General features: G+C 74.6%; 48 protein-coding genes and 1 rRNA gene. 30 read left to right on the top strand and 19 right to left on the bottom strand.

Translation table 11 applies throughout. The annotated features are described in order from the left end of the window. Together RM425_RS20155 and yczE are read left to right on the top strand one after the other, a co-directional pair. The coding region (locus RM425_RS20155) for an AIR carboxylase family protein (RefSeq protein ID WP_311347018.1) at nt 1-406 on the top strand (406 nt) is incomplete at its 5' end. A gap of 67 nt (nt 407-473) precedes the next feature. Continuing rightward, a complete protein-coding gene (yczE, locus tag RM425_RS20150; protein ID WP_311347017.1) occupies nt 474-1,100 on the top strand; it encodes a membrane protein YczE in 627 nt (208 codons plus the stop codon). Here the strand turns inward: yczE and RM425_RS20145 are convergent. After that, nucleotides 1,097-2,164 carry an MFS transporter gene (locus RM425_RS20145; RefSeq protein ID WP_311347016.1) on the bottom strand — a complete coding sequence of 356 codons (1,068 nt, stop codon included), beginning with the start codon at nt 2,162-2,164 and terminating at the stop codon, nt 1,097-1,099. The genes yczE and RM425_RS20145 overlap by 4 nt on opposite strands. 336 nt (nt 2,165-2,500) lie before the next feature. On the opposite strand from RM425_RS20145, the gene RM425_RS20140 reads away from it, so the two are divergent. Beyond that, complete coding sequence (locus RM425_RS20140; protein ID WP_311347015.1) at nt 2,501-3,097, top strand: TMEM165/GDT1 family protein; 597 nt, start codon at nt 2,501-2,503, stop codon at nt 3,095-3,097. A gap of 9 nt (nt 3,098-3,106) precedes the next feature. On the opposite strand, the gene RM425_RS20135 is transcribed toward RM425_RS20140, so the two are convergent. Then, nucleotides 3,107-3,994, bottom strand: coding sequence for a haloalkane dehalogenase (locus RM425_RS20135; RefSeq protein WP_311347014.1), 888 nt, complete (start codon nt 3,992-3,994; stop codon nt 3,107-3,109). Between the two features lie 359 nt (nt 3,995-4,353). On the opposite strand from RM425_RS20135, the gene RM425_RS20130 reads away from it, so the two are divergent. After that, a complete protein-coding gene (locus tag RM425_RS20130) occupies nt 4,354-4,614 on the top strand; it encodes a TipAS antibiotic-recognition domain-containing protein (protein WP_311347013.1) in 261 nt (86 codons plus the stop codon). A gap of 141 nt (nt 4,615-4,755) precedes the next feature. Next, complete coding sequence (locus RM425_RS20125) at nt 4,756-5,859, top strand: FUSC family protein (RefSeq protein WP_311347012.1); 1,104 nt, start codon at nt 4,756-4,758, stop codon at nt 5,857-5,859. Here RM425_RS20125 and RM425_RS20120 read toward each other — a convergent pair. Together RM425_RS20120 and RM425_RS20115 are read right to left on the bottom strand one after the other, a co-directional pair. After that, a complete protein-coding gene (locus RM425_RS20120; RefSeq protein WP_311347011.1) occupies nt 5,846-6,640 on the bottom strand; it encodes a methyltransferase domain-containing protein in 795 nt (264 codons plus the stop codon). The genes RM425_RS20125 and RM425_RS20120 overlap by 14 nt on opposite strands. A gap of 150 nt (nt 6,641-6,790) precedes the next feature. Beyond that, on the bottom strand, nt 6,791-8,317 hold the full coding sequence (locus tag RM425_RS20115; protein WP_311347010.1) for a glycerol-3-phosphate dehydrogenase/oxidase: 1,527 nt from the start codon (nt 8,315-8,317) through the stop codon (nt 6,791-6,793). A gap of 38 nt (nt 8,318-8,355) precedes the next feature. On the opposite strand from RM425_RS20115, the gene RM425_RS20110 reads away from it, so the two are divergent. Both RM425_RS20110 and RM425_RS20105 read left to right on the top strand, forming a co-directional pair. Next, nucleotides 8,356-10,032: an FAD-binding oxidoreductase gene (locus RM425_RS20110; protein WP_311347009.1), complete on the top strand. Its 1,677-nt coding sequence runs from the start codon at nt 8,356-8,358 to the stop codon at nt 10,030-10,032. Nucleotides 10,033-10,166: 134 nt separating this feature from the next. Next, the gene (locus RM425_RS20105; protein WP_311347008.1) at nt 10,167-11,645 is read left to right on the top strand and encodes an LCP family protein; all 1,479 of its coding nucleotides are present in this window, start codon (nt 10,167-10,169) and stop codon (nt 11,643-11,645) included. A gap of 99 nt (nt 11,646-11,744) precedes the next feature. Here the strand turns inward: RM425_RS20105 and RM425_RS20100 are convergent, their stop codons facing one another. Further along, on the bottom strand, nt 11,745-12,506 hold the full coding sequence (locus tag RM425_RS20100; RefSeq protein WP_311347007.1) for an SDR family oxidoreductase: 762 nt from the start codon (nt 12,504-12,506) through the stop codon (nt 11,745-11,747). Between the two features lie 184 nt (nt 12,507-12,690). Here RM425_RS20100 and RM425_RS20095 point away from each other — a divergent pair, with 184 nt between their 5' ends. After that, a complete protein-coding gene (locus tag RM425_RS20095) occupies nt 12,691-13,914 on the top strand; it encodes an arginine deiminase (RefSeq protein WP_311347006.1) in 1,224 nt (407 codons plus the stop codon). A gap of 79 nt (nt 13,915-13,993) precedes the next feature. Beyond that, nucleotides 13,994-15,439: a M20/M25/M40 family metallo-hydrolase gene (locus RM425_RS20090; protein ID WP_311347005.1), complete on the top strand. Its 1,446-nt coding sequence runs from the start codon at nt 13,994-13,996 to the stop codon at nt 15,437-15,439. Nucleotides 15,440-15,530: 91 nt separating this feature from the next. Here the strand turns inward: RM425_RS20090 and RM425_RS20085 are convergent, their stop codons facing one another. Next, a complete protein-coding gene (locus tag RM425_RS20085) occupies nt 15,531-16,463 on the bottom strand; it encodes a DUF5926 family protein (protein WP_311347004.1) in 933 nt (310 codons plus the stop codon). A gap of 171 nt (nt 16,464-16,634) precedes the next feature. Here RM425_RS20085 and RM425_RS20080 point away from each other — a divergent pair, with 171 nt between their 5' ends. The 3 genes from RM425_RS20080 (at nt 16,635) to RM425_RS20070 (ending at nt 19,925) form a co-directional block, all read left to right on the top strand. Next, nucleotides 16,635-17,834 carry a cytochrome P450 gene (locus RM425_RS20080; protein ID WP_311347003.1) on the top strand — a complete coding sequence of 400 codons (1,200 nt, stop codon included), beginning with the start codon at nt 16,635-16,637 and terminating at the stop codon, nt 17,832-17,834. 33 nt (nt 17,835-17,867) lie between these two features. Next, the gene (locus RM425_RS20075) at nt 17,868-19,484 is read left to right on the top strand and encodes a long-chain fatty acid--CoA ligase (RefSeq protein WP_311347002.1); all 1,617 of its coding nucleotides are present in this window, start codon (nt 17,868-17,870) and stop codon (nt 19,482-19,484) included. A 102-nt stretch (nt 19,485-19,586) separates the two neighbouring features. Then, nucleotides 19,587-19,925 carry a TFIIB-type zinc ribbon-containing protein gene (locus RM425_RS20070; protein ID WP_311347001.1) on the top strand — a complete coding sequence of 113 codons (339 nt, stop codon included), beginning with the start codon at nt 19,587-19,589 and terminating at the stop codon, nt 19,923-19,925. A 108-nt stretch (nt 19,926-20,033) separates the two neighbouring features. On the opposite strand, the gene RM425_RS20065 is transcribed toward RM425_RS20070, so the two are convergent. Then, nucleotides 20,034-20,342, bottom strand: a complete 309-nt coding sequence (locus RM425_RS20065; RefSeq protein WP_311347000.1) for a rhodanese-like domain-containing protein — start codon at nt 20,340-20,342, stop codon at nt 20,034-20,036. Nucleotides 20,343-20,421: 79 nt separating this feature from the next. Between RM425_RS20065 and RM425_RS20060 the strand changes: the two genes are divergently transcribed. Continuing rightward, nucleotides 20,422-20,934 carry a PH domain-containing protein gene (locus RM425_RS20060; protein WP_311346999.1) on the top strand — a complete coding sequence of 171 codons (513 nt, stop codon included), beginning with the start codon at nt 20,422-20,424 and terminating at the stop codon, nt 20,932-20,934. Beyond that, nucleotides 20,931-22,499 carry a PH domain-containing protein gene (locus RM425_RS20055; protein ID WP_311346998.1) on the top strand — a complete coding sequence of 523 codons (1,569 nt, stop codon included), beginning with the start codon at nt 20,931-20,933 and terminating at the stop codon, nt 22,497-22,499. Before RM425_RS20060 ends, RM425_RS20055 begins: the two co-directional genes overlap by 4 nt. Before the next feature lie 47 nt (nt 22,500-22,546). Here RM425_RS20055 and RM425_RS20050 read toward each other — a convergent pair whose 3' ends face one another. Then, nucleotides 22,547-23,269, bottom strand: a complete 723-nt coding sequence (locus RM425_RS20050; RefSeq protein ID WP_311346997.1) for a response regulator transcription factor — start codon at nt 23,267-23,269, stop codon at nt 22,547-22,549. 61 nt (nt 23,270-23,330) lie between these two features. On the opposite strand from RM425_RS20050, the gene RM425_RS20045 reads away from it, so the two are divergent. The 3 genes from RM425_RS20045 to RM425_RS20035 all read left to right on the top strand — a co-directional run bounded on the left by RM425_RS20045 (nt 23,331) and on the right by RM425_RS20035 (nt 25,406). After that, the gene (locus RM425_RS20045; protein ID WP_311346996.1) at nt 23,331-24,062 is read left to right on the top strand and encodes an ATP-binding protein; all 732 of its coding nucleotides are present in this window, start codon (nt 23,331-23,333) and stop codon (nt 24,060-24,062) included. Nucleotides 24,063-24,171: 109 nt separating this feature from the next. Next, complete coding sequence (locus RM425_RS20040; protein WP_311346995.1) at nt 24,172-25,035, top strand: manganese catalase family protein; 864 nt, start codon at nt 24,172-24,174, stop codon at nt 25,033-25,035. 107 nt (nt 25,036-25,142) lie between these two features. After that, on the top strand, nt 25,143-25,406 hold the full coding sequence (locus tag RM425_RS20035) for a hypothetical protein (RefSeq protein WP_311346994.1): 264 nt from the start codon (nt 25,143-25,145) through the stop codon (nt 25,404-25,406). Nucleotides 25,407-25,641: 235 nt separating this feature from the next. Here the strand turns inward: RM425_RS20035 and RM425_RS20030 are convergent, their stop codons facing one another. From RM425_RS20030 to RM425_RS20000, 7 genes are all read right to left on the bottom strand, one after another. After that, on the bottom strand, nt 25,642-27,255 hold the full coding sequence (locus RM425_RS20030) for a solute symporter family protein (protein WP_311346993.1): 1,614 nt from the start codon (nt 27,253-27,255) through the stop codon (nt 25,642-25,644). Further along, complete coding sequence (locus RM425_RS20025; RefSeq protein WP_311346992.1) at nt 27,248-27,640, bottom strand: DUF485 domain-containing protein; 393 nt, start codon at nt 27,638-27,640, stop codon at nt 27,248-27,250. The genes RM425_RS20030 and RM425_RS20025 overlap by 8 nt, the downstream gene beginning before the upstream one ends. A gap of 183 nt (nt 27,641-27,823) precedes the next feature. Further along, entirely contained in the window at nt 27,824-29,323 is a 1,500-nt protein-coding gene (locus tag RM425_RS20020) for a sodium/solute symporter (RefSeq protein WP_311346991.1), read from the bottom strand. Between the two features lie 103 nt (nt 29,324-29,426). Further along, a complete protein-coding gene (locus tag RM425_RS20015; protein WP_311346990.1) occupies nt 29,427-29,801 on the bottom strand; it encodes a hypothetical protein in 375 nt (124 codons plus the stop codon). 3 nt (nt 29,802-29,804) lie between these two features. Then, nucleotides 29,805-30,548: a LytR/AlgR family response regulator transcription factor gene (locus RM425_RS20010; protein ID WP_311346989.1), complete on the bottom strand. Its 744-nt coding sequence runs from the start codon at nt 30,546-30,548 to the stop codon at nt 29,805-29,807. Beyond that, nucleotides 30,545-31,669 (bottom strand): sensor histidine kinase, encoded by a 1,125-nt coding sequence (locus tag RM425_RS20005; RefSeq protein ID WP_311346988.1) that lies wholly within the window; start codon nt 31,667-31,669, stop codon nt 30,545-30,547. Before RM425_RS20005 ends, RM425_RS20010 begins: the two co-directional genes overlap by 4 nt. 160 nt (nt 31,670-31,829) lie before the next feature. Further along, nucleotides 31,830-31,964 carry a hypothetical protein gene (locus tag RM425_RS20000; RefSeq protein WP_311346987.1) on the bottom strand — a complete coding sequence of 45 codons (135 nt, stop codon included), beginning with the start codon at nt 31,962-31,964 and terminating at the stop codon, nt 31,830-31,832. A 93-nt stretch (nt 31,965-32,057) separates the two neighbouring features. Here RM425_RS20000 and RM425_RS19995 point away from each other — a divergent pair, with 93 nt between their 5' ends. The 5 genes from RM425_RS19995 to RM425_RS19975 all read left to right on the top strand — a co-directional run bounded on the left by RM425_RS19995 (nt 32,058) and on the right by RM425_RS19975 (nt 38,800). Next, nucleotides 32,058-33,254, top strand: a complete 1,197-nt coding sequence (locus tag RM425_RS19995) for a sensor histidine kinase (protein WP_311346986.1) — start codon at nt 32,058-32,060, stop codon at nt 33,252-33,254. Beyond that, a complete protein-coding gene (locus RM425_RS19990; protein ID WP_311346985.1) occupies nt 33,251-33,961 on the top strand; it encodes a response regulator transcription factor in 711 nt (236 codons plus the stop codon). The genes RM425_RS19995 and RM425_RS19990 overlap by 4 nt, the downstream gene beginning before the upstream one ends. Nucleotides 33,962-34,177: 216 nt before the next feature. Next, complete coding sequence (locus tag RM425_RS19985; RefSeq protein ID WP_449495093.1) at nt 34,178-34,951, top strand: ABC transporter ATP-binding protein; 774 nt, start codon at nt 34,178-34,180, stop codon at nt 34,949-34,951. Nucleotides 34,952-34,955: 4 nt separating this feature from the next. Further along, on the top strand, nt 34,956-37,421 hold the full coding sequence (locus RM425_RS19980) for an ABC transporter permease (RefSeq protein WP_311346984.1): 2,466 nt from the start codon (nt 34,956-34,958) through the stop codon (nt 37,419-37,421). 164 nt (nt 37,422-37,585) lie between these two features. After that, a complete protein-coding gene (locus RM425_RS19975) occupies nt 37,586-38,800 on the top strand; it encodes an MBL fold metallo-hydrolase (RefSeq protein ID WP_311346983.1) in 1,215 nt (404 codons plus the stop codon). Nucleotides 38,801-38,871: 71 nt separating this feature from the next. On the opposite strand, the gene RM425_RS19970 is transcribed toward RM425_RS19975, so the two are convergent. Further along, a complete protein-coding gene (locus RM425_RS19970; RefSeq protein ID WP_311346982.1) occupies nt 38,872-39,726 on the bottom strand; it encodes an Fpg/Nei family DNA glycosylase in 855 nt (284 codons plus the stop codon). Between the two features lie 233 nt (nt 39,727-39,959). Between RM425_RS19970 and RM425_RS19965 the strand changes: the two genes are divergently transcribed. Then, on the top strand, nt 39,960-41,324 hold the full coding sequence (locus RM425_RS19965; RefSeq protein ID WP_311346981.1) for a cryptochrome/photolyase family protein: 1,365 nt from the start codon (nt 39,960-39,962) through the stop codon (nt 41,322-41,324). Here the strand turns inward: RM425_RS19965 and RM425_RS19960 are convergent, their stop codons facing one another. Then, nucleotides 41,325-41,792 (bottom strand): DUF309 domain-containing protein, encoded by a 468-nt coding sequence (locus RM425_RS19960; protein ID WP_311346980.1) that lies wholly within the window; start codon nt 41,790-41,792, stop codon nt 41,325-41,327. A 121-nt stretch (nt 41,793-41,913) separates the two neighbouring features. Here RM425_RS19960 and RM425_RS19955 point away from each other — a divergent pair, with 121 nt between their 5' ends. From RM425_RS19955 to egtE, 6 genes are all read left to right on the top strand, one after another. Further along, nucleotides 41,914-42,081, top strand: a complete 168-nt coding sequence (locus RM425_RS19955) for a hypothetical protein (RefSeq protein ID WP_311346979.1) — start codon at nt 41,914-41,916, stop codon at nt 42,079-42,081. Nucleotides 42,082-42,104: 23 nt separating this feature from the next. Beyond that, the gene (locus RM425_RS19950; protein ID WP_311346978.1) at nt 42,105-42,734 is read left to right on the top strand and encodes a DUF4397 domain-containing protein; all 630 of its coding nucleotides are present in this window, start codon (nt 42,105-42,107) and stop codon (nt 42,732-42,734) included. A 13-nt stretch (nt 42,735-42,747) separates the two neighbouring features. After that, nucleotides 42,748-43,365 (top strand): class F sortase, encoded by a 618-nt coding sequence (locus tag RM425_RS19945; protein WP_311346977.1) that lies wholly within the window; start codon nt 42,748-42,750, stop codon nt 43,363-43,365. Between the two features lie 47 nt (nt 43,366-43,412). Then, the gene (locus RM425_RS19940) at nt 43,413-44,009 is read left to right on the top strand and encodes an RNA polymerase sigma factor (RefSeq protein ID WP_311346976.1); all 597 of its coding nucleotides are present in this window, start codon (nt 43,413-43,415) and stop codon (nt 44,007-44,009) included. Continuing rightward, nucleotides 43,990-44,739 (top strand): anti-sigma factor, encoded by a 750-nt coding sequence (locus tag RM425_RS19935; RefSeq protein WP_311346975.1) that lies wholly within the window; start codon nt 43,990-43,992, stop codon nt 44,737-44,739. The genes RM425_RS19940 and RM425_RS19935 overlap by 20 nt, the downstream gene beginning before the upstream one ends. 64 nt (nt 44,740-44,803) lie before the next feature. Further along, nucleotides 44,804-45,937: an ergothioneine biosynthesis PLP-dependent enzyme EgtE gene (egtE, locus tag RM425_RS19930; RefSeq protein ID WP_311346974.1), complete on the top strand. Its 1,134-nt coding sequence runs from the start codon at nt 44,804-44,806 to the stop codon at nt 45,935-45,937. 44 nt (nt 45,938-45,981) lie between these two features. On the opposite strand, the gene RM425_RS19925 is transcribed toward egtE, so the two are convergent. Next, entirely contained in the window at nt 45,982-46,314 is a 333-nt protein-coding gene (locus RM425_RS19925; protein ID WP_311346973.1) for a DUF4333 domain-containing protein, read from the bottom strand. Between the two features lie 71 nt (nt 46,315-46,385). Here RM425_RS19925 and RM425_RS19920 point away from each other — a divergent pair, with 71 nt between their 5' ends. Next, a complete protein-coding gene (locus RM425_RS19920; protein ID WP_311346972.1) occupies nt 46,386-46,787 on the top strand; it encodes a hypothetical protein in 402 nt (133 codons plus the stop codon). Between the two features lie 67 nt (nt 46,788-46,854). Here RM425_RS19920 and rrf read toward each other — a convergent pair. Beyond that, nucleotides 46,855-46,968, bottom strand: a 5S ribosomal RNA gene (gene rrf / locus RM425_RS19915); the annotation flags it as partial.

Raw genomic sequence — 46,968 nt, 5'->3', positions numbered from 1 at the left:
GGTGGGGCTGGTCGGCGTCGTCGGCGCGGGTGGCGCCCACACCCCCGTGGCCGCCGAGGCCGCGTTCGTCGCCCGCGTCTCGGGCAGCACGGCGGTCCGGTACGACGACGTCGCCGGCAGCCGGGTGCGCGCGTTGCTCGCCGACCCCGACCGGCTCCCCGACGTCGACTGCCTCGTCGTGGTGGCCGGCATGGACGCCGCGCTGGTGGCCACGCTCGGCGCGCTCACCGACGTCCCCGTCGTGGCGGTGCCGACGTCGGCAGGGCAGCCCGCGGGACTCGGTGGCCTCGGCGCGCTGATGACGATGCTGACCGCGGCCGCCCCGGGCGTCGCGGTGACCAACGTGGACAACGGCTGGTCGGCCGGGGTGTTCGCCGCCCGCGTGGCCCGTCGCGCCGCCCGCTGACCGCCGGTCCGCAGTTGATCATCGTCGAACGGCTGCCCGCTGCGGCGTGTCGGTCGACCGATCGCCGATGATCAACATGATGTCCGGGCGCCGCCTCCCCCGCCGGCTCGCCCAGCTCTACCTCGGGCTGGGGCTCTACGGCGTCTCGATCGCCGCGCTGGTGCGCGCCGACCTGGGGCTCATGCCGTGGGACGTGCTGCATCAGGGGCTGGCCCGCAGGCTGGACTGGTCGCTGGGCGTGGTGATCATCGTCGTCGGCGTGCTGGTGCTGCTGGCCTGGATCCCGCTGCGCAAGCGGCCGGGGCTGGGCACGGTCAGCAACGTCGTCGCCGTCGGTCTGGCGGCCGACGCGGTGCTGGCGGTGGTCGATCCACCGTCGTCCCTGCCGATCCGGATCGCGCTGGCCGGGTTCGGCATCGTGTGCAACGCCGTCGCCACCGCCGCCTACGTGGGCGTGCACCTGGGCCCCGGGCCTCGGGACGGGCTGATGACCGGGCTGGTGCGCCGGACCGGCTGGCGGGTGGGACCGGTGCGCACGTCGATCGAGGTGGCCGTCGTCGTCTCGGGCTGGCTGCTGGGCGGCACGGTCGGCGTCGTCACCGTCCTCTATGCGCTGGCCATCGGCCCGCTGGTCCAGCTGCTGCTGCCGCCACTGTCGGTGCTGCCGCCCGAGCCCCACCCGACGACGGCCTAGGGCCGCTCCCTCAGCCCGGAGGCCACCACGGGTACGACAACGAGCACGAGCAGCGCCGTCGCGGCCGCTCCGCCCAGCGCCCAGGCCGCGAACACCAGCAGGCCGGCGAGCTCGACCCCGAGGCCGGCCAGCGAGGTGACCGTCGCGCGGTAGGGCCCCTCGATGCGCTCCTGCAGCCGCGCCTCGGCCACGACGAGCACCGCCAGGTACAGGCCGTAGGCGCCGGCGAGCGGGAGCAGCGCCGCCGGGCCGGGCAGCACGGCGGCGGCGCCCAGCAGCAGCCCGACGGCGGCCAGCAGCGCCGGCAACCCCCCGTCGGGCAGCCCGCCGGCCCGCCCGCCCAGTTCAGCTCCGGCCGCACCGGCGAGCGCGATCGCGAGCACGGCGAACGGGACGGCGCCCGTCGGCACACCCCGCTCCGCAGCCAGCACGGGGAAGTACTCCTCCACGGCGTCGAGCCCGCCGACCAGCGCGACGGCGCCGACGGCTCCGCGCAGCGGCGCGTGCCGCACGACCTGCACCGCGGCTGCCCGCAGCGTGGCGAGCAGCGCCCCCTCCCGCTCGCGCGGCGGCTCGGGGAAGCCGACGGCGAGCACCCCCGCCGACAGGCTGACCGCGGCGCTGCACCACGCCACCAGCGCGAACCCGTCGACGGCGTACAGCCCGGCGGCCGCGACCGCCGTCGGCAGCTGGGCCAGCAGCTCCGCGGCGGTCATCCGGCCGTTGACCCGCGCGAACGCCTCCTCGGCCCCGACGTCGCGGAGACCGTCGAACACCAGCGCCTCGGCGGCGCCCGAGCCGAGCGCGCTCGAGATGCCCCAGAGAGCGAAGCCGGCCGCGAAGGTCGCCGTCCCCGGTGCGGCCCCCCACACCGCGAAGGCGGCGCCCTGCAGGACCGCGCCGCAGGCGAGGACCCCGCGACGCGACCACCGGTCGGCCAGCGCCCCGGCCGGCACCTCGGCGAGCAAGGCGGTCACCGACCAGACGGCGAACAGCGCCGAGATCTCCGCCGTCGACAGGCCGGTGCCGAGGAAGAGCAGCGCGTACAGCGGATACAGGGGCACGAGCTCGGAGAGCGCGGCCCAGCCCACCGCGAGCCGGGCCAGCGGCCGGGCCTGCGGTGGCAGTGCGTGCGAGGCGGATCAATGTCGGCGCATGGACGGCACCGTAGCGCCGCACGCCCGGCGACGCAGCAGGATTCCGAACGGCTACTCTTCCCGGCGAAGGGGAGTAGCCCCCCGTCCGCTGGTCGACATGCTGGCGCCCGCTCGCGGGCCGCCCGGTCAGCGGGTCCGCGCCCCCGGCGCGGGTGGGCGAGACCTTCGACCAGCAGCCCTGCGCTGCCGGGTCGGAGGCTGCCCTGGCTCCGCCTGGCGGTGCCCACCGGAAGTAGGAATCACGTGGTCCTGTCGGTCGTCCTGGCCGCGTTCGTGCTGGTGCTCCCCGTGGAGCTGCCGGACAAGACGCTGTTCGCCAGCCTGGTGCTCGCCACCCGGTTCCCGCCGCTCCCGGTCTTCGTCGGCGTCGGGACGGCGTTCGGTCTCCAGGTGGCCATCGCGGTCACCGCCGGCTCGTTGCTGTCCCTGCTGCCGGAGGCCCTGGTCAGCGGCGTCGTCGCGGCGCTGTTCCTGATCGGCGCGGTGATCCTGTGGCGCAGCGCCTCGAGCGGGCCGGAGGACGCCGACGACGCGGGCGAGGGGCGCGAGGGGACGTCGTTCCTGCGGGTGGCCGCCATCTCCTTCGGCGTCCTGTTCGCCGCCGAGTGGGGCGACCTCTCCCAGCTGGCCACCGCCGGGCTGGCCGCGCGCTACGACGAGCCGCTGTCGGTGTTCGTCGGGGCGTGGGCCGCGCTGCTGGTCGTCTCGGGGCTCGCCGTCTTCCTGGGCAAGAACCTGGCCGACCGGCTGCCGATCGCGCTCATCCGCCGCGTCGCCGCCGGGCTGTTCCTCGTGTTCGCGCTCGTCGCCGTCGTCGAGACGGTCCGGGTGCTGACCTAGACCGGACGTTCAGCGCAGCCCGGGCAGCCAGTCGGCCACGGCGCGGCCGATCTCGTGCGGCGAGTCCTCGGGCACGAAGTGGCTGCCCGGCACGGTGACCTCGGTCAGGGCCGGCCAGCGGCGGACCAGCTCCCGCTGGCGCCCGACCAGGATGGAGCCGGGATCGGCGTCGATGAACAGCTTCGGGACGTCGCTGCCGGCCAGCCACGCCCCGTACTGCTCCACCCGCGCGACGACACCGGCCGGCTCGCCCTCGATCGGGAGCTGGCGCGGCCACTCCAGCGTGGGCCAGCGGTCCTCGCGCTCGGCGAACGGTGCCCGGTAGTGGTCGTGCGCCTCGGGGGTCAGCCCGCGGGCGACGGCCGAGGGCAGGATCATCTCGACGAAGACGTTGTTGTCCAGGACCGCCGCCTCGCCGTCCGCACCGCGCATGACCTGGAAGATGTTGCGCGCGCCGTCGGGCCAGTCCTCCCAGGTGACCGGCGTGACGATCGCCTCCGTGAAGGCGATGCCGCGCACCGCCTCGGGGTGCCGGGCGGCCCAGTCGAAGCCGAGCCCGGAGCCCCAGTCGTGCAGCACGAGCGTGACGCGCTCGGTCGCCCCCACCGCGGCGAGGAAGCCCTCCAGGTAGGAGGCGTGCGTGTCGAACGAGTAGGTGCCCGGGCCCGGGTCGGGCAGCCGGTCCGAGGCCCCCATGCCGATCAGGTCCGGCGCCAGGCAGCGGCCGAGGTGCTGCACGTGCGGGATCACGTTGCGCCACAGGTAGGACGACGTCGGGTTGCCGTGCAGGAAGACGATCGGGTCGCCCTCGCCCACCTCCACGTAGGCCATCTCGGCGTCCCGGACCTGCACGCGCTGGCGGGGGAACGGGTCCTCGGGGGAGATCTCGTCGGCCATGCCCCGATCGTCACACGGGACCGCCGTCCTCCGCAGGCCGGGGAATCGCGCTCGACCCTGACGCGACGTCAGGTAGTTGCCTGGTCGGCGTCAGAGGAAGGGCGGACCCGATGAACGTGGGGGAGGTCGCCGCGCTGGCCGGTGTCACGGTGCGCACGCTGCACCACTACGTAAGAGGACCCGCCTGCCCTTCCACACCTCGCAGGCTCGGTGCGGGCCCCTGCAGGCGAGCCGGTCGAGCGCTCCACCGGCGTCGTCCCGGGGCCCGCCGCGAGCTCGCGAGTGGTGGGGAGGACGAGGTCCTTCCGCTGCGCCGCCAGCACCGGCTGCTGCGGGACCGGCTGGAGCGGACGACGCCGATGGCCGCGTCCGTCGGGAAGGAGATGGAGGCACGGACCATGGGGATGGCACTGACCCCGGAGCAGCGGTTCGAGGTGTTCGGCGAGCACGACCCGGCGCAGTACGACGCCGAGGTCGAGGGGCGCTGGGGGCACACGGAGGCCTGGGCGGAGTTCTGGCGGAGGACCCGCGCGTACTCGAAGGAGGACTGGCTGCGCATCGAGGCGGAGGGCGAGGACGTCGAGGCGCGCTTCGCTGCCGCACTGGCCGCCGGCGCCTGACCCTCCGCGAGATCTGCGCACCCGTGCCCGTCAGGGCGCTGGAGCCCCCGGGTGGGCGGATCTCGTGACGAGGCGGCCGTGACCGTGAGTTCCGCCACCCACACGAGCGGTGAGCGGTCGCAGCGGTCATGCTGGCGGCCGATGAACCGCATCCTGGCGCTGCTGCGCGCATCGGGGGTCCAGCGCGGCGTGCGTGCGGCGGTCGCCGCGGGGCTGGCGTGGCAGGTGGCCACGCTCCTTCCGCCGGTGCTGTCGGACTACGCGTACTACGCGCCGCTGGGCGCGGTCATCGCCGTCTCCCCCACGATCGCCGACTCGGCCAGCGCCGCGTGGCGCAGCGTGCTGGCGATCCTGACCGGCTTCGCGCTGGCCGTGACGGTCTACGAGCTCACCCTCGCGGTGCCCAACGCGCTCACCGTCGCCGCCATCGTCGCCCTGGCGGTGCTCGTCGAGCAGGTGAAGCTGTGGCGGGAGCAGGCCAGCTGGGTCAGCTTCGCCGCCGTCCTCATGCTCACCGTCGGGCTCGACGACCCCGACACCTACGTCCTGCGCTACGCCGGGCTGACCATGCTCGGCGCGGCCATCGGCGTGCTCGTCACCGCGCTGCTCTTCCCGCCCCTGCAGCTCACCCGCGCCGTCGAGCAGATCTCGCACACCCGCGGGCTGCTCGCCCAGCACCTGGCCGACATCGCGACCACGCTCCGCGACGGGCGGGTGCCCGAGCCGGACGAGTGGACCGACCGCAACCGCCGCCTCGACCGGGCGCTGGACCGCATGCGGTTCGCCGCGACGCTGGTCGAGCGCGCCCGTCGGGCGAACCCACGGGCCCGCCGCTGGCAGGGCCGCGCCGCGGAGATCCGCGAGGAGGCCCGCGCGGTCGACCGCGTCGCCGTCCTGGTCGACGACCTCACCTCGCTGGTCGTGGAGTTCCACCCGCACCGGCGCGGCATCGACCAGTTCGACCCGGGCACCGGCTGGGTGCTCGCCGACACCCTCGACAGCCTCGCCGGCGTCGTCCGCACGCCGTACCACACCACCGACGGCTCGACGCCCGACGAGCGCGACGAGCAGATCGTCCGGGCCGGCGCCGCCCTGCACCGGCTGGTCAGCCTGCTCCGCGAGTCCACGGTGGACGACGACGAGGGCTTCTTCGCCCTCGGCGCCGTCGCGGTCGGTGTGCGCCGCAGCCTGGCCGCGCTCCAGGCGGAGGAGCCCCGCCCGGTGGTCGCGGTCAGACCCGGATGAGCAGCTCGCCGTGCATCATCCCGAGCCAGCCGTCCCCGGCGTCCCGCCACACCCGCCAGGCGTCGGCGACCTGCTCGAGCTGCTCCGGCGTCGCCAGCCCGTAGGCCACCGCCTGCTCGGCGAAGGCCGACGACGTCGCCCGTCCGGCCCACGAGTCGCCCCACCACGTCCGCTCCTCGGCTGAGGCGTAGCACCAGGCCGACGTCGTGGCGGTGACGTCCCGCAGCCCGGCGGCGTGCGCCCACGCCAGCAGCCGGCGGCCCGCGTCGGGTTCGGCCCCGTTCGCGCGGGCCACCGCGGAGTAGAGCTCCAGCCAGCGGTCCAGCCCGGGGTTCGCGGGGAACCAGGTGAACGTCGCGTAGTCGACGTCGCGGACGGCGACGACGCCCCCCGGCCGGCACACCCGCGCCATCTCCCGGAGGGCGGCGACGGGATCGGTCAGGTGCTGGAGCACCTGGTGGGCGTGGACGACGTCGAAGGAGCCGTCGGGCAGGTCGAGCGCGTAGACGTCGCCGACCTCGAAGGTCACCTCCACCCCGGCGCGCCCGGCGGCGGCACGGGCCTCCGGCAGCGGGTCGGGCGACACGTCCAGCGCGAGAACCCGGCCCGGCGCCACCCGCGCGGCCAGGTCCACGGTGATCGTGCCGGGGCCGCAACCGACGTCCAGGAGGTCCGCGCCCGGGCGGAGGGCGGGCAGCAGGTAGGCCGCGGAGTTCTGCGCCGTGCGCCAGCGGTGCGACTGCAGGACCGGCTCGGCGTGCCCGTGCGTGTAGGTGTCCACGGCCGCAGTGTGGCCCTCCATCCCGCACAGTGGAAAGGGCTTCCCACATCATGGGATCGACTCGTCCTCCCTCACCGCAGCGCGTCCTCCCTGAGCGCCCACGGTGAGGGAGGAGGCGCCATGATCAGGGAACCTGATCGTGGCTGCCGGTCAGCTCTCCTCGGCGAGCACCCGCTCCGCCACCGGCACCGCACGGGCCCGGTCGGCGGGCACCAGACCGATACGGGTGCGCCGGTCCAGCAGGTCCGCGACGCTGCGCGCCCCCTCGGAGCGGACGGCGAACCGTAGCTCCCCCACCGTCTCCGGGCGTCCCGCCACCACCAGGTCCGGGCCGAGCGCCTCGACCTCCGGCGCCTCGGTGCCGTAGCGGGCGACCAGCCGAGCCGGTGCGGACATGCGGTCCAGCGCCGGCCGCGGCGCCGCCCCGACCAGCGGCAGCCGCGCGGTCGTCGAGCGCGCCGTCCCGCCGAGCCGGGCGACGACGGCATCGACGGTCTCCTCCGCCATGGCGCGGTAGGTGGTGAGCTTCCCGCCGACGACGGTGAGGACCGGTCCGTCCCACGCGAGCAGGTGCTTGCGGGAGAGGTCGGCCGTCGCATCGCCGGGACCCGTGCCGGCCGACTCCGGCAGCACCAGCGGCCGGTACCCCGCATAGGCGCCCACCAGGTCGTCGCGGGTGAGCGGCTCGGCGAGCACCTGGTTGACCGTGTCGAGCAGCTGCTGCACCTCGGCGTCGGAGGGCTGCGGGTCCTCGTCGGTCACCGGGCCGTCGACCGGCTCGTCGGTGATGCCGAGGTAGATCAGCCCGTCGGCCTGGGGCAGCGCGAAGACGTACCGCGACCGGGAGCCGGGCAGCGGCACGGTGAGCGCGGCCGACGGCGAGCCGAGCCGGTCGGCCCGGAGCACCAGGTGCGAGCCCCTCGAGGGCACCAGCCGGATGCCCGGCGCCAGCCGCTGCGCCCACACCCCGGCCGCGTTCACCACCGTCCGGGCCCGCAGCGTCAGCGCCTCGCCGTCGACGTCGGCGTGCACCTCCGCCGAGCCGAGCGACGGCGTCGTGGCACCGTCGACGCCGGTCACGGTGGCGCCGGTCAGCACCCGGGCGCCGTGGGCAGCGGCGGTGCGGGCCAGCGTGACCACGAGCCGGGCGTCGTCGGTGAGCTGCCCGTCCCAGAAGACGACGCCGCCGCGCCCGGGCCGCACCGCCGGCACCATCCGGCCGACGGCGTCCGCACGCACCCGCCGCGTCGCGGGCAGCGATCCTCGCCCACCCGCGACCGAGAACCGGACCAGGTCACCCAGCCGCCCGCCGGCCCCGCCCAGCGCGCTGACGTCGCGGCCCGCAGCGTCGGGGATGAGGAACGGCAGCTGCCGGACCAGGTGCGGCGCCGTCACCCCCATGAGGACGGCGCGCCCGCGGGCGCTCTCCCGCGCCAGGCCGATCTCGCCGTGGGCGAGGTAGCGAAGCCCGCCGTGCACCAGCTTCGAGGACCAGCGGCTGGTGCCCGCGGCCAGGTCGGTGCGCTCCAGCAGCACCACCGACAGTCCCCGGGCGGCCGCGTCCAGCGCGACACCGGCGCCGGTCACCCCGCCGCCGACCACGACGACGTCGACCAGCCCGCCGGCGACGCGTTCGACGTCGCGTTCCCGCTGCGCGGGCGAGAGCGAGCCGATCACTGTGATCCATCCCGCATGGGCACCGGCAGACTGTAGCCGTGGCCGAACAGCCGGAACTGACGATCCAGGGATGGGGTCCCCCGCCCGCGGGGAGCTCCACCGACGCCGCGGGCGACCGCGCACCCGCACTGGAGGCGGTGCTGCCCAAGGCCGCCCGCCGCCATCTGGCCCGCGAACTGGGCTGGACGCCGCGGTCCACGCCGCCGGTGCCCGTCGCCGAGATCCGGCTGGCCCCCTCGCGGCTCCCCGACCCCGCCCGCGCCGCGCTCGCCGGGCTGCTGGGCGAGGAGAACGTGCGCACCGACCGGGAGTCGCGGCTGCTGCGCGCGGGCGGCAAGAGCTACCTGGACCTGCTGCGGCGGCGGGCGGGGGATGCCACGGACGCCCCGGACGCCGTCGTCCTGCCCGGCACGACCGAGGAGACCGCGGCGCTGCTGGCGCTGTGCAGCGAGCACGACGTCGTCGTCGTCCCGTTCGGGGGCGGCACGAGCGTGGTCGGCGGGCTGGCCGGCGTGGATCCCGACGACCGGCCCGCCGTCGCCCTCGACCTGCGCCGGATGGCCTCGGTGCAGGAGCTCGACGTGCCGTCGTCGATGGTGACCGTGGGCCCGGGCATGCGCGGGCCGGCGCTGGAGGAGGCGCTCGGCCGCGAGGGACTGACCTTCGGCCACCTCCCGCAGAGCTGGGAGTTCGCCACCCTCGGCGGGTACGCCGCCACGCGCAGCTCGGGGCAGGCCTCGACCGGGGTCGGGCGGTTCGACGACCTGGTCACCGGGCTGACCCTCGCGACGCCGTCGGGCGTGCTCGAGGTGGGGGGCGCCGCCCCGGCGTCGGCGGCCGGGCCGGACCTGCTCGGCCTCGCGCTGGGCTCGGAGGGCACGCTCGGCGTGATCACCGAGCTCACCCTGCGGGTGCGCCCGAAGCCCGCGACGTCGTCCTACGAGGGCTGGTCGTTCCGCACCTGGGCCGGCGGCCTCGCCGCGCTGCAGCGGCTCGCCCGCCACGACCTGCTGCCCGACGTCGTCCGGCTGTCCGACGTCGACGAGACGCGGGCCAACCTGCTCATGTCCGGCAGCGCGGGGGCCCGCGTCCTGCGCGGCACGCTCCGCGCGCGCCGGCGCGGCGAGGGCTGCCTGCTCGTCGTCGGCTGGGAGGGCCTGCCCGACATGGTGCGGGCCCGGGTGCGCGCCGCCTCGGCGCTGCTGCGGGAGGGCGGCGGCGTCCGGCTGGGCCGCGCCGTCGGGGAATCGTGGCGGCGGCACCGCTTCGGGGCGCCCTACACGCGCGACACCCTGCTGGACGCCGGCCTGCTCGTCGAGACCCTGGAGACCGCGGCCAGCTGGGCGGCGCTGCCCACGGTCTACGACGCCGTCCGGCGGGCGCTGCGCGAGTCGCTCACCGGCGGAGGGCGTCGTCCGCTGGTGATGACGCACCTGTCGCACGGCTACCCGACCGGCGCCTCGCTGTACTTCACCGTGCTCGCCGACCGCGACGAGGAGCTGCCCATCCAGCAGTGGCTGGGCGCCAAACGGGCCGCGACCGACGCGCTGCTGACCGCCGGCGGCACGCTCACCCACCACCACGCCGTCGGCGCCGACCACCGCCCCTGGCTGGAGCGGGAGGTCGGGACCCTGGGCGTCGAGGTGCTGCGGGCGGTCAAGACGCGGCTGGACCCGAAGGGCATCTGCAACCCCGGCGTCCTGCTGCCCGACTGAGCAGGATCCGGGCGCGCTGAGCCCGGATCGCCCCGCGGTGGTGGGACCATGATCGGGATGCGTCCTCTTCCCGTCGTCCAGCTGCTGCCCGTCCCGGGCTCGGCAGGCGCCGGCCCGGTCGACGGGACCCGGCCGTGACCGCGGACGGCCCCCGCCGCCTGCCGCCGCACCTGGATCCCCGCCGCGGGCCGGGTGCCGACGGGCCGGTGCGGAGCACCAGGGGGCCGGCGGTCGCGCGATCGGTCGCGGCGGTGCTCAGCGGGCTGCTGCTGCTCGGCAGCGGGTGGGGGTGGCACCTCGCGCGGGTCGCGGAGGCCAGCGTGCAGCGGGCCGACGCCATCCCCAGCACCGGCAACGAGGACATCAACGGCGAGGACCACGCCGGTGAGGAGATGAACCTGCTCCTCGTCGGGATGGACTCGCGCACGGGTCTTACCCCCGAGCAGCAGCAGGAGTTCAGCACCGGCGAGGCCGACGGCGTGCTGAACACCGACTCGATGATGCTGGTGCACGTCCCGGCCGACGGCTCCGCGGCATCGTTCGTGTCCCTGCCGCGCGACACCTACGTGGACATCCCCGGGTTCGGGGAGGGCCGGCTCAACTCCGCCTACGCCCGGGGTTTCGCCGAGGCCGAGGGCAGCGAGGAGGAGCGGAGAGCCGCCGGGGCGCGGCGGCTCATCCAGACCGTCAGCGGGTTCACGGGGCTGGAGATCGACCACTTCGCCGAGATCGACCTGCTCGGGTTCATCAACCTCAGCGAGATCGTCGGCGGGGTCGAGGTCAACCTCTGCCAGGCCACCAGCGACCCCCTCTCCGGCGCCGACTTCCCCGCCGGCGTCCAGACGATCGGCGGCGCCGACGCACTGGCGTTCGTCCGGCAACGCTCCGGGCTGCCGGGGTCCGACCTGGACCGGGTGGTGCGGCAGCAGGTCTACATCGCCGGGATGCTGCGCAACATGCTCTCCACCGACCTGCTGCTCGACCTCGGCAAGCAGCGCGAGATCGTCGAGCAGGTCGGCAGCAGCGTGACGCTGGACCAGGGGCTGGACATCTTCGACCTGGCCGCGCAGATGCAGGGGGTCGACCCCGGGAACATCACCTTCCGGACCATCCCCGGCCTGACGCCGGCGCGGATCGACGGCGCCGAGGTGCTGCAGCCGCCCGGTGCCGAGGAGGTCCGGCGTTTCTTCTTCGACCTCGGCACGGAGCCCGCAGACGAGCCCGCCGCGCCGGAGGACGGCGAGGACACCGCCGTCTCCCCCGGCGAGGTCACCGTGCGGGTGATCAACGGCTCGGGTGTCTCCGGCGCCGCCGCGACCACCGCGACCGAGCTGGCGGACGCCGGGTTCGAGGCCGCCGCCGACGGCAACGCCGAGCCCACCGCCACCACGACGATCCGCCACCGCACCGGGGACGACGCCGCGGCGGCGCTGGTCGCCGCCCGGGTGCCGGGCGCCGCCGTGACCGTCGACGACCTGCCGGAAGCGACCGTGGCGCTGGTCCTGGGCGCCGACTACAACGGCATCGGGCAGGCCGTGACGGCACCGGCACCGAGCGGGGACGGTGCCGCAGAAACGGGGCGGACCGCCGACGACGTGAGCTGCATCAACTGACCGCCCGCGGGCGCCGCGTCGGGATCGGACCGTTGAACCCGGGCGACCCATCACCGGCCCGGTCGTGGGTCGCCCGGGTTCACCGGTCGAGGGCTGCGATCAGGTCGCGATGCCGCCGTCGACGGGGATGATCGTGCCGGTCAGGTAGGAGCCGGCCCGCGAGGACAGGAACACCGCGATGCCGGCCATGTCGTCGGGGCGCCCGATCCGGCCGAGCGGGACCCGCTTGTTCATCTCGTCGCCGGCCGCGGCGAGCGTGGCGGCCATCATCTTGGACTCGAACGGCCCCGGGGCGACGGCGTTCACCGTGATCCGGCGCGGGGCGAGCTCCTTGGACAGGTTGCGGGTGAGCTGGTGCACCGCGGCCTTGGACGTCGAGTACGAGTACGTGCGTGCCGCGGAGGGCTGCAGACCCGCGATGCTGCCGATGTTGATGACCCGGGCCGGGTCCTCGTGCGAGGCGGCCTTCTCCAGCAGCGGCAGGAAGGCGCGGGTGACGAAGAACGGCGCCTTCAGGTTCAGGTCGAGCACCTTGTCCCAGGCGGACTCGGGGAACTTCTCCAGGTCCTCGCCCCACGTGGCGCCGGCGTTGTTGACCAGGATGTGCACCTGCTCCTCGATCTTGCCGACCTCACCGGCCAGCCGGATGCACTCGGCCTCCTGGGAGACGTCGGCCGGGATGGAGACGACGGTGCCGAACTCCGAGAGCTCGGCGACGGCGGCGTCCCCGGCGTCGGCCTTGCGGGAGCTGATGTAGACGCGGGCGCCGGCCTGGAGCAGCCCACGGGCGATCATCATGCCGATGCCGCGGGTTCCCCCCGTCACCACCGCCACCTTGCCGGTCAGGTCGAACAGGTCCACGCCGCACCTCCGGTTCACGGTCGCCGGCAGCGGTGCCGGCCCTTCCGGCACCCTAGCCAGACACCCGCCGGACCCTCCCGCGAGCGTCCGGGCCATGGCACCGCGCCCTCCCGCAAGCGTCCGGGCCATGGCACCGCGCCCTCCCGCGAGCGTCCGGCGCGGGACGTTGTGCCAGCCTCGGCGCATGACCCCGACCATGGGCGCCACCAGCGAGGTCGGTGCGCTGCAGACGGTCCTGCTGCACCGGCCCGGCAACGAGCTGCGGCGGCTGACCCCCCGCAACAACGACCAGCTGCTCTTCGACGGCGTCCCGTGGGTGGACCGGGCGCAGGCTGAGCACGACGCCTTCGCCGAGGCGCTCACCACCCGCGGCGTGGAGGTGCTCTACCTCGACCGGCTGCTGGCCGAGATCCTGTCCTTCCCGTCGGCCCGGGCGGAGCTCATCGGCGCCGCGGTCGACGACCCGCGCCTGGGTGCCAGCCTGCAGCGGGCGACCACCCGACACCTGGCCTGGCTCGAGCCGGCCGACCTGGCCGCCACGCTCATCGGCGGCCTCGCCCACGACGAGCTGCGCGGCGGCCGGGGGCTGGCCTACGAGGTGATGGACCGGTCGGAGTTCGTCGTCCCTCCGCTGCCCAACCTGCTGTTCACCCGCGACTCGTCGGTCTGGATCGGCGACGAGGTCGCGGTGACCTCGCTGGCCATGCCCGCCCGGCACCGCGAGAGCACGATCACCGCGGCGGTCTACACCCACCACCCGCGCTTCGCGGGCGTGGAGCAGCTCTACGGCGCGAACCTCGAGCACCTGGAGGGCGGCGACGTCCTGCTGCTGGCACCCGGCGTGCTGGCCGTCGGCGTCGGGGAGCGGACGACGCCGGGCGGTGCCGAGCGGCTCGCGCGCCGGCTGTTCGCCCGGGGGCTGGCGCACACGGTGCTCGTCGTCCCCATCGCCCAGCAGCGGGCCACCATGCACCTGGACACCATCGCCACGATGGTCGACGTCGACGCGATGGTCATGTACCCGGCGGTGGCCGACTCGCTGCGGGCGTGGACGGTCACCGCACCGGACGGTGTCGCCGACGACGCCGACCCGGTGGAGCTGGCGGTGACCGGCCCGCGCCCCTTCCTCGAGGCGGCCGCCGCGGCCATGGGCATCGACCGGCTGCGGGTGATCGACACCGGGCTGGACCCGGTCACCGCCGAGCGCGAGCAGTGGGACGACGGCAACAACACCCTCGCCCTGGCCCCACGGCTGACCGTCGCCTACGAGCGGAACACCGTCACGAACGCCGCGCTCGAGGCCGCCGGCATCGAGGTGATCCGGATCGCCGGCTCGGAGCTGGGCAGCGGCCGCGGGGGTCCGCGGTGCATGTCCTGCCCGGTCGCCCGCGCACCGCTCCCGGCGTGACGGACCGGTCCGGACGGTCCCCGACCGGCCGCCGGGCGGCTACCGTGCCCCACCACCGCCATCCCGAGGAGTCCCCCGCATGAGACGCCCACTCGCCCTCGCCGGCTCGGCGGCCGCGGCCACCGCAATCGGCGCGACCGTCCGGCGGGTGGCCCGCTTCCGCCCCGAACGCACCCCGGCCACCCCCGTCGACCTCGACGGGCTGGACGCCGAGGCCGCCGCCGGCCGGCTCGCGGACCTGATCCGCATCCCCACGGTCTCCTACCGCGACCGGTCGGAGATCGACGAGGCGGCGTTCGAGCGCTTCCGCGCCCGGCTGGTCGAGCTGTATCCGGCGGCCCACGCCGCGCTGGAGCGCGAGGAGCTCGGCGACGGCGCCCTGCTGTACCGGTGGCGCGGGGCCACCGACGAGCCGCCGCTGGTGCTGATGGCGCACTACGACGTCGTCCCGGTGGCCGGTCAGGACTGGAGCCGCGACCCGTTCTCCGGCCTGATCGAGGACGGCGTCGTGCACGGCCGCGGTGCGATCGACGACAAGGGGACGCTGGTCGCGATCCTGGAGGCGGTGGAGGCGCTGGCGACCGAGGGCTTCACCCCCCGGCGCGACGTCTATCTCTCCTTCGGCAACGACGAGGAGGTGGCGGGCGTGGGCGCCCAGCTGGCCGTCGCTGCGTTCACCGAGCGCGGCATCCGGCCGTGGGCGGTGCTCGACGAGGGCGGCGCGGTGGTGCGCGGGATGTTCCCCGGCGTGCCGGGTCAGGTCGCCGTGGTCGGGCTGGCCGAGAAGGGGCGCCTCGACGTCGAGCTGACCACCAGCGACCCCGGCGGGCATGCCTCCTCGCCCACGCGGAACGGCGCCCCCGCACAGCTGGCCCGGGCGATCCTGGCGATCGACGCGAAGCCCTTCCCCGCCCGCCTGAACGACGTCGTCCTGGGCATGGTCGACGCCGTCGGCCGGCACGCCACCGGGCCGCTCCGGGGCGTGTTCGCGCACGCCGGGTCGCTCCGCCCGCTGCTGGCCACGGTGCTGTCCCGCGCCGGCCGGGAGGCCAACGCCCTGGTCCGGACGACGGTGGCGGTGACCCGCCTGGAGGGCAGCAGCGCCGGGAACGTGCTGGCGACGACGGCGCGCGCGCACCTCAACATCCGGATCGCGCTCGGCGAGACGGTGGAGTCGACGGTGGACCGGCTGCGGCGGGTGATCGACGACCCGCGGGTGGAGCTGCGCGTCCTGCCCGGCGGCGCCGATCCCTCGCGGGTCTCCCGGGTCGACAACGAGGCGTACGCACTGGTCGCCGCCGCCGCGAACGCCGCCTATCCCGACGCCGTGGTGGCGCCGTACCTGATGGTCCAGGCCAGCGACTCCCGGCACTTCAGCGAGATCTGCGACAGCGTCTACCGGTTCATGCCGTTCGACGTCACCCGCGAGGAGCTGTCCGCCCTGCACGCCGCCGACGAGCGGATCTCGATCGCCGCGCTGCACCGCGGCGCCGGCTTCTTCCGGCACCTCATCCGCAGCGTCTGACGGCAGGTCCAGCCGCACCACCGGACGTCCCGCCGCGTCACGGCGCGGCGGAACGTCCGGTGCGCCGGCCCCACCCTGGGCCGGACGCGGGTCAGCGGATGGTGATCTGCCGGGACAGCAGCCCGGCGCGGGCGCGGCGCTCGTCGGCGTCCAGGGGGTCGGCCACGGTGAGCGCCTGCTCGAGGCGGGCCTGCCACTGGGTGGCCGGCTCGATCCAGTCCTCGGCGGGGGTGTCGGCGGGGAGGTCCCACACCGGGACGACGAGGCCGTGCGCCCGGAACGCACCGGCATAGCGGGTGCCCTCGCCCAGCAGCATCGGCTCACCCGCGGCGCGCAGCCGGGCCAGGGCGTCCAGCAGCTTCTCCTCGGGCTCCGGGCGGACCCAGCGCAGGTGGGCGCGCTCGGCACCGGGGCGCACCCAGTAGGCCGCCTCGAGGCCGGCCAGCCGCACGGTCGGCAGGATCGCCTCGTTGGCGTGCTCGAGGCCCGCCTTCGCCGCCGCGTTGGGCTCGGTGCCCTCGAGCCAGAAGCCGAAGTCGTCGTGCACGGTGACCTCGAAGGGGGCGCTCGTGTCCAGCAGCTCCTGCAGGCGCGGACCGGCCGAACCGGCGCCGCCGATCGGGCCCGGGTCGACCGGTGCGCCGGCGGGCGCCTCGAGCGCGGCGGCGAGCGCGGTGCCGAGGTCGCGGCTGACGTCGTCCGAGGAGGACTGCAGCTGGACGCCGAGCATGATCTCGCCGTTGGCCCGCACCAGGGCGGGCGAGCCGCCGGGGAGCACGCTGGCGAGCGTGACGTCGCGGCCGTCCGTCGTCCGCAGCGCCGCGGTCGCCGCCGGGACCAGCTCGCGCAGCGCGACCCAGTCTGCCTCGCCGGGCAGCCCCTCGAAGGAGCGGATCACCGCGGGCGCGTAGCCCGAGCCGTGGCAGTGCTTGTAGCGACGACCGGAGCCGCAGAAGCAGGGCGCCTTGGGGTTGACGCCCTCGGGTGCGGCGGCCGGGGCGGAGGAGCGCTTGCGGGAAGCCATGCGGCCAGCGTAGGTGGGGTCCTCGGAGGACCGCCGCACCCGTCCGTCATCGCTCCGAGGTCGAGCGCGACGACGTGGTGGCCATCAGCGGCTGATGGCCACCACTCCGTAGCACTCGGCACCCCGGGGGCGTGGTGTCCGTGCGCCGGCGCCGTTCCTACGCTCGTCGGCGTGACCGCCGCACGCCTCGACCTGACCGATCCCGCCGTCGTCGCCGACCCGTACCCCGCCTTCGCCCGGGCGCGCGCCGAGGCGCCGGTGCAGTGGCACGAGGGCATGGGGCTGTGGCTGGCGTTCACGCACGCCGAGTCCAACGCGGTGCTGCGCGACCGGCGGCTGGGCCGGATCTGGTCGGACAAGGCGCCGGCCGAGCGGTTCGAGAGCTTCAACCTCATCCACCGCAACGCCATCCTGGAGATGGAGCCGCCGGCGCACACCCGGCTGCGGCGGCTGATCAGCTCGGCGTTCGCCCGCGGGCACGTGGAGCGGCTGCGCCCCTGGGTCGAGGACCTGGCGCGGCAGCTGGTCGACGAGCTGGTCGAGCGCTCCGGCGGCTCCGAGCCGGTCGACCTGCTCTCCGGCATGGCCGAGCAGCTGCCCGTCGCCGTCATCGCCGAGCTGCTCGGCGTGCCCGAGGGTGACCGCCCGCTGCTGCGGCCGTGGTCCAACGCGATCGTGAAGATGTACGAGTACGGGCGGACGGCCGAGATCGAGGCCGCCGCCGAGCGCGCGGCCGACGAGTTCGTCGCCTACCTGCGCGCGCTGGCCGCCGAGCGCCGGAAGGACCTCGGCGAGGACCTCGTCAGCCACCTGGTGAGCATGCGCGACGCCGACGGCGACAAGCTGACCGAGGACGAGCTGGTCACCACCTGCATCCTGCTGCTCAACGCCGGCCACGAGGCGACGGTCAACGTGAGCGGCAACGGAACCCTGGCGCTGCTGCGGCACCCCGACCAGCTGCGGCGGCTGCGCGAGGACCGGGCGCTGCTGCCGACGGCGATCGAGGAGTTCATGCGCTACGACTCCCCCCTGCAGCTGTTCGAGCGCACCGCGACCGAGGACGTCGAGATCGGCGGCATCACCGTGGAGGGGGGGCAGAAGATCGGCGCGCTGCTCGGTGCGGCCAACCGCGACCCCGCCGTCTTCGCCGCGCCGGACACCGTCGACGTCGGCCGCACGGACAACGGGCACATCACCTTCGGCGCCGGCATCCACTTCTGCATCGGAGCGCCGCTGGCCCGGGTCGAGCTGCAGGCGTCGTTCGGCGCGCTGCTGGACCGGACGACGACGTTCGAGCTGGCCGGCGAGCCGGTCCGCCGTCCGGAGTTCGTCATCCGCGGCCTGGAGACGCTGCCCGTCGTCCTCGGCTAGAAGGTGAGCGCGGTCACTGGCAGGATCCGGCACATGCGCGGCCTGATGCAGGACAGCCCCCTCACCATCGACACGATCTTCCGGCATGCCGAGCAGCACTACGGCGACGTCCCGATCGTCACCAACGGGCCGAAGGGGGTCACCCGGTCGACCTACGGCGAGTGGGCCGACCGCACCCGCCGGCTGGGCGGCGTGCTCGACACCCTCGGCATCAGCGCCGACGGCCGGGTGGGCACCTTCGGCTGGAACAGCCAGCGGCACCTGGAGCTCTACTTCGCCGTCCCGTGCACCGGCCGCGTGCTGCACACGCTCAACATCCGGCTGTTCCCGGAGCAGCTGACCTACATCGCCAACCACGCCGAGGACGAGGTCGTCTTCGTCGACCGCTCGGTCTTCGGGCTGTTCTGGCCGCTGGTCGACGCCATGACGACCGTCCGGCACGTCGTGGTCATGGAGGACGGCGGCGACGCCGAGCTGCCCGACGACCCGCGGATCAGCGACTACGAGACCCTGCTGGCCGCCGCGTCGCCGGTCGAGTTCGACGTCCGCGACGAGGGCCTGGCCGCCTCGATGTGCTACACGTCCGGCACCACCGGCAACCCCAAGGGCGTCGTCTACTCGCACCGCTCGACGGTGCTGCACACCATGGCCGCGCTGTCGCCGAACGCGTTCGGGCTCAGCGTCCGCGACGTCGCGATGCCGGTCGTGCCGATGTTCCACGCGAACGCCTGGGGCATCGCGCAGGCGGCCCCGGCGGCCGGCGCGGCGCTGGTCTTCCCCGGCCCGATGATGCAGCCGGAGAACCTGGCGAAGCTGATCGTCGACGAGGGCGTCACCTTCACCGCCGGCGTCCCGACCATCTGGCAGGGCATGCTGCCGTTCCTCGCGGGCACCCCCCACAAGCTGCGCGAGATCGGCTGCGGCGGCTCCGCGGTGCCCAAGGCGTTGAGCGAGGCCTACCGCGAGCAGGTCGGCATCCCGATCCTCCAGGCGTGGGGCATGACGGAGACCTCGCCGGTCGCCTCGTCCGGCGTGCTGCCCAGGCGCCTCGAGGACGCCGACGACGACACCAAGGCCACCGAGCGCGCCCGCGCTGGCATCCCGCTGTTCGGCGTCGAGGCGCGGATCGTCGACGCCGACACCCTGGAGCCGCAGGCCTGGGACGACACCGCCACCGGTGAGTTGCAGGTGCGCGGGCCGTGGTGCGCGAAGGAGTACTACAACCCCGACGCCGGCGCGGTGCTCTCCACCGACGACGGCTGGATGAAGACCGGGGACGTCGCGGCGATGGACTCCTACGGCTCGATCCGGATCGCCGACCGCACCAAGGACCTGATCAAGTCCGGCGGCGAGTGGATCAGCTCGGTCGACCTGGAGAACGCGATCATGAGCCACCCGAAGGTGGCCGAGGCCGCGGTCGTCGGCATCCCGCACCCGAAGTGGGACGAGCGGCCGCTGGCCTGCGTGGTGGTCAAGCCCGGCGAGACGCTGACCGAGGAGGAGGTCCTCCAGCACCTCAAGCCGCTGGTCGCCAAGTGGTGGATGCCCGAGGCCGTCGAGTTCATCGACGAGGTGCCCAAGACCAGCGTCGGCAAGTTCTCCAAGAAGGACCTGCGCGCCAAGTTCGCCGAGTACGAACTGAAGTCCTGACCGCCTGGGTTGATCATCGGCGGATGGCTGCCCACGCCGCCGTGTCGGCCAGCCATCTGTCGATGATCAACAGGGGCTCGACCTCGCAGGTAGCCTGACGCCATGCAGCTCCTGTGCCCGAAATGCCACAACGTGATGGCGCAGTACGAGCGCAACCGCGTCCTGGTCGACCAGTGCACCGAGTGCAAGGGCCTGTTCCTCGACCGCGGTGAGCTGGAGAACCTCATCGCCGCCGAGCGCGCCTACCTCGACGCGGAGGAGGGCCGGCCGGTCCCGCCGCCGCAGGCCCCGCGCCCGCCGGTGCCGGACCCGTACGACCGGGACCCCCGCGAGTACGGCGCGCACCGCTACGACGAGCGCTACTACGGCCGCGGCTACGACGAGAAGTACGCCAAGAAGAGGCGCCGCAAGAGCATCCTCGAGGAGCTGCTCGACTTCTGAGCCCGCGGGCTCGGAGGACGGCGGCTCAGCGGACGACGTCCACGGTGCGCTTCCGCGCACCGGTCCGCTCCTCGCTCGCTCGCGCTCGCTGCGATGCTCCCGGGGCTGTCAGCGCACGAACGGGGGCTCGCCGGTCTCGCTCATCATGGGCTTGCCGGCGGCCTCCCACTCGCCCATGCCACCGGCGACGTTGACCGCGTCGAAGCCGTTCTGGTTCAGCCATGCGGCCACCCGCGCGGAGCGGCCGCCGCTCCGGCAGGTCACGTAGAGCGGGTCGGCCTCGGGCAGGTCGTCGAGCCGGCTCGGGACCTCGCCCATCGGGATGTGGGTCGCGCCCTCGACGTGGCCGTGCACCCACTCGTCGTCCTCGCGGACGTCGAGGATCACGGCGTCCTCGGGGAGCTCGCTGACGGACACGGTCGGAACCTGCTGCGGCATCACGCGCTCCATCGTGGCACGGGGCGCCCCGCGGCTGCGGACTGCGAGGATGGCCGCGATGACTGCCGTCTCCTCCCCCGTCCGCGAGCCCGCCTGGTCGCTGCCCCGCTCGGCCATCGGGCTGTGGCTCACCGAGAGCCTCATCAGCGTGCTGATGATGGGCGTGGGGCTCGGCATCTTCCTCATCTGGGTGCCGGCCGATTCCGGCGGCCCGGTCCCCGTGCTCCGCTGGCTGGTCCCGATCGCCGTCGCCCTCTACGCCGTCGTCGCCCTCGCCGTCCGGCCGTGGTTCAAGCACCGCACCTACCGCTGGGAGGTGACCGGCGAGGTCGCCTACACGCGCACCGGCTGGCTGAGCCAGACCTGGACGCTGGTGCCGATCTCCCGGATCCAGACCGTCGACGTCACCCGCGGGCTCCTGCAGCAGATGTTCGGGCTGGCCACGGTCGCGGTGTTCACCGCCTCCAGCCAGGGCACCGTGCGCATCTGGCACCTCGAGCACGGAATGGCCCAGCGGGTCGCCGACGACCTGGCCGCCCGCGCCGAACGGACCCGGGACCAGGCCACATGACCGGGCCCGGCGAGCCCGCCGGATCGGGCGCCCTGCGCCGGACGTCCCCCCGGATCGTCCTGGTGCACACCGCCACCTTCCGGCAGGCACGGCAGCTCGTCCCGATCGCCATCCCGGCGCTCGCGGGCATCGGGCTGGGCGGTGGCCGGTGGACCGTCGTGGCGCTCGTCGTCGTCATCACCCTGGTCTCCCTGGCGACGGCGGCCCTCTCCTGGTGGCGCTTCAGCTACCTGGACGGGCCCGGCGCCGTCGTCGTCACCCGGGGGCTGGTGTCCCGGTCCACGCGCACGGTGCCCAACGACCGGATCCGCGGCGTCGAGGTCGAGGCGCCGCCGATGCACCGGCTGCTCGGCCTGGTCCGGGTGCGCATCGACGCCGCCGCCGGCGGAGCGGGCAGCGCCGGACGCGCCTCGGCCACGGACGACGAGGTCCTCATCGACGGCGTCCCCCGCGAGGAGGGCGACCGGCTGCGGACGGCGGTGCTGACCAAGCGCAACCGCCTACCGGCCGTCGGGCCGGACACTCCGGATCCCGGGCCGGGCACCGCGCCCGCGCCGGAGGAACCCGAGGAGGAGTTCGCCCGCTTCGACAACCGCTGGCTGCTCTACGCGCCGCTGGTCGGGGGCTACCTGGCGGTCCCCCTGGCCGGCCTCGGCGTGCTGTCCCGGATCGTGGACGAGCTGCCCGACGGCCTGCTGCCCGACGTGGACGGCGAGTCCGTGAACACCCCGGGCTTCGCGCTGGCCGCCGCGGTCCTGGGTCTGGTGCTGCTGGCCGTGGGCGCGGTGATCGGCGCCGCGGTCGTCAACTGGCGCTTCCGCCTCGTGCGGCGCGGCGGCTCGCTGATCGCCGTCCGCGGTCTGCTCACCCGGCGGCACACCGAGCTGGAGATCGACCGCATCCGCGGGGTCGCCGTGGCCGACGGCGCCGGCATGCGACTGGTCGGCGCGGCCCGGGTCAACGGCCTGGTCACCGGCCTCGGTGATGCCCAGCGCCGCGGCCAGCTGCTCCCGCTGGGCCCGCGCGCGCTGGCCGAGGCGCTCGGCCGCCGGCTGGTCGAGGACCCCGGCCCGCTCGTCCTCCACCCCGCCGCGGCCCGGCGCCGGCGGATCGCCCGCGCGGTCACCGGCGGGCTGCTGGTCACCGCCGCCGGCGCGGTCCTCACCGTGACCGAGGGCTGGTGGCCGCTGCTGCTGGCCGGCGTCGTCCTCACCGTGCTCGGTGTGCCGCTGGGCCTGGGCCGTTACGCCTCGCTCGGGCATGCCACGGGGCCGCGGTCGTTCGCCCTCCGCGTCGGCTGGCTGGTGCGCGAACGGGCGGTCCTGGAACGGCGCGCGGTCGTCGGCTGGGAGGTCAGGCAGTCGTGGTTCCAGCGCCGGGCCGGGCTGGCGTCGGTCGTCGCCTGCGTCGGGGCCGGGCGCGGCGGCTACATCGCGCTCGACATGGCCGCCGACGACGTCGCCGGCTTCGCAGTCGCGGCGTCGGAGCCGTGGGCCGAACAGCTGGTGCCTGCTCGCCGCACGGCGGGTGGCACCGAGACGAACCGTTCCCGTTCAGAGGAGTGACGATCTCCGCGGCGGGTAGCTGGGGCCGCGATGAGATCGCGCCCCGCTCACCCGGCCCACCCGCCGGCTGATCGGGCCTGCCCGCCGCCCGCCTTGCCGAGCCCCACGCGGCCGGCCAGGGCGGCCGCCTCCACCCGGGTGGTCACCTCCAGCCGACGCAGCAGGTGGGCCACCAGCCGCTTCGTCGTCCGCTCCGAGACGTGCAGCGTCGTCGCGATGTCCACGGTGCTGGCGCCCTCGGCGATCAGCCGCCACAGCCGCCGCTCGTCGGCGGTCAGCCGGTCGGCGACGCTCTGCTCGCCGGTCGGCGTGGCCTCCTCCAGCAGCTGCCGCAGCAGCGCCTCGGGCAGCACCGACCAGCCGTCCAGGACGGCGAGCAGCGGGCGCACCAGCGACTCGGGGTCCGCCGTCTTCGGCAGGAAGCCGGTCGCCCCGGCCCGCAGCGCCTCGATCGCGGCATCGGCCTCGGCCAGCCCGGACAGCGCCACCACCCGCACCATCGGGTCGGCCCGCCGGATCGCCGCGATCGCCCTGGTGCCCCCGGGCGGCGGCATGTGCAGGTCCACGATCGCCACGTCGGCGTGGTGCCGTCGCACCAGCGCCGCGGCGGCCGAGGCGTCGTCCGTCGTCCCCACCACCCGGACCCTGCCGCCGCTCAGCCCTGGCAGCAGCAGGCTCAACCCGCGCGTGAACAGGGGATGGTCGTCGACGACGACCACGTCCACCGGGGTACCGCGTTCAGCAGCGAGCGCGTCGTGGTCCTGCGACATCACCCCTCCTGTCGGCCGTCGTACACCGGCGCCCGCCGACCGGCTCCACGAGGAAGTGCCCGTGACACTCGCCGCTGACGCACCCTTTTCCAAGCCGGTCCTCGGACTCCTCGACGATCTCGCGCGGGTCCTCCGCGCGCACCTGCCGCGGCGACGTCCCCGGGTCGACGCCGACGACGAGCCCACCCCGGAGGACGCGGTCCTGCGCGCCCTCTGCCACGACATGCGCAGCCCACTCGCCTCCCTGGAGGCGGCGCTGCGGTCGCTCGACGGCCCGGCCGACCGCACCCGCGAGATGCTCGAGCTCGCGCGCGCCCAGACCGCCCAGCTGGCGTCGATGCTGCGCACGGCCGACGCCGCCGGTGGGGCCGTGCCGCGCGCCGGTCGGCGACTGCTCTGCGACGTCGTGGTCGCCTCGGTGGCCGCCGCCGGGCTCCCCCGGAGCCTGCTGACGGTGGAGGTGCTCGACGGGGCGGGGGACGTGCCGGTCGCCGACGCCCGAGTGCAGCGGATCCTCACCAACCTCCTGGAGAACGCCCACCGGCACGGCGAGGGCCGGTCGGTGCGGCTGCGGCTGACGCTGCGCGGGGGGTGGGTGCGCCTGGCCCTCACCCAGGGCGGCGTCCCCGTCGACCGGGTGGTGGGCCACCTGCGGCAGAGCCGGCCCCCGATGGACCTGACCGGGCTGGGGCTGTGGTCGGTCCGGCGGCAGACACTCGAGCTCGGCGGTCAGCTCACCTGGGACGACGTCGGCGACGCGTTCACCCTGACGGTGTGCCTGCCGGACCGGTGAGGTTGGCACTCCCGGGCCACCGGACGGCACGGGCGGGCCAGGAGGCGCGGGCAGATCCCTGGTGTCACCGCAGTCGCGGTGGTCGCGATGACGCTCCGAGGGAGAACCCGTGTTCACACACACTCACGCCCTGCAGTACGAGGCCAAGCCCGACGGTCCGGATGCGGCGTACGCCCGACGTCTCCAGGAGGTCCTCGGCGGCCAGTGGGGCGAGATGACGGTCGCCACCCAGTACCTCCTCCAGGGCTGGAACTGCCGGCTGCCCGGCAAGTACAAGGACCTGCTCCTGGCCATCGGCACGGAGGAGCTCGCCCACGTCGAGATCCTGGTGACGCTGATCGACCGGCTGCTGGACCACCAGCCGCTCAAGCCCGACTCCGCCGACCGCACCAAGGAGGCGGCCGCCGGGTTCGGCAACACCAACCCCCAGCACGCCATCGTCAACGGCGGTGGCGCCTACTACCGCGACTCCATGGGCCTCCCCTGGAGCGGCGGGTACGTCACCGCCAGCGGCAACCTGATGGCCGACTTCAACTACAACGCGACCGCCGAGATGATGGGCCGGCTGCAGGTCGCCCGGCTCTACAACATGACCGACGACCCGGGCGTCAAGGACACCCTGCGCTTCCTGCTTGCGCGCGACCACTACCACCAGATGCAGTGGCTCAAGGCGATCGAGGAGCTCAAGGTGGACGGGTTGGAGAACATCCCGGTGCCCGAGGCGTTCCCGATGGACGAGGAGCCGCAGGAGTTCGCCTACGCCTTCCTCGACGCCTCCGACGGCCCGGACGCCGCGTCCGGCAGCTGGGCCAGCGGACCGGCGATCGACGGGACCGACAAGCAGCTCTCCGCCCGCCCGATCGAGGCGACCGCCGACGCGCCGATCCTGCCGCCGGGGGACCCGCGGCTGTACGGGACGCCCCCGATGCCGGGTGAGACGATGCTGCAGAAGGCCAAGGACCTGCTCAAGTAGGCCTTCCGGGGTCTGCTCCTCGTTCCACCGCGCCGTCGCCGCGCCGGCGACCGGGCCCACGTGGTCCGGTCGCCGGCCGGCGGGACGCCCTCCCCGGAGGTCCTGCCGTGCACCTGCACCAACTGCGCCCGCCCGTCCCGGCGGTGCTGCTCTCCGTCGTCTACGCCGCGGCGATCGCGGTCGCGCTCGCCCATCCCGGCGGGCACACCCTCGCCGGCCTCGTCGTCCTGGCCGGACTCGTCGCCCGCTGGGCCGTGCGCAGCCGCCGGCCGTACGCCGTTCCCGCGGCCGTCCCGCTCGCCGTCGCGGGCACCGCCGCCGCCGACGTCGCCTCTGCACCCGAGCCGGCAGTGGCCCCCGCTGCCGCCTGAGTCGTCGTCGTCCGTCCTCCCTCACCGTGGAGCCTCCTCCCTCACGGTGGGCGGTGAGGGAGGAAACGCCATGATCAGCTCACCTGATCATGGCGTCGGCTTCCATGACCCCGGGGCGGACGACGGGACCGGACAGGACGAGGCGCGCGCCCCCACGGGGGACGCGCGCCTCGCTCGGCCCTGTCTCAGGGGCCCGCCCCGAGGTACGAGGGGTGGGGGGAGACGGGGTCCTTCTTCAGTGCTGGACGGCTTTCTCCGCCCCGATGCCGGTGAACGCCCGCACCTCGAGTTCAGCCCACTTGGCCTCGTCGGGCTTGTCCCTCGAGAGCTGCGTGCCGAGCCAGCCCAGGAAGAACGAGGCCGGGATCGACACCAGACCGGGGTTGTTCAGCGGGAACCAGGCAATGTCCACGCCGGGGAACATGGCCCCCTCCGCACCGGAGACGACCGGCGAGAAGATGATCAGCCCGATGCAGATGATCAGCCCGCCGTAGATCGACCACAGCGCGCCCTGGGTGGTGAACTTCTTCCAGAAGAGCGTGTAGAGGATGGTCGGCAGGTTCGCCGACGCCGCGACCGCGAAGGCCAGCGCCACCAGGAAGGCGATGTTCAGGGCCGCCTGCAGTGCAAGGATGCCCAGCCCGATCGAGACCGCACCGATGACGACGGCGGTGATCCGGGCGACCTTGACCTCGCCGTTCGGGGGGACGTTCCCCTTCTTGATCACCGACGCGTAGACGTCGTGCGCGAACGATGCCGAGGCGGTGATCGTGAGACCGGCGACGACGGCGAGGATCGTGGCGAACGCGACGCCGGCGATGATTCCGAGCAGCACGGTCCCACCCAGTTCGAACGCCAGCAGCGGGGCCGCCGAGTTGACCCCGCCGGGAGCGGTCAGGATCGCGTCGGCGCCCACCAGCGCACCGGCGCCGTAGCCGATGACCAGGCTGAACAGGTAGAAGATGCCGATCAGCCAGATCGCCCAGACGACCGACCGGCGGGCGTCCTTGGCCGTCGGCACGGTGTAGAAGCGCATCAGCACGTGCGGCAGACCCGCGGTGCCCAGCACCAGGGCGAGCGCCAGGCTGATGAAGTCCAGCTTCGACGTGTCGCTCAGGCCGTACCGCGCACCCGGGTTGAGCACCGACTCGCTGCCTGCACTGTCGACGGCCCCGCCGAGCAGGCTCGACAGGTTGAACCCGTACTTGGCCATCACCCAGACGGTCATGACGAGGGCACCGGCGATCAGCAGCGCGGCCTTGATCATCTGCACGTAGGTGGTTCCGCGCATGCCGCCGACGAGCACGTAGAAGATCATCAGCGCGCCCACCAGGGTGACGACCAGCGCCTCCGCCAGGTCACCGCTGACCCCGAGCAGCAACGCGACCAGCCCGCCGGCACCGGCCATCTGCGCCAGCAGGTAGAACAGCGAAACCGCGAGCGTCGAGATCGCAGCCGCGGTGCGGACCGGCCCCTGCCGCATCCGGAAGGCAAGGACGTCGGCCATGGTGAACCGAGCCGTGTTGCGCATCAGCTCGGCGACCAGCAGCAGGGCCACCAGCCAGGCGACGAGGAACCCGATCGAGTACAGGAAGCCGTCGTAGCCGTAGACGGCGATGGCGCCGGCGATGCCCAGGAACGATGCGGCCGAGAGGTAGTCGCCCGCGATCGCCAGGCCGTTCTGCGTGCCGGTGATGTTCCGGCCGGCCGCGTAGTAGTCGGCGGCGCTCGTGTTGTTGCGGCTGGCCTTGAACGTGATGTACAGCGTCACCAGGACGAAGGCGCCGAAGATCGAGATGTTGATCGCAGGGCTGCCGACCGTGTCGTCGGCGGCGAGAAGGTCAACCACGCGTGGCTCCCCGGGTCGTGGTGTCGGTGCCGGGGTGACCCGGCGCGAACTCGTGGGCCTCGAGGCGCTCGCGCATCTCGTCGGCAATGGGGTCGGTGCGCCTGTTGGCGTGCGCGACGTAGAGGTGCGTGATCACGAACGTCGTCACGAACTGGGCCAGCCCCAGGAGGATGCCGACGTTGACGTCGCCGAAGACCTTCGTGGACATGAAGTCGATCGCGTACGTCGAGAGCAGCACGTAGAGCAGGTACCAGGCCAGGAAGGCGACCGTCATCGGGAAGGCGAAGCTGCGGAACCGCTTCTTCAGCTCCACGAACTCCGGTGAATCCTGGGCGGCGCGATATTCCTCCGGCGTCAGCAGACGCCGTTCCGCGGGATCGGTCAACGTGCGACCTCCTGGTCAGGGGTGGGCGGGCACACCCACGGGAAATGTGAGCGCTGTCACGGTAGGAGTGCGGCCCGGGCACACGGAAGGTGCGAGCGGCGGCTGCGCCGAGCGGTCACCGGTGTTCGGTGTACGGCAGGTCCGGCGGGACGAGCGGTCGCCCCCGCGGAGCCGCCGGCCGGATCAGCGGGGCGGGTGCCCGCGGTCGAGCTGGACCGACTCGGGGGTGTGCAGCCGGACCATGGTCCGGGCGGCGTGCAGCGGCACCCGCCGCGGGGTGGCCAGCGACACCCCGACCATGGTGAGGAAGGCGAGCGGGACGGTCCACGCCGCGGGCTGGGCGAGCAGCGCGCCGGCCCAGCCCTCCGGGCCCACGCCCAGCAGGGTGGCCAGCACCGCCCCGCCCGCGCATCCCCCGCCGACGAGCATCCCGGCGATCGCGCCCGCGTCGGTGAGCCGGCGCCACCAGATGCCCAGCACCAGCAGCGGGCAGAGCGTGGACGCGGCGAAGGCGAAGGCCAGCCCGACGGCCTGGGCGACCCCCACCCCCTCGGTGAGCACGGCGAGGCCGAGCGGCACGAGGACGGCGACGACGGCGCCGGCCTGGAACGCGCGCACCCCGCCGAACCGGCGGCCCATCACGTCCTGGCTGATCACACCCGCCACGGCGACGGTCAGCCCGGACGACGTGGAGAGGAACGCGGCGAAGGCGCCCGCCGTCGTCAGCGCGGACAGCAGCTCCCCCGCCGTGCCGGCCAGCATGCGCGCCGGCAGCTCCAGCACCACCGACTCCGCGCGACCGCTCGCGATCAGGTCCGGCGCGTACAGCCGGCCCAGGCCCCCGTACACGGGCGGGAGGAGGTAGAAGAGGCCGAGCAGTGCCAGCACCAACAGGGTCGTGCGGCGGGCCGCCGCACCGTCGGGGTTGGTGTAGAAGCGGACCACCACGTGCGGCAGGCCCATCGTGCCCAGGAACGTGGCGATGATGATCGAGTACGTCGTGTACAGCTCGTGCTCGGCCCCGGCGAGGGGCGAGACCCACGAGTCACCGGCCACGCCGACGTCCCCCACGTCGACCGAGGCGGGGGACACCGCACCGTCACCGAGCCAGATCGCCGCCATGAACAGCAGCGGGAAGAGCAGCGCCGTCAGCTTCAGCCAGTACTGGAAGGCCTGCACGAACGTGATGCTGCGCATCCCCCCGAACAGCACGTTCACGAGGACGACGGTCGCCACCAGCACGCCACCCAGCCACGTGCCGGTGCCGGTGGTGGAGGCCAGCGCCAGCCCGGCCCCCTGGAACTGCGGCATCAGGTAGAGCCAGCCGATGGCGACGACGAGCAGCGCGGACAGTCGGCGGACCCCCCGGGACTCCAGCCGGCTCTCGGCGAAGTCGGGCAGTGTGTAGGCCCCGGAGCGACGCAGCGGCGCGGCCACGAGGACCAGCAGGACGAGGTAGCCCGCCGTCCAGCCGACCGGATACCAGAGCATCTCCGTGCCGAACGCCAGCACCAGGCCGGCGACGCCGAGGAAGGACGCCGCGGACAGGTACTCGCCCCCGATCGCCGAGGCGTTGAGTCCCGGCCGGACCGTGCGGGACGCGACGAAGAAGTCGCTGGTCGTGCGGGAGAACCGCCAGCCGTACGCGCCGACCACCAGGGTCGCCACGAAGACCCCGGTCACCCCGAGGACGCTGTACCCGGCGCCCGTCATCCGCGGTCGCGGCGGTCCGGGCGGGCGACCGCCGGCCGGGTGCTGTGTCGGATGCATGACCTCGCGAGCTCGATCACGTGCGGTCCAGCACGTCGGTGAAGGCCCGCTCGTTCCGTTCGGCGGCGCGGACGTAGAGCCAGCCCACCAGGAACAGGAACGGGTAGACGGCGAAGGCCAGCAGGAACCACGGCAGCGGCACCGCCAGCACCTCGACGTCCGAGAGCTCCGGGAACAGCCAGAACACCAGCGGGGTCCCCCCGACGAACACCGCGAGGGTCGCGAGGCTGAGCAGGGCCAGCCGCAACTGCGAGCGCACCAGCGAGGACATGTACACCTCGCCCAGCCGGGTCTGGGCGTCGATCTCCCGGGCGGCGGGCACCCGCTGGGCACGGGCCGCGTTCGTGCGGGGGCTGGTGACGCGCACCCGGCGGGGCGTGCTCTCCGACACCGGTCAGCTCCTGCCCGCGGTGCCCGGCCGCGCGCGGCGCACGAGGAGGTCGCGCAGTTCCCGGGTGTGCCGCCGGCTCACGCCGAGATGCGTGCCCCCGACGACGACGGTGCACCGGCCGGCGTCCATCCGGACCTCCTGTACGTGCTGCAGGGCCACCAGCAGCGACCGGTGGATCCGCACGAACCCGGCGTCCTTCCAGGTCTCCTCGAGGGTGGTCAGCGGTACCCGGACCAGGTGGCTGCCCGCCGGGGTGTGCAGGCGGGCGTAGTCGCCCTGCGCCTCCACGTACCGGACGCTGGAGCGGGGCACGAACCTGGTCACCCCGCCCAGCTCGACGGCGATGTCGTCGTCCGCCGGCACGGAGCCGCCGGCCCGCGCACCGACCACCCGGCGGACCGCCTCGGCCAGCCGGTCGTCGCGGACCGGCTTGAGGACGTAGTCGACGGCGCCGAGCTCGAACGCGTCGACGGCGTGGTCGTCGTAGGCGGTCACGAAGACCACCGGCGGCGGCGCCTTGAACCGGGACAGCACCCGCGCGAGGTCGACCCCGCTGAGCCCCGGCATGCGGATGTCCAGGAAGACGGCGTCGACGCCCCGCTCCTGCAGGAGGCGCAGCGCCTCCGTGGCCGAGTCGCAGGTCAGCACCGTGCCGATGCGCTCGTCCCGCTCGAGGAGCCAGCGCAGCTCCTCCAGCGCCGGTCGCTCGTCGTCCACGACGAGCACGGTCAGCCGCTCGCCGGTCATGGGCGCACCCCCGGAGCGAACTTCGGCACCCGCACGACGACCCTGGTCCCCGCGGCCGGCCCGGTCTCGACGACGAGACCGTAGTCGTCACCGAAGGCGGTGCGCAGCCGGGCGTCGACGTTGCCCAGTCCCACCGAGTCGACGGAGGCGTCGCCGGACAGCGCCCGGCGCACCTTCTCCGGGTCCTCCCCGACGCCGTCGTCCTCGACCGAGATCAGGCACTCGCCGCCCCGGTCGGCCGCGATGATGGTCACCGTCCCGACCCCCTGCTTGTGCTCCAGCCCGTGCCGGACCGCGTTCTCCACCAGCGGCTGGAGGCAGAGGAACGGCACGGCGACCGGCAGGACCTCCTGCGCCACCCGCAGCGTGACCTGCAGCCGATCGCCGAATCGGGCCTTCTCCAGCACCAGGTACCGCTCGATCGACCGCAGCTCCTCGGCCAGCGTCGTGTACTCGCCGTGCCGGCTGAAGGAGTACCGGGTGAAGTCGGCGAACTCCAGCAGCAGCTCGCGGGCCTGCTCCGGGTCGGTCCGCACGAACGACGCGATGGCGGTCAGCGAGTTGTAGATGAAGTGGGGGCTGATCTGCGCGCGCAGCGCGCGGACCTCGGCCTCCATCAGGCGGGTTCGCGACGCGTCGAGCTCCGCGAGCTCCAGGTTGCCCGACACCCAGCGGGCCACCTCGGTCACGGCCCGGACCAGCCCGGCCGACGCCGACGGCGTGAACGCCTGCAGGGTGCCGACCACCCGGTCCTCCACGACGAGCGGGCTGACCACGACCTGCCGCAGCCCGCAGCCGGCGTCGGAGCAGGCGAAGTCCGCGCGGTCGCGGACCACCGTGTTGCCGGACTCCAGGACCGTGGCCGCCAGCGCTGCCGCGTCCTTCTCGTGGTGGAGGAAGCGGCCGTCCCAGGCCAGCGTCGCCACGGTGTCGGTGAGCGCGACCGCCGGCGCGCCGAGCAGGTCCCGCAGGTGCCGGATGGCGCGCTCCGCGGAGCCGCTGGTCAGGCCCTGGCGCAGCTCGGGGGCGGTGAGGGAGGCCGAGTGGAGCGTCCGGAACGTCGCGTGCTCCGCCTCCGTGCCCAGATGGCCCGGCCGCAGCCAGCGCAGTGCATTCCGCATCGACGTCCCGGGGCGCCGCCCCGTCCTCCCTCCCGCGATCCGCACCCGTCGTCCTCCCCGCCGGACGGGTGGGCCTGCGCACGGTAGATCGTGCGAGCTGGCTCACACCACCCGGCACGGCGGAGGGTCACCGGGGTCACGCCGAGGACGGCGGCCGGCCTCACTCCGCCGGCAGCTGCGCGCCGCACGCCGCACACCGCGTGGGCGGGTCCTCGTCGGCCAGCCGCCCGCACCCGGGGCACACCCGGCGCAGCCAGCAGGCCGGGTCACCGCCGTCGTCCTCCGGTTCGGGCATGCCACCAGTCTGGTCCGGTCAGCCCTGGGGTGGACGCGCGTCTCCCTCCTGAGGACGACGAATTCGCGGCCGGCGCTGCCTAGGCTCGACGGCGTGGACGGCCCCCTCGACCGCTCGACCGAGCGGCTGCGCCGGCACCCCGACGCCGTCGACGCGGCGCTCGCGGGCGCCGTGTGGTTCCTCGCCGTCCTGTTGCCGCTGCAGACCTACTGGGAAGACCCCGCGGCCGCGCTGGTCATCGGCACGCTGATGGTGGCGCCGCTGGCCTGGCGACGGCGGGCACCGGTCCCGGCCGCCGCCGTCGTGGTCGCGGCCGGGCTGCTGGAGCTGGTGGCCGCCCCGGACTTCCTGGTCGCCAACGTCGCGGTGCTGATGATGATCTACGCGCTGGCCGCCTACGCGCCTCGCTGGGCGAGCCAGGCCGGCGTCGCGATCGGCATGGCGGGCGCACTGCTGGCCGCGATCCGCTTCTTCGGGTACGGCTTCATCGGATCGGTCCTCCCGACCGCCATGGCGATCGGGGTCTCCGTCGTCGCCGCCTGGGCCCTGGGCAACCTGCGCCGGGCTCGGGTGCAGCAGCTGGCCGCCCTGGAGGAGCGGGCACAGCTGCTCGAGCTGGAGCGCGAGCAGGAGATGCGGCTGGCCGCGGCGACCGAGCGGGCGCGCATCGCCCGCGAACTGCACGACGTCGTCGCCCACTCCCTGTCGGTGGTCATCGCGCAGGCCGACGGCGGCCGGTACGCCGGCCGGACCGACCCCGAGGCGGCGACCGGCGCGCTGGAGGCGATCGCCGCGACCGGGCGACAGGCGCTCACCGACATGCGCTCGCTGCTGGGCGTGCTGCGGGAGGGCGGCGGCGAGGAGTACGCACCGCAGCCCGACGTCGCCGCGATCCCCGCCCTGGTCGAGGACGTGCGGGCCAGTGGCCTGGACGTCGACCTGATCGTCGAGGGCGAGCCGCAGCCGCTGGCCGCGGGCCCGCAGCTGGCCGCCTACCGGATCGTGCAGGAATCGCTCACCAACGTGCTCAAGCACGCCGGCCCGGCCTCGCGCGCCTGGGTGCGGCTGCAGTGGCGGCCCGACGCCCTGGAGCTGTCGGTGCTCGACGACGGCCGCGGGGCGTCGGCCGCCCTGACCTCCGCCCACGGGACCTCCTCAGACGGCGAGGGCCAGGGGCTGCGCGGGATGCGCGAGCGCGCGCAGCTGCACCGCGGGCGGCTGGAGGCCGGGCCGCGACACGGCGGCGGGTTCGGCGTGCACGCCGCGCTGCCCTACGGTTCGAGGCGATGACCGAGTCGCCGGGCGCACCGATCCGCGTCGTCCTCGTCGACGACCAGCAGATGGTCCGCGCCGGGTTCCGCATGGTCATCGACTCCCAGCCCGACCTGACCGTGGTCGGGGAGGCGGGCGACGGCGCGGCCGCGGTCCAGCTGCTGCGCGGTACCCCGGCCGACGTGGTGCTCATGGACATCCGCATGCCCGGCACCGACGGCATCGAGGCGACCCGCCAGGTGATCGCGCTGCCGGAGCCCCCTCGGGTCGTCGTCCTCACCACGTTCGACCTCGACGAGTACGTCGTCGCCGCCATCGGCGCCGGGGCCAGCGGCTTCCTGCTCAAGGACGCCCCGCCCGAGGAGATGCTGGACGCGGTGCGCACCGTGCACGCCGGCGACTCGGTGATCGCGGCCAGCTCCACCCGCCGGCTGCTGCAGCACGTCGCGCCGATGCTGCGCGGCGCGCCTGCCTCGGCGCCCGGTGGTGGCGACGACGCGGCGCTGGCCGAGCTCACGCCGCGCGAGCGGGAGGTGCTGGTGCAGATGGCCCTGGGCGCCTCCAACACCGAGATCGCGCGGGGCTTCGTCGTCAGCGAGGCGACCGTGAAGACCCACGTCGGGCGGGTGCTGGCCAAGACCGGTTCGCGCGACCGCGTGCAGGCCGTCGTCCTCGCCTACCGGACCGGCCTCGTGCAGCCGGCCGACCTCCTCCGCGACGCCTAGTTCCGCTTCTCCCCGGAGAAGCCGGCCGCTCTTCCCCGGAAGAGCCGGCCGCTCTCCCACGGAGAGGCAGAGGTCTACGACCGGGGGATGACGGCGGCATCCGTCCGGGGGAGCACGGCGGGCCGCCGGAAGATGGCCCTCCGCTCCGACGCGCGAGGACGGCCCCGGGCGGGAGCGTGATCTCCGTTGCCGCATCCCCTGCACCGGAGGTCCGAAGTGTCCGTCCCCGTCATGACCGTCCCCGGCGAGGCGCCGGGCGCCCCGGCGACCGCCGCCGTCCGCGCCGCCGGGCTGCGCAAGACCTACGGCACCGGTGAGACCGCGGTGCACGCGCTGGCCGGGGTCGACGTCACCTTCGCCGCCGGTGAGTTCACCGCGATCATGGGCCCCTCCGGGTCCGGCAAGTCGACCCTCATGCACTGCCTGGCCGGCCTGGACACCGCGACCGCCGGCGAGGTCTGGCTGGGCGACACCCCGCTCACCGACCTGCGCGACGACCAGCTGACCACGCTGCGCCGGAAGCGGATCGGCTTCGTCTTCCAGGCCTTCAACCTGCTCCCCGTGCTCGACGCCCGCGAGAACATCGTCCTGCCCATGCAGCTCGGCGGCCTGCGGCCCGATCCCGCCTGGTTCGACGCCGTCATCGCCCGGCTGGGTCTGCGCGAGCGCCTGGGCCACCGCCCGCACGAGCTCTCCGGCGGCCAGCAGCAGCGGGTCGCCATCGCCCGCGCCCTGCTGCCCCGGCCCGACGTCGTCTTCGCCGACGAGCCCACCGGCAACCTGGACTCCCGATCCGGCGCGGAGGTCCTCGGCCTGCTCCGCTCCAGCGTGAAGGAGACCGGCCAGACCGTCGTCATGGTCACCCACGACCCGGCGGCGGCCGCCTACGCCGACCGCGTGGTGCTGCTGGCCGACGGCCGGCTGGCCGGCGACCTCGCCGACCCCACCGCCGAGTCCGTGCTCGACGCGCTGCGCGGGCTGGGGGCCTGAGGCGATGCGCACCGTCGTCCTCGCTCAGCTCCGCACCCACGCGGCGCGGCTGATCGCCTCCACGCTGGCCGTCGTCATCGCCGTCGGCTTCGTGGTGGCCACCCTCGTGCTCAACGAGACCTCCCGCAGCACGGTCCTCGACACCGTCGGCGCCCGCTACGTCGGCAGCGCCGCCGTCGTCACCTCCCCGTCCGGCGAGTCGCTCGCCGACGACGTCGCCACCCTGGACGCGCTCGACTCCGTCGGCGCCGTCGCTCCCGCGTACGAGACCAGCGTCTCGGCCGCGGTCCCCGGCCGCCCCGGCTCGCAGTACCTCTCCGTGCAGTCGGTGGCCGACGCCCCGCAGCTGCGCTGGGAGCAGCTCTCCTCCGGCCGGTTCCCCTCGGCTCCCGGTGAGGTCGCCGTCACCGACCGCGCACGGGCCGAGGTCGGCGACGTGCTGACCGTCTCGACGTACGACGCCGAGGGGGAGGCGACGACGTCGGAGGCGACCGTCACCGGCATCGTCGACCTGCGCGGCGACCCCGAGGCCGGGCTCTACGCCCGGGGCTTCGTCACCGAGGCGCAGGCCCGCGATTGGGGCGCCCCCGGCCCCACCGAGCTCCGGATCGCCGCCGGTCCCGGCTTCGACAGCGACGAGGTGGTCCGCGACGTCACCGCCGCGGTTCCCGGCGACGCCGTCGTGCGCACGGGCGAGGAGCAGGCGGAGAAGACGGCCGCGGCCATGATGGGCAACTCGACCGCGCTGGCCTCGGTGCTGCTGGTGTTCGGCACCATCGCCGTCGTCGTCGCCGGGCTGGTCATCGCCAACACCTTCGCCGTCCTGCTCGCCCAGCGGACCCGCGAGCTGGCCCTCCTGCGCTGCGTAGGTGCCACCGCCCGGCAGGTGCGGCGCAGCGTGCTCGGCGAGGCGCTGGCCACCGGGCTGGTCTCGTCGGCGGCCGGCGTCGCGGCGGGCATCGGGCTGGCCGCGCTGATCTCCGCCGTGGCCGGCAGCAACTCCGCCATCCCCCTGTCCGGGGTCGCCGTGCCGCTGTACGCGGTGCTCGCCGGGATGGTCGTCGGCACCGTCGTCACCGTGCTCGCCGCCCTGGCCCCGGCACGGGCCGCCACGAAGGTCGCCCCGCTCGCGGCGCTGCGGCCGGTGGACCAGGCCCCGCTGCGCTCCCGGCCGGGTGTGCTCAGACTGGCCCTCGGGCTGCTGCTGGCCGTGCCGGGCACCGCCCTGCTCGTCGGCGGAGCGCTGATGCAGGACGTCCTGGTCGCCCTCCCCGGCGGGGTGGCGAGCTTCCTCGGCATCGTGCTGCTGGCCCAGCGGGCCGTGCCGCCGGTCGTCGCGGCCGCCGGCCGGCTGGCCGGCCGGCTCGGCGGGGTCCCCGCCCGCCTCGCCGCGGGCAACGCCACCCGCAACCCCCGGCGGACGGCGGCCACGGCCACCGCGCTGCTCATCGGCGTCACGCTCACCAGTGCGTTCGTCGTGGGCGCCGCCTCGACGCGGGCGACGGCCACGGCAGGCCTCGACGCGGAGTTCCCGACCGATGTCGTCGTCCAGAGCTTCTCGGACGACCTGCCCACGTCCCTGCCCGGCGCGCTCGCGGGGCTGGACCCGGTCGCCCGCACCACACCGGTGACCGGCGCCGACGTCACCGACCCCGCCGGCGATCCCTTCTACGCGCACGGCGTGGACGCCGCCGCCGCGAGCACGGTGCTGCGCTCGACGGACAAGACGCCCCTGCCGCGGCCCGGGGAGGTCGTGCTCCCCGAGTGGTCGGCGGAGTACTACTCGGTCAAGGACGGCGACACGCTGACGCTGACCGGCGAGGGCCGCTCGCTTCCCCTCCGGGTCCTCGTCACCGGCGAGGACCAGGCGCCGCTGCTGGACGCCGGCGATCTGCGCTCCCTGGCCGGGGACCCGGGACTGGCCGAGGTCTGGGTGATGCTGTCCGCGGCCGATCCGGACGCCCAGGTCGACGGGGTCGACGAGGTCACCGACCTCGTCGGCGAGGCCGCCCCGGACGCGCAGGTCACCGGGTTGGTCACGATGCGCATCGAGCTGGACGAGATCCTCGACGTCCTGCTGCTCGTGGTCACCGGGCTGCTCGCGGTGGCCGTGGTCATCGCGCTGATCGGGGTGGGCAACACCCTGGCCCTGTCCGTGGTCGAGCGCCGGCAGGAGAACGGGCTGCTGCGGGCGCTCGGCCTCACCCGCGGGCAACTGCGCGGACTGCTGGCCTGGGAGGCGGTGCTGGTGGCCGGGGTCGCCTCGGCCATCGGGGTCCTCGTGGGCGGCGCCTACGGCCTGATAGGTGCGGCCTCGGTGCTCGGCGAGCTGGGCGACATCGTGCTCGACGTCCCGTGGCTGCAGGTGGGCGCGATCGTCGTCGTCGCCACCCTGGCCGGACTGCTCGCCTCGGTGCTCCCGGCCCGCCGCGCCGCGCGCACCTCCCCGGTGGCCGCCATCGCCGCCTGACCCACCCCCGCGACGATCAGGGAACCTGATCCCCGAGCGTCCTCCCTCACGTCCCACGGTGAGGGAGGACGCTCCATGATCAGGGACCCTGATCGTCGCCCGAGCGGTGTGAGGTTCCACGGGAAACCTTCGATGCCCGCCGCCCGGCTGGGACACTGGAGCACGTGCCGTCCGCCTTCCTCCGCCGTGCCGCCGTCACCGCCGCCGTGCTCGCCGGGCCGGTGGGCTGGGTGACCGCCGCAGCGTGGGGCCTGCCGACGGCGCTGGGTGCGCACCGCCGCCGGCTGCGGCCGGTCGTCGCGGGGTCGCCGCACTTCTCCGAGGGCTCGTTCCACAACACGCTGCCCACCCCGGCGCTGGCGCCGGCCAACACCCGCGACGGTCTGCTCCGGCAGTGGCACGAGGAGCGGCACGTCGGCCTCCCCGGCGGCCCGATCCCGCTGGCGCGGCCCGAGCTCCCCGCCGACGCCGCCGAACTGGCGGTCACCTGGTTCGGGCATGCCAGCGCACTGCTGGAGGTCGACGGCCGGCGGGTGCTGGTCGACCCGGTGTGGGGGCACCGCGTCTCGCCGTCGCCGCTGTTCGGGCCGACCCGGTTGCACGAACCGCCCCTGCCGGTCCAGGAGCTGCCCCAGGTCGACGCCGTGCTGATCTCCCACGACCACTACGACCACCTCGACCTGCCGACGGTCCGGGCGCTGCTGGCCACCCAGACCGCGCCGTTCGTCGTCCCGCTGGGCATCGGCGAGCACCTGCGTACGTGGCACGTCCCCGATGACCGCATCGTCGAGCTGGACTGGGACGGCGTGCACCAGGTGGCCGGCCTGACCCTCACCTGCACCGAGGCGCGGCACTTCTCGGGCCGGTACTTCCACCGCAACACCACGCTGTGGGCGTCGTGGGCCATCGCCGGCCTGCGGCACCGCGTCTACTTCGGCGGCGACACCGGCTACACCCCCGCCTTCGCCGGGATCGGCGCCCGGCTCGGGCCGTTCGACCTGACGCTGCTGCCGATCGGCGCCTACAACGACGCCTGGCACGCCATCCACATGGACCCCGAGGAGGCGGTCCGCGCGCACGGCGACCTCGGCGGCGTGGTGCTGCTGCCCATCCACTGGGCCACCTTCAACCTGGCGTTCCACCGGTGGGCCGAGCCGGTGCAGCGGCTGCTGGCCGCCGCGCGCCCACGGGAGATCCCCGTCGTCGTCCCCCGCCCGGGCCAGCGGATCGACGTGCTGGCTCCCCCGCCGCTGGACGACTGGTGGACGGCGGTGGGCTCGGCGGTCGAGCCCGGGTCGAACGCCACCGCGAGTGGCGTCGGCACATCGGTGCTGGCGCGCACGATCACGCGGCTCACCTCCCTCCTCCCCGGTGCGTGACGTGACGCACTGCACAGAACCCCCTGCAGGAGGGCCGCCGTCCAGGAGTGCCGTGCGAAGCGGGTGCTCCCTCAGCGGAGCAGCTTGGACATCCGCCGGTCGGCCAGCGGCTTGCCCCCGGTCTGGCAGGTGGCGCAGTACTGCAGCGACGTGTCGGCGAAGCTGACCTCCCGGACGGTGTCCCCGCAGACCGGGCAAGGCAGACCCGTGCGGGCGTGCACCTGCAGCCCGGAGCGCTTCTCGCCCTTCATGGTCGCCGCCCGCTGGCCGACCTGGCGCTCGAGCGCGTCGGTGAGCGTCGCCCGCACGGCATCGTGGAGACGGACCAGTTCGTCGTCGCTGAGCTTGTCGGCCATCTTGAACGGGGACAGCCGGGCGGCGTGCAGGATCTCGTCCGAGTAGGCGTTGCCGATGCCGGCGATCAGCGTCTGGTCGGTCAGCGCACCCTTGAGCTGGCCCGACCGGCCGGCCATCAGCCGGGCGAAGGTGTCCCGGTCGACCTCGAGCGCATCGGGGCCGAGCCGGGCGATGCCGGGCACCTCGGAGGGCGACCGGACGACGTAGATCGCCAGCCCCTTGCGGGTCCCCTGCTCGGTGAGGTCGAAGCCGTTCCCGTCATCCAGGTGCACCCGGAGCGCGAGCGGCCCCTTGCCCGGCTTGGGCGGGGCGGCCGGCAGGTTCTCCCGCCAGTGCAGCCAGCCGGCGCGGGCCAGGTGGACGACGAGGTGCAGGCCGGAGACGTCGAGGTCGAGGAACTTGCCGTGCCGGCCGGCACCGGTGATCTCCAGCCCGCCGAGCGCGGACAGCGGTGGGTCGAAGGTCTTGATCGCCTGCACGGCGGCCAGGTCGGCGCGGGTCAGCACCCGGCCGACGGCGTCGGCGCGCAGGAAAGCGGTCAGCGCCTCCACTTCGGGCAACTCGGGCACCCGACCATGATCGCGCGGATCGGGGCGACGCGCCGTCCCCGATCGGGGGCTTCAGGGGTGTTCTTCGCCTTCCGGAGGCGTTGCAGGACGGGACAGGCGCGTGATCAGCACTGCTCCACCGGCCCCTTGCCCGCGCAGAGGCCCCGCTGGACCAGAGCTGGTCTCCAGCCCTCAGTTCCGCGCGAGAAACGCTCCAGGAGCGGCCCACCGTCGGCCTCCCTACGCTCGGCGGGGTGCCGACGACGCTGCTCTGGTTCCGGCGGGACCTGCGCCTGCACGACCACCCGGCGCTGCTGGCCGCCCGCGACGCGGCCGGGCCGGAGGGCGACGTCGTCCCCGTGTTCGTGTTCGACGACCGGCTCTACGGCCCCTCCGGGGAGCCACGCCGCCGCTTCCTGCTCGACTGCCTGACCGCACTGGACGCCGATCTCGACGGCGCGCTGGTGCTGCGCTCCGGCGATCCGGCCGAGGTCCTGCCCGGCCTGGCCTGGGAGGTGGCGGCGAGCAGCGTGCACGTCAGCGCCGACACCGGCCCCTACGGGCGCCGCCGCGACGACGCGGTCGAGCAGGCGTTGGGCGACGTGCCCCTGGTGCGCACCGGCTCGCCGTACCTCGTCACTCCCGGCCGGGTGACCACGCGCACCGGCACGCCCTTCCAGGTCTTCTCCCCCTTCGCGCGCGCCTGGCGGGAGCACGGCTGGCGCGCACCGGCGGGCTCCCCCGACGGCGTCCGCTGGCGGACCGGCGTCCGCTCCGATGCCCCGCCCCCCGCGCCCGACCTCGGCGACGTCGTCCTGCCGCCCGCCGGCGAGCAGGCGGCGCTGGCCGCCTGGGCGCAGTTCCGGGACGAGCGGCTGTCCGGCTACGACGAGGGCCGCAACACCCCCGGCACGAACGGCACCAGCCGGCTGTCGCCCTACCTCAAGTACGGCTGCCTCCACCCCCGCACGCTGGTGGCCGACCTCGCCGGCGAGCCGACCGAGGCGGTGCGCCGCTACACCGACGAGCTGGCCTGGCGGGACTTCTACGCCGACGTCCTCTGGCACCGCCCGGAGTCCGCGCGGGAGTACCTCAAGCCCGAGCTGCAGGGCATGGGGTACGACTCCGGTCCGGACGCCGAGGCCCTGGTGCGCGCCTGGGAGACCGGCCGCACCGGCTTCCCGATCGTCGACGCCGGGATGCGCCAGCTGCTCGGCGAGGCCTACGTGCACAACCGGGTGCGGATGATCGTCGCGTCGTTCCTCGTCAAGGACCTGCACCAGGAGTGGACCCGCGGCGCCCGGTACTTCATGCAGCACCTGGTCGACGGCGACCTGGCCAGCAACCAGCACGGCTGGCAGTGGGTCGCCGGCACCGGCACCGACGCCTCGCCGTACTACCGGGTCTTCAACCCGATCACCCAGGGCAAGAAGTTCGACCCGGACGGCGCCTACGTGAAGCGGTGGGTGCCGGAGCTGCGCGATCTGGACCCGAAGCACGTGCACGAGCCGTGGACCGCACCCGGAGGCATCCCGGCCGGCTACCCCGAGCCCGTCGTCGACCACGCGCACGAGCGCCAGGTGTCCCTCGACCGCTACGCCCGCGTCCGCGCCGGTTGATCAGCCTCGGAGGCGCGGCGCGGCGCGGGCCGCCTCGCGGCCGGTCGACGGGTCGGCGGCCAGGGCCCGCCCCCACGCGGCCAGCCCGGCGACGTCGATCCCGTGCGGCGGCGCGTCGGCGTAGCGGACGACGTTGCCGACGCCCCGCTCGAGCAGCGTCGCCGCACCCCGGGCGTTGCCGCGGGCGGCATGGGTGAGCCCGACGGCGAGCTGGGCGAGGCCACGCCACAGCTGCCGCTCCTCGGGCACCGAGGACTTCCACGCGTCCTCGAGGACCTCGTGGGCGTGGAAGGGACGGCCGGCGTCGAGGAGCTCCTGCGCCTCCGCGAGGGCGACCAGCGGTTCGCGGACGACCCCCTCCGGCGCACGCGGCTCACCAGCGGCGTCGTGCGGCAGCGGCCGGCCGAGCGCGTCCCGCGGACGGGCGTTGCGGGCCCGGCCCTCGGCGTCCCGGTCGCGCGTCGTCACCCGCCCATCCTGCACCCTGCCGGGGACCGGAGAAGAAGTCCGGAGTTCGCCTGCATCCGGTCGGGGTGGCGGCCAGGAAAAGGGGAGCACAGGCACCTCCCCCCGCTGGAAAGAAGATCCCATGAGCACCGCCCGCACTCTCGGCCGCACCGCCGGCGTCCTCACCGCAGCCGGCGCCATGGCCCTGGCCGCCACCCCGGCCCTGGCCGACGACCACACCGCCACCGTCTCCGTCCTGCACGGCGTCCCGAACACCCCCTCGACGTCTACGCCAACGGCGAGCGGCTGATCGACGACTTCCAGCCCGGCACCATGACCGATCCGCTCGAGCTCCCCGCGGGCGAGTACGACCTCGCGCTCTTCCCGGCCGACGCCGCCGACGCGTCCGGCGAGCCGCTGCTCTCGGCCATGGACGTCGCCGTCCCCGCGGGCGCGAACGCCACCGTGGTCGCCCACCTGAAGGAGGACGGCAGCCCCACCCTGACGCCGTTCGTCAACGACACCTCTGCGGTCCCCGCGGGCGAGGGTCGGGTCACCGTGCGCCACGTCGCCGCCGCACCTGCGGTGGACGTCCGGGCCGGCGGCGAGGTCATCATCGACGGGCTGACCAACCCGAACGAGGAGTCGCTGACCGTCCCGGCCGGGACCGTGTCCGCCGACGTCGTGCTCGCCGGCACCGACACCGTGGCGATCGGCCCGGCCGACCTGTCGGTGGCCGAAGGGGCGCACACGATCGTCTACGCCTGGGATTCCGGTGCCGCCGGCTACGACCTCGCCGTCCAGACGGTCAGCGGCACGCACTCCGCGCCCAGCGGCGTCCCCGGTGGCTCGGCCGGTCTGGCCGACGAGGGCAGCTCGCTGCCGATGGTCGCCGCTCTCCCGGTCGTCGGCCTGGCCGTCGCCGGCGCCGGCGCCGTCCGTCTCGCCCGCACCCGCGGCTGACCGGACCGGATCCGTGCGACCCGCCGCCGCCTCCGCCGTCCTGGGCCTCGCCCTGGCCGTCGGCGCCCCGACCGCCTGGGTGCTGACCCAGCCAGAGGCGGCTGCGGGCATCCCGCTGGAGCAGCCCCTTCCCGCCACCCCTTCCGTCACCACCCGGGACGCCGCCCCGTCGGCGATCCCGAGCGCTCCGGCGCCGGTCCGCATCAGCGTTCCGTCGCAGGGCGTGGACGCTCGCGTCGACGCCGTCGGCATCGCCGCCGACGGCCAGATGGAGCTCCCCGAGGACGTCTCCCGCGTCGGCTGGTACCGGCTCGGACCGGCGCCGGGCGCAGAGGGCTCGGCCGTCCTGGCCGGCCACGTCGACGACCGCGAGCAGCGCCCCGGCGCCCTGTTCCCCCTGGACGACGCCGCTGTGGGCGACGAGATCACCGTCCCCGACGCCGCCGGGACGGCGACCCGCTGGCGGGTGGTCTCCCGCCAGCTGATCACCGAGCAGGTGCTGCCGCTGGAGCGGATCTTCGCCCGGGACGGCGCGCCGCGGCTGACCGTCATCACCTGCGGCGGCCCTTTCCTCCCGGAGTTCCGGAGCTACCGCGACAACGTCGTCGTAGTCGCCGAGCCGGTCCGGTGACCGGGGCGCTGGCCACCCGGGTGCCGATCCTCGGTAGCGTTCGATCCGTGGATTCCGTACCGGGGACGCGCAGCGGCGTCGACCCGGACGACGCCGAGGTCGGCCGCCGCTTCGCCGCCGGCGAGGAGCAGTCGCTCGTGTGGGCGTACGAGCGCTGGGCCGGCCAGGTGCACGGCATGGCGGTGCGCGCCTTCGGGCCGGGGCCCGACGCCGAGGACGTCACCCAGCAGGTGTTCGTCGCCGCCTGGACCGGTCGCGCCCGTTTCCGCCCCGACGACTCGCCCCTGCCGGCCTGGCTGGTGGGCATCTGCCGGCACAAGATCGCCGATGCCTGGGCCCGCCGCGACAAGCAGCGCCGGGAGGCCGAGGCGGCGGTGTCGGAGGCGAAGGCCACACCCGCCGGCGGGACCGAACCGGCGGTCGACACCGTTGTTGCCGACAGGATGCTGGTGCTCGACGAGCTGGACCGGCTCGGGCAGCCGCAGCGCGGCATCATCGAGCTCGCCTTCTTCGAGGACCTCACGCACGCCCAGATCTCCGAGCGCACCGGAATTCCTCTCGGCACGGTGAAATCCCATATCCGCCGAACGCTCGAACGCTTGAGGACCCGATTGGAGGTGGACGGTGCCGCACTGCCAGCCTGACGAACTCGCGCTCGCCGCTCTGGGCGAGCCGCTCCCGGCCGAGTCCGCCGCCCACCTGGACTCCTGCGAGTGCTGCGCCTCCGAGGTGTCGAGCTTGCGGCGTGCGGTCGACGCCGTCGCCGCCCCGGCGTTCGCCGCACCGGGCAGCGCCGTTCCGCCACCGCCCTCGGTGTGGGGCGCCATCGCCTCGGCCACCGGGGTCACCGCCGTCCCCGACTCCATCGCCGCCGCGCCGGGGCCGGACACGGCTCGGCCGTCTGACGAGGGCCCCGGCGCCACCGTCGTCCCGTTGCGCTCGCGCCGCCGGCCGCTGCTGCTGGCGGTGGCGGCGGTCCTCGCCGGCGCCGTCGTGGGCGCCGGCGCCGTCGCGGTCGTCCAGTGGACCGGGAACGACGGGGAGTCGATCACCACGGTCGCGCTCGACCCGTTGCCCGACGCCGAGGCGTCCGGCGTGGCCGACGTCGTGGTCCGCAGCGACGGGTCCCGGATCCTGCGGCTGGAGCTGGACGCCCCCGTCCTGGACGGCAGCTACTACGAGATCTGGCTGATCGACCGGTCCGTCGAGGGCATGTTCCCCCTCGGCGTGGTCGCCCCCGGTACGCAGACCGTGGAGCTGCCCGCCGGCGTGGACCTGGCGGAGTACCCGCTGGTCGACGTGTCGGTGGAACCCCTGGACGGCGATCCCACGCACTCGGGCGTTTCGGTGGCCCGGGGGGAGATCGACGCCTGATGAAGGACCCCGTGCCCCCCACCACTCGCATGCTCGCGGCGCGCCCCTGCACGGGGCCGCCTCCGTGACGCCGTCCCGCCCCGACCTCCTCCCGCACGACGACCTCGGTGCCGCCTGGCGCAAGGCCCGGCCGCGCCCCGCCGGCCGGCACCTGGACAGCGCGGCCAGCAGCCGGCAGAGCTCCCGCGCCCTGGAGGCGGCGTCGCACCACGCCCGGCACGAGGCCGAGCTGGGCGGCTACGTCGCCGCCCAGGCGGCGGAGAACCTGCTGCAGCAGGGCCGGTCGGTGCTCGGCGGGCTGGTCGGCATGGCCGCGGCCGACGTCGCGTTCGTCGAGTCCGCGCGGGCCGCCCTCGCCGCCCTGCTGACCGGCTGGCGGCTGCCGGCCGGCTCCCGGGTCGCCTGCCTGCCCGGCGAGTACGCGCCGAACATCGGGCTGCTGGGCGCCTACGGGCTGCGACCCGAGCCCCTCCCGGTCGACGGCGGTGGACGGGCCGACCTCGAGGGCGTGGAGCGGCTGCTGCGCACCGACCCGCCGCGATTCGTGCACCTGGACCACATCCCGAGCCACCGCGGGATCCTGCAGCCGGCCGCCGAGGTCGCCGCACTGTGCCGGGCGGCCGGGGTGCCGCTGGTGCTGGACGCCGCGCAGGCCCTGGGGCACGTGGACACCGACGTCGGGGCCGACGTCGTCTACGGGACCTCGCGGAAGTGGCTGGCCGGGCCGCGGGGCGTCGGCGTGCTGGTGGCCCGGCCGGCCGTCGCCGACCAGCTCACGCCGGTGATGCCCGGCTCCGGCGACCTGCCGCCCATCCGGGCGTTCGAGAGCGCCGAGGGGCACATCGCGGGCCGGATCGGCCTGATCATGGCCGTCGGCGAGCACCTGGCCGCGGGGCCGGACCGCGTCCGGGAGCGGCTGGCCGGGATCGGGCTGCTGACGCGCACCGTGCTCGACGGCGTGGCCGGCTGGACGGTGGTCGAACCCGCCGGCGAGCCGACGGCCATCACGACGCTGCGGCCACCGGACGGTGTGGACGTCGCCGGCACGCGGGCGCGGCTGCTCAGCGAGCACGGCATCGTGCTCAGCGCGCCCGGTCCCGAGCGAGCGCCGGGGGAGATGACCGGCCCGGTCCTGCGGGTCTCCCCGCACCTCGACGTCACGGCGGAGGACCTGGAAGCCCTGGCGGCTGCCCTCTAGGACCCCGCGACCGGTTCGACCGGGCCGCCGCGGGGCGACGCGGCTCAGCCGAGGGGCTCGTCGTCCACCTCGACGCTGATGCGGTTCCGGCCGTCGGCCGAGGCGATGGTGACCGTGACGCCGTACTGCACCGAGTCGTCCTCGGCGGTGAGCGTGCAGCGCGTCGTCGCCCCCTCCTCCTTGGCCAGCTCCTCCGGACAGGAGATCTCGGGGCGGGCACCCACCCCTCGTTCCAGAGCGTCCTCGGCGGCCGTGGCGACCTCTTCAGCCGACAGCGTGTCGGAGCGCTCCCGGAGGAAGACGGCGTCCGACCCGCAGGCGGTCACCGTCAGCGCCGCACCCACCGCGAGGGTCAGCAGCGAACGACGGGACACCATGCTCCTTCTCCCCAGAACGGGACAGCTCCTTCGACTTTAGTGCGGCGGGCGGACCGGCCCCCAGCGGCTCCATGGTGGTGTTCGGTGGCCTGGCGCTCCTCATCACCTGGCTGGACGCCTGGGCGAACGTGGCCGACTGGTTCACCGACCAGTCCGTGGTCACGCTGACCGTGGCCCTGCCGCTCGCGGCCGCCCTGATCGCGACCCTCGCGGCGCTCCCCGGGATCCGGCGCGTCGTCCCTGACCGGGCCGGCACCTCGATCGGGCCCCGTTCCGTCACAGTGACGGAGCGGGGCTCGCCCGATTCCACCCGGTGCGGAGCGAGATGCTCCGCCGACCAGTTCCGCCCACCCCTCGGTCATCGTCCGCATCCCGGCGGATTCGTGGCCTGCTTTCCGCGGACATGCGGCCTGTTCTTCCGCGGCTTCGCGGCCTGTTCTCCCGCGGCTTCGCGGCCGGCTTCTCCGCGGTGACGTGGGGAGGGTCCGGGCATGACGAAAGGGCCCCAGCACGGATGCTGGGGCCCTTTCGGTAATAGTTGTCCGGCGGCGTCCTACTCTCCCACCCCGTCTCCAGGGCAGTACCATCGGCGCTGAGAGGCTTAGCTTCCGGGTTCGGAATGAGACCGGGCGTTTCCCTCTCGCCATGACCGCC

Origin of the sequence: Blastococcus goldschmidtiae, from assembly GCF_031845325.1 — a bacterium.
Lineage (GTDB): Bacteria > Actinomycetota > Actinomycetes > Mycobacteriales > Geodermatophilaceae > Blastococcus > Blastococcus goldschmidtiae.
This window is presented reverse-complemented; position numbering and strand designations above follow the sequence as displayed.

Bases quoted from the DNA above. Each gene is read 5' to 3' on its own strand.
- yczE (WP_311347017.1), top strand. From the start codon at position 474: ATGATCAACATGATGTCCGGGCGCCGCCTCCCCCGCCGGCTCGCCCAG.
- RM425_RS20135 (WP_311347014.1), bottom strand. From the start codon at position 3,994: ATGGCCGACGAGATCTCCCCCGAGGACCCGTTCCCCCGCCAGCGCGTG.
- RM425_RS20130 (WP_311347013.1), top strand. From the start codon at position 4,354: ATGGCCGCGTCCGTCGGGAAGGAGATGGAGGCACGGACCATGGGGATG.
- RM425_RS20125 (WP_311347012.1), top strand. From the start codon at position 4,756: ATGAACCGCATCCTGGCGCTGCTGCGCGCATCGGGGGTCCAGCGCGGC.
- RM425_RS20095 (WP_311347006.1), top strand. From the start codon at position 12,691: ATGACCCCGACCATGGGCGCCACCAGCGAGGTCGGTGCGCTGCAGACG.
- RM425_RS20090 (WP_311347005.1), top strand. From the start codon at position 13,994: ATGAGACGCCCACTCGCCCTCGCCGGCTCGGCGGCCGCGGCCACCGCA.
- RM425_RS20085 (WP_311347004.1), bottom strand. From the start codon at position 16,463: ATGGCTTCCCGCAAGCGCTCCTCCGCCCCGGCCGCCGCACCCGAGGGC.
- RM425_RS20075 (WP_311347002.1), top strand. From the start codon at position 17,868: ATGCGCGGCCTGATGCAGGACAGCCCCCTCACCATCGACACGATCTTC.
- RM425_RS20070 (WP_311347001.1), top strand. From the start codon at position 19,587: ATGCAGCTCCTGTGCCCGAAATGCCACAACGTGATGGCGCAGTACGAG.
- RM425_RS20060 (WP_311346999.1), top strand. From the start codon at position 20,422: ATGACTGCCGTCTCCTCCCCCGTCCGCGAGCCCGCCTGGTCGCTGCCC.
- RM425_RS20055 (WP_311346998.1), top strand. From the start codon at position 20,931: ATGACCGGGCCCGGCGAGCCCGCCGGATCGGGCGCCCTGCGCCGGACG.
- RM425_RS20050 (WP_311346997.1), bottom strand. From the start codon at position 23,269: ATGTCGCAGGACCACGACGCGCTCGCTGCTGAACGCGGTACCCCGGTG.
- RM425_RS20010 (WP_311346989.1), bottom strand. From the start codon at position 30,548: ATGACCGGCGAGCGGCTGACCGTGCTCGTCGTGGACGACGAGCGACCG.
- RM425_RS20005 (WP_311346988.1), bottom strand. From the start codon at position 31,669: ATGCGGAATGCACTGCGCTGGCTGCGGCCGGGCCATCTGGGCACGGAG.
- RM425_RS20000 (WP_311346987.1), bottom strand. From the start codon at position 31,964: ATGCCCGAACCGGAGGACGACGGCGGTGACCCGGCCTGCTGGCTGCGC.
- RM425_RS19990 (WP_311346985.1), top strand. From the start codon at position 33,251: ATGACCGAGTCGCCGGGCGCACCGATCCGCGTCGTCCTCGTCGACGAC.
- RM425_RS19980 (WP_311346984.1), top strand. From the start codon at position 34,956: ATGCGCACCGTCGTCCTCGCTCAGCTCCGCACCCACGCGGCGCGGCTG.
- RM425_RS19955 (WP_311346979.1), top strand. From the start codon at position 41,914: ATGAGCACCGCCCGCACTCTCGGCCGCACCGCCGGCGTCCTCACCGCA.
- RM425_RS19950 (WP_311346978.1), top strand. From the start codon at position 42,105: ATGACCGATCCGCTCGAGCTCCCCGCGGGCGAGTACGACCTCGCGCTC.
- RM425_RS19925 (WP_311346973.1), bottom strand. From the start codon at position 46,314: ATGGTGTCCCGTCGTTCGCTGCTGACCCTCGCGGTGGGTGCGGCGCTG.
- RM425_RS19920 (WP_311346972.1), top strand. From the start codon at position 46,386: ATGGTGGTGTTCGGTGGCCTGGCGCTCCTCATCACCTGGCTGGACGCC.